Below are 57,013 nucleotides of genomic sequence, written 5' to 3'. Positions count from 1 at the left end.
GCTCCACGCACTCGGCGTCGGAGGCGCCGGAGGCGACGGTCTCCTGGAACGGGTAGAGGTTGACCACGACCAGCTGGAACGGGTCGATCTCCAGCTCTTCCAGCTGCGCGAGGTGGGCCGGGTTGCCGCTGTCGGCCAGCAGGCCGGCGTGCACGCGCGGGTGCAGGGTCTTGACGCGGCCGTCCAGGCACTCGGGGAAGCCGGTCAGCGCCTCCACCGGGGTGACCGGGACACCGAAGGAAGCGATCTTCGCTGCGGTGCCGCCGGTGGAGACGATCTCCACCCCCGCGGCGTCGAGTCCGCGCGCCAGCTCCTCCAGCCCGCTCTTGTCGTACACCGCGATCAACGCGCGCCGGATGGCGATGCGGGTCACTTCCTGGTCCTCCTGTTGCTTCCGGTGATCCGGGGCGCCCGGCTCGTGCGCCGGGTCGTCCGAGGTGGCCGGGCGGTCCGGGGGGACCGGCGCCCGGGGGTCACGGGACCCGCCGGCTAACCGGCGTGCCCGAGGTCGCGGAACCGCCCGATGCGGACGGTCCTGCCGGTCACGGTCCAGCCCTCGCGGGCCATCCGGCCGACGGTCTCGACGAGCAGGCCGCGCTCGACGGTCTTGATGCGCTCGTGCAGCGTGTGCTCGTCGTCGCCGTCGTAGACGCGGACGGCCTCCTGGGCGATGATCGGCCCGGTGTCCACCCCGGCGTCGGCGAGCATCACGGTGCAGCCGGTGACCCGCACGCCGTGGGCGAGGGCGTCGCGGACCCCGTGCGCCCCGGGGAAGGAGGGCAGCAGCGCCGGGTGGGTGTTGAGCACGGGGAAGGCGTCCAGCGTCGGGGCCCCGAGGATCTTCATGAACCCCGCGCAGACGACCAGGTCGGGCTTGTACTCGGCGATCTTCTCTGCGATCGCCAGATCCCACGCCTCACGGGTCGGGTGGTCGGGGACGCGTTCGACGAAGGTCGGCACCCCGGCGCGCTCCGCGCGGGACAGTCCCTCGATGCCCTCACGATCGGCGCCCACCGCCACGATCCGGGCGCCGTAGCCCTCATTCGCCACAGCGTCCAGCAGGGCCTGTAGGTTGGTTCCTGAGCCGGACACGAGAACCACAAGCCGAACGGCCTGGGATGACACCGACGCACTCCATTCGGACGGGGACTCACGCCGGTGCAAGGGTATCGGCCCCCCGGCTCACGTGACGCAAGGAGGTCCTGCAGGTGACGACACCGGTCCAGCTACGGCCCGCCGAGGGTGCGGGACGGCGGGCGTTGTGGCTGGCGTTCGCGGCGGTCGTGCTGACGTTCGTCCTCCCCCTGGCGGGGGTGGTCATGTCGCTGTTCGCACTCGTCGTCTCGATCCGTGCGATCCCCACGCTCAAGCTGGTCTCGAAACCCACCGGCGCGGCCGTCGCGGGGATCGTCCTGTCGTCGCTGGCGCTCCTGGTCTCGCTCTCGGTGACGGCGCTGCAGTTCTACCTCAGCGACGAGCTGTCCGCCTACGCCGAGTGCAAGATCGGGGCGGGTACGGTCACCGCCCAGAACGAGTGCGTGGAGCGGCTGGAGCGGGCCATGGAGAAGCGGTTCCCGTTCGTGGAGCCCGGAAGCCTCGAGTTCCCGTTCCCTCCCTGATCCCCGCTCCCTCCCTCGTCCTCGCTCCCTCCCCGGCTCTCACTCCTCGCCGCCGTCCGGTGCGCGGCCGGCGGTGAGGCCGGGTTCCGCACCGGCGGTGAGGCTAGCCGCCGCACCGGTGGTGAGGCCGGGCGCCGCATCGGCGATCCGCTGCCGCATCGACCGCCTCTCCAGGGCCTCCAGCGCCTCGTCGAGGATCCGGCTCAACGGGAACGACAGCTCTGCTTCGAGGGCGGCGGCCGCGGCGGCGGTGGCCGCCCACTCCGCCTCCAGCGTCGGCACGAGCGACTCGGCCTTCGGCGTGAGCCCGACGATCCTCTGGCGTGCGTCCTCACCCGGCGCGAGGGAGACCAGCCCGTCCCTGGCCATCTGGGCCACGGTCTGGCTCGCCGCGGAGTGCGTGACCCCGATGGCGCGCGCCAGGTCGCGGATCGAGCGGGGCCCTGAGGCGGCCAGCACCCTGACGACCGGGGTGAACCGGGGGCGGAAATGCGCCAGTCCGAGATCGGCGTAGACGGCGGCGACGTCCCCGTCCAGCAGTTCGAGCAGATGACGCAGTCGCGTCCCGAGAATCGCGGGACCGCGGGGAGGGACTTCCATGGTTAAAATATAACAGCACTGTTAGATCTGACGGAGGGAACCCGTGCCATGGCCAGCCCCCATCCCCCGATCGAGCCCTACGACCACGGCATGCTCGACACCGGTGACGGCAACCTCGTCTACTGGGAGGTCTGCGGCAACCCGGACGGCAAGCCCGCCCTCGTCGTCCACGGTGGTCCGGGAGGGGGATGCTCAGCCGGCCAACGGCGGACCTTCGACCCCGAGCGCTACCGGATCGTCCTGTTCGACCAGCGCGGCTGCGGGCGCAGCACGCCGCACGCGAGCGATCCCGCGACCGACATGAGCCTCAACACCACCGAGCACCTGCTCTCCGACATGGAGCTGCTCCGCGAGCACCTGGGCATCGACCGCTGGCTGCTGTACGGCGGCTCGTGGGGATCCACCCTGATCCTCGCCTACGCCGAGCGCCACCCCGAGCGGGTCTCGGAGATCGTCATCCCCGCCGTCACCACGACCCGGCGCTCGGAGATCGACTGGCTCTACCGGGGCGTCGGGCGCTTCTTCCCCGAGCAGTGGGACCGGTTCCGGGCCGGCGTCCCCGAGGCCGACCGCGACGGCGACCTCGTCGCGGCCTACGCGCGGCTCATGGAGCACCCCGACCCGGACGTCCGGGCGAAGGCCGCCATCGACTGGACGACCTGGGAGGACGCGGTGATCTCCCTGGAGTCGAACGGCACGCCGGGCGCCTATGGCGACCAGCCGCCGGACGACCTGCTGGCGTTCGTCCGGATCTGCGCGCACTACTTCGCCCACGGGGCATGGCTGGAGGAGGGCGCGCTGCTGCGCGACGCGGGGCGGCTGGCCGGGATCCCGGGCGTCCTGATCCACGGCCGCCACGACATGGGATCCCCGGTCGGCACCGCCTGGGAGCTGGCCCGCGCCTGGCCCGACGCGGAGCTGATCGTCATCGAGGACTCGGGGCACACCGGCAGCGACGCGATGCGCGACGCGATCCTCGCCGCGACCGACCGGTTCGCCGGGCGGTGACACCCGGCCGGGGTCAGTCGCGGTCCCAGGCGTAGGGGTCGAGATAGATGACGTGGCCGCCCTTGTCGTCGGTCTCGTCGACGATGTCGCGCCGGGGCGGCCGGGGTTCCTCGGGGCGGGGACGCGGGGCCTTACCGGAGGTCTTGCCCCGGGCCTCCGCCGCGGCCGAGGCGTGCTCGTCCTCCCAGTCGTCCCGGATGACCGGGATCGGCTGGGTGTCGCACTCGGTGGCGTCCAGCCAGTGACCGGGAAGCACCCGCGAGTCGCCCGCCTCGGCGAAACCGGCCTTGCTCGCCACCGACCCGGCGGCCTTGGCCAGCTTGACGCCCGCCTTGCGGACCGGGGCCGTGGCCGTGCCGACCTTGGCGGCGGCCTTGACGACGGCGGGGTGCTGGCCCCGGAACATGAGCCACCAGTTGGCCAGCCCCGCCGAGATCCCGGCGGCGACGCCGGTCTCCAGCGTCACCGAGAGCATGACCTCCCACCCGGACGGGCCCATCGCGGCGAGCCTGGACCCGCCGAGCGAGCCCCCGGACAGCGCCGCCAGCAGCCCGGCCACGCAACCGGTCGCGATGCCGCAGGCGAACCCCCACAGGGGCGCCCCCTCGTATGAGGGCGAGGGGGCGACCCGGACGAGCACGACGCCTCCCACCGCGCCGGCCACGAACGGCACCGCTATCACCGCCATCACCCAGGCCGGGGTGGGCCCCGCCTCCGGGAGCGCGCCCAGGATGGGCAGGCTCGGCACCGTGCCCAGCTGCACACCGGTCGGGGCGACCAGCGTGCCGGTGCCGACGGCGAAGCCCGGCCCGGCGATGTAGGCCATCCCCCAGATGAACGCGTTGAGCAGGTAGAGCCCCTGGACCAGCAGGAGCAGCAGGCCCCCGACGAACCCCGGCGCCAGCACGTCGGTCAGCTGCCGCACCTGGTCGAAGCCCACCACGACGGCCCCGAGCACCAGGGCGGCGCCCGCGGCAAGCATGACTCCCGTCGCGGCGGCCGTACCGGCCACGACCGACCGGGTGCGCTCCGGCAGCAGGCGCACCATCGACCGCCACGGCCCGATCACCCTGACGGTGCCCAGCGCGCCGGCCAGGAAGCCCAGCGCGAAATGACTGATCAGCACGTCACCCAGGAACGGCTGGGTGATCTCGTTGCGGGCGACGAAGGTGATCCCCCCGGCCAGCAGCGCGTACGGCGCCGCCAGCGAGACTCCCGCCTGCCCGACCAGGACGAGCTGGGCCCTGCGGCGGGCCGTGGCCTCGTCCTTCGGGCTGTCCTTGGGGAGCCGGGCGGGCATCCGCAGCCGCAGGTCGGCGTCCCGGGCCATCCAGATCCCGGCGCGGTAGAGCAGGAACGTGGGCAGGATCATCAATCCGAGCGGGATCAGCCCGACCGACCCGCCGGGGATCGCGAACCCGGCGTGGTGGGCCGCCAGCCAGAGCTGCGCCGCGGTGCGGAACACCCCGGGCAGGCCGGGGCCGAGCGCGTCGCGGGGCGCGGCGATCCAGCCGATCAGGGTGAGCGTGGTGAGCACCGCCAGGCCGACGCCGAGCGTCCAGACCGCGGCGAGCACCCCGGAGACGGGGAGCGGGCGGCGGACGTCGTCGTCACCTGCGACTCCGGACAGGGGGATACGGCGCAGGACGGTACGGGGAGCCGTCCGGAGCTGGTCGAGAAGGGCCGTCACAATACTCGATGGTCTCAGGATCTTGCGCGTGAACGGGCCCTCATCGGCCCGCGTGTCGCGGGACGCCTCCGGAAACCATCCCATTCACCGCCGAAACCAGCACCTCTTCCGAACCGGCACCGCTCCCCGCCACCGGGCAATCCGCCCCGTAGACGACAGTGCCGGTACGGCGAGCGCCGTACCGGCCTTCCCGGCGCCCACCGTACGGCGGGCAGCCGGTGAACGTCCGCAACCGCTCAGGTGCGCCTGGCGGCTGCCAGACGACCCCCGGCGGGACCGCGTGATCCCGCTAGCGGGACTGCATGATCTCGCGCATGAGGCGGGCGGTCTCGCTGGGCGTCTTGCCGACCCGCACCCCGACCTTCTCCAGCGCCTCCTTCTTGGCCTGCGCGGTACCGGCCGAACCCGACACGATCGCCCCGGCGTGCCCCATCGTCTTGCCCTCCGGCGCGGTGAACCCGGCCACGTAGGCCACCACCGGCTTGGAGACGTGCTTTTCGATGTAGGCCGCGGCCCGCTCCTCGGCGTCCCCGCCGATCTCCCCGATCATCACGATCGCATCGGTGCCCGGGTCGTCCTGGAAGGCGGCCAGCGCATCGATGTGCGTGGTGCCGATCACCGGGTCGCCGCCGATGCCCACCGCGGTGGAGAAGCCGAAGTCGCGCAGCTCGTACATCAGCTGGTAGGTCAGCGTGCCCGACTTCGACACCAGCCCGATGCGCCCGGCGCTGGTGATGTCGGCCGGGATGATGCCGGCGTTGGAGGCGCCCGGCGAGGCGATGCCCGGGCAGTTGGGACCGATGATGCGGGTGGCGTTGCCCTTCTCGGCCGCGTAGGCCCAGAACTCGGTGGTGTCGTGCACCGGCACGCCCTCGGTGATCACCACGCACAGCGGGATGGCGGCGTCGATGGCCTCCTTGACCGCGTCCTTGGTGAAGGCCGGCGGCACGAACACCACCGACACATCGGCGCCGGTGGCGGCCATGGCCTCGGCCACGGTGGCGAAGACCGGCAGGCCCTCGTGGGTGGTGCCGGCCTTGCGGGCGTTGACCCCGCCGACCACCTTGGCCCCGGAGGCCAGCATCCGGCGGGTGTGCTTGGTGCCCTCCCCGCCGGTCATCCCCTGAACAATGATCTTGCTGTTCTCGGTCAGCCAGATAGCCATTACGCACCTACCGCAGCGAGCTCGGCGGCACGCTTGGCCGCGTCGTCCATCGTGTCGACCAGCTCGACGCCGGGAAGCTTGGCGTCGGCCAGGATCTGCCGCCCGAGGAGGGCGTTGTTGCCGTCCAGCCGGACGACGAGGGGGCGAGTGATCGCCTCGCCGCGGCTCTCCAGAAGCTGGAAGGCCGAGACGATGCCGTTGGCGACCGCGTCGCAGGCGGTGATGCCGCCGAAGACGTTGACGAAGATCGACTTCACCGACGGGTCGGACAAGATGATCTCCAGGCCGGCCGCCATGACCTCGGCCGAGGCGCCGCCGCCGATGTCCAGGAAGTTCGCGGGCTTGGGCTGCCCGGGGAACGCCTCACCGGCGTAGGCGACGACGTCCAGAGTGGACATGACCAGGCCCGCGCCGTTGCCGATGATGCCGACGTTGCCGTCGAGCTTGACGTAGTTGAGGTCCTTGGCCTTGGCCGCGGCCTCCAGCGGGTCCTCGGCGGCCTTGTCCGCGTAGGCCTCGTGCTCGGGCTGGCGGAAGGAGGCGTTGTCGTCCAGGGTGACCTTGCCGTCGAGGGCCTTCACCTGGCCGTCGGCGGACAGGATCATCGGGTTGACCTCGACCAGGGTGGCGTCCTCGTCGACGAAGGCGGCCCAGAGCTTCTCGATCAGCTCGGCGGCGCCCTCGATCGACCGCTCCGGCAGGCCGCCGGCCACCGCGATCTCGCGGGCCTTGGCGCGGTCGACACCGGTGATCGGGGAGACCGGGACCTTCGCGACCTTCTCCGGGGTGTTGTGCGCGACCTCTTCGATGTCCATGCCGCCCGCGGCGGAGCAGATCGCGAGGAAGGTGCGGTTGGCGCGGTCGAGCAGGAAGGAGAAGTAGTACTCCTCCGCGATGTTGCTCGCCTCCTCGATCAGGACCTTGTGGACCGTGTGGCCCTTGATGTCCATCCCGAGGATGTCGGTGGCCTTGCGCTCGGCGTCGGCGGCGTCGTCGGCGACCTTCACGCCGCCCGCCTTGCCGCGGCCACCGGTCTTGACCTGGGCCTTGACGACGACACGGCCGGTCAGCTCCTCGGCTGCCGCGCGTGCCTCCTCCACGGTGTGCGCGACGATGCCGCGCGGCACCGGGATGCCGTACTCCGCGAAGAGCTCCTTCGCCTGATGTTCGAACAGGTCCACGAGGGTCCGTCCTTGCTTGTCCGGCTGATGTACAGATGTCGGCGGGCCGGCTCCGCTGTCCGAGAGGGAGCTCGGCGATTTTTGCGCCACTGAAGCCTAGTCCCCCTCGGAACCCGGGATGGTCACCGGGGCCCAGGTCGTGTGGCGCAATCCCGCCCCCGGCCTTCGTCCGGCTCTGGATTCGACCAACGGTGCCCGGTATCGGGCGTTACACCCGCGCCGGGACGGCGCCGCGCACCCAGTCGACGATCTCCTGTGTGGTCGCCCCGGGAGTGAAGATCCGGGCGACGCCCATCGCCTCCAGCTCCGGGATGTCGGCCTCCGGGATGATCCCGCCGCCGAACACCACGATGTCCTCCGCGTCCTGCTCCTTCAGCAGCTCGATCACCTTGGCGAAGAGCGTCATGTGGGCCCCCGACAGGATGGACAGGCCGACCGCGGCGGCGTCCTCCTGGATCGCGGTGCGCACCACCTGCTCGGGCGTCTGGTGCAGGCCGGTGTAGACGACCTCCATCCCGGCGTCCCGCAGCGCCCTCGCCACGATCTTCACGCCCCGGTCGTGCCCGTCCAGCCCGGGTTTGGCGATGACGACACGGATCCTCGACACGGCATCCATAGACAGACCTCCTCGTCTGCGGCCCACTCGCGAAGCAGCGGTTGCCCGCAGCGTAACCGGCCGGGCCCCCCGGAGCACCAGCCGTACGGCTCACACGTGCGCAAAGCGGAGAGGCGGAGTTGTCAGCCCGGGGTGTAGCCCCGTGCGCCGCGGTGGCCTAGGTTGGCTGATCTTGACCCCTGGTGAGGGAGATCCCGATGAGGCGGTGGGCCACTCTGGTCACGGCGGTACTGGTCGGTTCGGTGCTGCCGGCGGGGACGGCGCAGGCGATGGGGACGGCGCAGGCGCCGCCGTCCCCGGTGACGAAGCTGAAGCAGCAGTTCTCCGAGCACGTGGGACTGCGCATCTCGGATGTCGGCCGGGTCTACAAGGACGGCAAGGCGGTCGTCACCATCTGGCGCAGGGGCAAGGTGGAGTTCGGCGCCTCCGGGGTGTACGCCACCGACACCACGGGGCGCACGGAGGCGGGGCACGGAGCGATCAAGGAGTTCGAGAACCTGACCGGGGTGGGCGTCGGCTCGACGCGGGTGATCTGCTTCCCCAACGAGGCGTACCTGTCCGGGCCCGGTTACGAGACGTGGCTGCCCGAGGGCAAGCACTGGCTCGGACTGATCGGCCCGGAGAACATCAAGCAGACCGCGACGTTCCCGCAGATCGTGAACATCTTCGAGCCGGCCACCCTCGGAACCCTGCTCTCCCACGCCGCGGTGAAGCGCAAGATCGGTTCCGGCACCTATCTCCAGGGCGCCGTGTCCCTGCGCACCCTCTACAAGGTCTCCCCCTCGCTCCGCGACCGGCTCGCCGGGCCGCCCAAGGGGAAGAGCGCCCGGATCCCGGTCGGCTTCCGGCTCTGGCTGGACCGCTCGAACCTGGTCCGCCGCCTGTCGACCACCTGGAAGCAGCCCGCCGGAAAGACGCCCACGACCACGGTCGTGCACACCCGCTACACCGCCTGGGGTTCCACCGTCGCCCTCACGCCCCCGCCCCCGGAGGACACCGCCGACGCGGGCCGGGTCGGCGACGACTTCTCCCCGCCTCCCACGCTCCCGATCGGCTGACCGGTGATTCACCCGGCTGACCGGCGATTCTGAAATTCTGCACGGAAAATTCATATCGATTCACAACAAATCCCCGTTTCTGAGATTCAACCGTGATCTTCAATCACGAAGATCTTCGGGTCCCTCCCACACGGGGTGGAGGGAATACCCGGGAGAATCCCATGAAACGATTCGCCGCCGTTCTGGCCTGCGCCGCAGCCGCAGCCGCCCTGACCGGCCCGCTGTCCGTCCCGGCCGCCCACGCGCAGGCCCCTGACCCGCTCAAAGCGCTGAAGGGCCAGCTCGTCACCGGCCGGGGCGTCACGTTCACCGATGTCACGAAGGTCATCCAGGGCGGCGAAAGCCAGATTTTCGCCCGCCGCAAGGGCTCCCTGCAGTTCGGCCGTTCCGGGATTTCCGCGATCGACATGACCGGGCGCCTGAACGTGTCCGACGACGTCAAAGAGCTCCTGCCGGAGCTCGCCAAACTGGGCAGGCCCGAGCGGATCCTCTGGGTGAAGAACGTCTCCTACCTCTCCGGAGGGCTCTTCGGCGAGTCCATGCCGGAGGGCAAGAAGTGGCTCCGGACGCCCGGCCTGGCGTTCGGCGTCGTCGGGATGTCCGGCCAGTCGGTCAACGCCGCCGAACCCGCGACGCTCAAGGCGCTCCTCACCCGCGCCACGACCAAGCGCCCGACCTCGTACGCCGGGAAGATCACCTTCGGTGAGCTGTACAAGGTCTCGCCCTGGTTCCGTGCCTCCCTCGGCGAGAAGCCGACCGCCAAGGAGGCCAAGACCGTGATCACCTGGAAGCTGGCCCTGGGCTCCGGGCGGCTCCCGGCCCGGTTGACGGCCACCCACTCCGGGGACGCGACCGGCATGAAGGGCTCGACCATCACGATGGACACCCGCTACACCGGATGGGGTTCCGAGGTCACGGTGAAGGCGCCCCCCGCCGACGAGATCGCCCGTCCCGAAGAACTTGAGAACGCCGACAGTGAGTAGCCCGGAAATATCAGGAACTACGGAAGAATCTCCTCACTTCTCCGCGACGGTGCGGAGGCAGCGAACCCGTAGGAGGACCCCCCGATGAGGCGGATGATCGCCACTCTGACCGGTGCCGCGGCGGCGGCACTGATCGTTCCCGCGCTGGTGGCCGCGGCCCCGGCGAGCGCGCGCACCGCACCGGCCGACCCGGTGTCCGCGCTGAAGAGCCAGTTCACCGCCCACCGCGGGGTCAAGCTTGACGAGCAGGGCAAGCTGATCGGCGAGGGGAAGAACGACCGGGTGATCCTCAGCCGGCGCGCAGGAGTGCTGGAGTTCGGCCGCAAGGGCGTGGTCGCCTCGGATCTGACCAGCACCTTCAGGCTGCCCAGCGCCGACAGGGAACTCGCCGAGGAGTTCAAGAACCTGTTCGCCCCCACCCGCGTGATCACGGTGAAGGGCTTCTCCTACACCTCCGGCGCGTTCTACGGCGACGCCCTGCCCGAGGGCAAGAAGTGGGTGCGCACCCGGGCCGGCCTGGTCTCCCCGGGCAGCCCGGCCCAGCAGATGGTCAACCCCCTCGAACCCGCCACGCTGAAGGCGGTCCTGGCGCGCACGATCTCCAAGCGCCCCGGCGGGACGTGGGACGGCACCCGGACCGTCGTCCACTCGGGCATGATCACCCTGGGTGAGCTGTACAAGGTCTCCCCCACGGTCCGCGCGCTGCTGGGCGCCAAGCCCTCGGCCAAGTCCGCCATTCTCCCGGTGAACTGGCAGCTCTACATCGGCTCCGACCAGCTCGTACGGCGCGCCGTGTCCTCCTGGACACAGTCCATGCGGGGCCTGACCAGCCTCGACCTCACCTACCTCAACGACAGCCGCTACTCCGGCTGGGGTGCGAAGTCCGCCATCAAGGCCCCGCCCGCCTCCCAGGTGGCCGACATCGACGAGCTCGACTTCGAGGCCGGCGGCGAGGACCCCTTCGCCCGCCTCCTGACGACCGAGAACTGACCGGTCACCGGCCGGTCCCGCCACCGGATCGCTCCCGGTGGCGGGACCGGCGGTGGGACCGGCGGCAGGGCCGGCGGCACGGCCGGGGCAGCACGTCGCTCCCGGCGGCGAGGCCGGTGGGCGCCTGCTGACACCGGGGGCGATCGAGAGCATCATGCGTCCATGAACACGAAGCGGTGGACCGCCGATCGCATCCCCGACCAGACCGGCAGGACGTTCATCGTGACCGGGGCCAACAGCGGCCTCGGCTACGCGACAGCGCGCGAGCTCGCCGGACGCGGCGCACACGTGATCATGGCGGTGCGCGACGAGGCGAAGGGCCGGCAGGCGGTCAAGGAGATCGAGGCGGGCGCCGGTCGCCCCGTCAGCCTCGAACTGCGCCGGGTGGACCTCGCCGATCTCGACTCCGTCAGGGAGTTCGCCGAGGCGCTCCGCGCCGACGGGGTGGGCGTCGACGTTCTGGTCAACAACGCCGGCATCATGATGCCGCCCCGGTCGCTGAGCCCCCAGGGGCACGAGAGCCAGTTCGCCGCCAACCACCTGGGGCACTTCGCGCTCACCGGCCTGCTGCTCGACGTGATCGCGGCCGGCCGGGACCCCCGGGTGGTCACGGTCAGCTCGACCATGCACAGACTCGGCAGGATCCACTACGACGACCTGACCGGGGCGCGTTCCTACTCACCCGTCGCCTTCTACGCGCAGTCGAAGTTCGCCAACGTGCTCTTCGCCCTGGAGCTGGACCGCCGGCTCAGGGCCGCCGGATCACCGGTGCGCAGCCTGCTGGCGCACCCCGGCTACTCCGACACCAACCTGCAGACCGCCGGCAGGACCGGGCTGATGAAGTCGATCATGAGCCTCGGCAACCGGCTCTACGCCCAGCACGCGGACGTCGGGGCGCTCTGCCAGCTCTACGCGGCGACCGACCCCGGCGCCCTCGGCGGCCAGTACATCGGCCCGGACGGCTGGTTCGAGAACCGGGGGCACCCGAAGGTCGTGCAACCGGTCAGGGCCGCCACCGACCCCGCCGACGCCCGCCGGCTGTGGGAGCTGTCGGAGAAGCTCACCGGCGTGCACTACGGCCTGCCGGAAGCCGCGTAGCGACCGGCGCCTCCGAAGCCGCCCTCCGGGATCCGGGACGGCAGGCGATCCCCCGTCCTCCGGGATCCGGGACGGCGGGCGATCCTCCGCCCTCCGGGACCGGAGATCCGCCGCGGGGAGCGGATGTCAGAGCTTCTCCAGGGGGGCGTAGGCGAGCACCAGGGTCTTCGCTCCGTCGCTCCCGAAGTCGATCTTGGCGTTGCCGCCGTCCACCGAGATGACCGTGCCCAGGCCGAACTGGTCGTGGGTGACGCGGTCTCCCGGCTTCAGGCTGGGGATCTGGCGGCCTCCGGCCTTCTTGCGCGCGGGAGCCGTACGGGACGGGTCGCGGCGGGCGGTCGCGGCGGTCCAGGCGTTCTTGCGCGGGTCGCTGCGCCAGTCGACCAGGTCGGACGGGATCTCCGAGACGAACCGGGAGGCGGGGTTGAACGACGGCGCCCCCCACGAGCTGCGGACCGCCGCCCGCGACAGATAGAGGCGCCGCTCGGCCCGGGTGATGCCGACGTAGGCCAGGCGGCGTTCCTCCTCCAGCTCCTTCGGCTCGCCCATGGAGCGCATGTGGGGGAAGACGCCGTCCTCCATCGCGGTGAGGAACACCACCGGGAACTCCAGCCCCTTGGCGGTGTGCAGGGTCATCAGCGTCACGACGCCCTGTCCCCCCTCGGCCTCCGGGATCTGGTCGGCGTCGGCCACCAGCGAGATCTGCTCCAGGAACTCCACCAGGGTGCCCTCCGGGCTGGCCTCCTCGAACTCCGAGGCCACCGAGATCAGCTCGTCCAGGTTCTCCAGACGGCCCTCGTCCTGCGGATCCTCGGAGTTCTCCAGCTCCGCCCGGTAACCGGTGCGCACCAGCACCTCCTGGGCCAGCATCGACGGGGGCGTCTCGCCGGCCTTGGCGGTCAGCTCGTCCAGGAGCGCGACGAACTCCCTGATCGCGTTGACCGAGCGGGTGGCCATGCCCGGAGCCTCGTCCGCCCGGCGCAGCGCCTCGGCGAAGGGGATGCGCTCGCGGGCCGCGAACGCCTCCACCATCGCCTCGGCCCGGTCGCCGATGCCGCGCTTGGGCACGTTGAGGATCCGGCGCAGCGAGACCACGTCGCCCGGGTTGGCCAGCACCCGCAGGTAGGCCAGCAGGTCGCGGACCTCCTTGCGCTCGTAGAAGCGCACGCCGCCCACGACCTTGTAGGGCAGGCCGGTCCGGATGAAGGTCTCCTCGAAGACGCGGGAGGCGGCGTTGGTCCGGTAGAAGACGGCCACCTGACCGGGGGTGACGCCCTCCTCGTCGGCGAGCCGGTCGACCTCCTGGGCGACGAACATGGCCTCGTCGTGCTCGTCGTCGGCGACGTAGCCCACGATCTTCGGGCCCGCGCCCTGGTCGGACCAGAGGTTCTTGGGCTTGCGGTTCTCGTTGCGGGAGATCACCGCGTTGGCGGCCGTCAGGATCGTCTGGGTGGAGCGGTAGTTCTGCTCCAGCAGGATCGTCTTGGCGTTGGGGTAGTCGCGCTCGAACTCCAGGATGTTGCGGATCGTCGCGCCGCGGAAGGCGTAGATCGACTGGTCGGCGTCGCCCACCACGCACAGCTCCGCCGGGGCGACCCCGGCCGTGCCCTCCCTGACCAGGTCGCCGTCGGCGGTGCGCAGCTCGGGGGTGCCGACGAGCTCGCGGATCAGGGTGTACTGCGCGTGGTTGGTGTCCTGGTACTCGTCGACCAGGACGTGCCGCCAGCGGCGGCGGTAGTGCTCGGCCACGTCGGGGAAGATCTGCAGCAGCGTTACCGTGAGCATGATGAGGTCGTCGAAGTCCATCGCGCCGGCCTCGGTCAGCCGCTGCTGGTAGTTCTTGTAGGCCTCGGCGAGCGTGCGCTCCATGTGCGTGGACGCCCGGTCGGCGGCCGTCTCGTAGTCGATCAGCTCGTTCTTGAAGTTGCTGACCTGCGCGGAGAAGGAGCGCGGCGGGTAACGCTTGGGGTCGAGGTCCATCTCCCGGCAGACCATGGCCATCAGGCGCTGGGAGTCGGCCTGGTCGTAGATCGAGAAGCCGGAGGGGAAGCCCAGCCGGGCGGCCTCGCGGCGCAGGATCCGCACGCACGCGCTGTGGAAGGTCATCACCCACATCGCCGCCGAGCGCGGCCCGATGAGCTTGTCGACCCGCTCCTTCATCTCCTTGGCGGCCTTGTTGGTGAAGGTGATCGCCAGGATCTCCTGCGGTCGCGTGTCCCGCTCCGCCAGCAGGTAGGCGATGCGGTGGGTCAACACCCTCGTCTTGCCCGACCCCGCTCCCGCCACGATGAGCAGGGGGCTGCCGTGGTGGACGACGGCCTCGCGCTGCTGAGGGTTGAGCCCGTCGAGCAACGGGTGGGTCAGAGAAGCGGATGGGATCGACACGCCCCCTAGGTTAAGGCGGTTCACCGACAACCGGGTCCGGCCGGGGAAGGAATGTGGGCGGACTTTCCGTCGGTTATGACGGTTGATCAGGACGGCTGACCCAGAAGGAGCGCGCATGGTGTCCGAGAACGAGATCGATCGGGTGCTCGTGGTGACCGCGCACCCGGACGACGCCGACTTCGCCGCGGCGGGGACCGTCGCGCGTTTCACCGACAACGGCGTGAAGGTCGTCTACTGCGTCGTCACCGACGGTGACGCCGGCGGCTTCGACCGCGAACTGGACAACGGCGGGATGGCCGGGCTCAGGCGGGCCGAGCAGACGGCCGCCGCGGGCGTCGTGGGCGTGCACGAGCTGCGTTTCCTCGGCTACCGGGACGGGGTCGTGGAGCAGACCCTGGACCTGCGGCGGGACATCGCCCGGGTGATCCGCCAGGTCCGGCCGGACCTGGTGATCACTCACACCCCCGAGCGGAACTACTCCTTCATCGCGCCCAGCCACCCCGACCACCGCGCGGTCGGCGGCGCCACGCTCGACGCCGTCTACCCCGACGCGCGCAACCCCTACGCCTTCCCGGAGCTGCTGACGGAGGAGGGCCTGGAGGCGTGGACCGTCCCCGAGGTCTGGCTCAACGGGCACGAGACGCCGGACCACTTCGTGGACGTCACCGACACCTTCGACCGCAAGATCGCCGCCCTGCTGGCGCACACGAGCCAGACCTCCCACATCGAGGGCTTCGAGGACTTCGTCCGGTCCCGCTTCGCGCTCATGGCCGAGCGCGCCGGGTTCGGCGAGGGCCGTTACGCCGAGGCGTACAAGCGGGTCCCCACCGTCTGACCCCGCCGCCCGGCGGCACCGGGCCCGTAGGACATGCTCTTGTCCGTGAGTACCATCGCCGTCTCCCCCGTCACCGTCGCCGTCGTCGTCCTCATCGCCTTCGCGGGGGCCGCCGTCGCCCTCCTCGGCCGCCTGGGGCACGCGCGGGCCGTACTCACCGCCTGCCTGCGCGCCGCCGTCCAGCTCGGCGCGGTCTCGCTGATCATCGTGTGGGCCGTCGGGCGTCCGTTCGCGGTGGCGGCGTTCGTCCTGGTCATGTACGGCGTGGCGAGCCTGACGGCGGGACGCAGGATCACCTCGGGCCGGGCCGCCTGGTGGGCCGCCGTCCCCGTCGGAGCCGGCACCCTGCCGATCTTCCTGATCCTGGTCGCGACCGGGACCGTCCCGCCGGAGGGCATCGTCCTGATCCCGGTCGCCGGCATCCTGCTCGGGGGCTGCCTGACCGCCACGGCGCTCGCGGGCCGGCGGGCGGTGGACGAGCTGACCCAGCGGCGCGGCGAGGTCGAGGCGGCGCTCGCGCTGGGGTTCTCCGACCGGGACGCGGCTCTGGAGATCTGCCGCCCGGCGGCGGCGCACGCCCTGGTGCCCGCGCTGGACCAGACGAGGACCGTGGGGCTCGTCACCCTCCCGGGGGCGTTCGTGGGCATGCTCCTGGGCGGGGCCAGCCCCCTCCAGGCGGGGGTGGTGCAGCTCGTCGTACTGGTCGCCCTGCTGGCCGCCGAGGCGGTGGCCGTACTGCTCACGGTCGAACTGGTGGCGCGCGGCCGCCTGACGGAGGCCTCCCGCCCCTCGTGAACCGGAACCCCCTACGGGGTCCGTTCCGGCGTCTTCCCTCCGGCGTCCCCGTCACGCGGGGCGAGGCGGGCGAACAGGTAGCCGAGGGAGTTGGTGGCGAGGTGCAGGATCGCGGGCGCGGCCAGGCCGCCCCGGCGGCGCAGCTCGCAGAAGAGCACCCCGGCGAGCCCGGTGGAGACCACCGACCCGGCCACCACCCGGGGGACGTCCGGCGGGGACGCCTCCACGGAACCGTCCGCAGAGGCGTCCGCGGGACCGTCCGTGGAGCCGTCCGCGGGGCCCGCCTCCGCGGCGAGGGCGCTCAGCGCGGGGTTGGCGGCGGCCATGTCGATCGCGGGCAGCACATGCCAGAGGCCGAACAGCGCCGAGGAGACGGCGGTCGCCACGGGCGTCCCGTGAGAGCGGGCGAGCAGACCCTGCAGCACGCCGCGGAAGCCCACCTCCTCCAGCAGGACCGTACCGAACGGCACCTGGAGCAGGGCCTCCTCCAGCACGCGGGCGCGCGACAGGGACAGGGCGCGTTCGTCCCGGAAGAACCGGCGGGTGGCGGGGATCGCGATTCCGGCGGTGTAGGCGGCGGCCACGACCGCGGCCAGCGACCCGCCGATCCGCAGGCCGCGTGAGCCGTCCCGGAACCCCATCTCGGACCAGGAGAGCCCGGACCCGCGGGCCAGGGCGACCAGGGCTCCGGTGGCCGCGGCCGAGGTCAGCGGGGCCAGGCGCGGCGCGATGCGGTTGTTGAGCACGTTGGCCGCCGCCAGTACGGCGACCGCACCGGCGAGCGTCCCGCCCGCCGCTCCCCCCGCCGCTCCCTCCGTCGCCTCGCCCGCCGTCACGTCATTCCCCTCATCATTCCCCCTCATCATTCCCCCTCACCGGTCCCCCTCATCCCGCCGCCCGCTGCCGCCATCCCGCCGGAAAACGCAGGCCGCGCCGTTCCTGCACGGTGAGGCCGCCCCAGATCCCCTCCGGCTCGCCCGCCCGTACGGCGTAGGCCCGGCACTCGTCCAGCACCGGGCATCCCGCGCAGACCGCCTTGGCCCGCGCCTCCTGCTCCGCCGACGGCGAGAGCGGGAAGAACAGCTCGGGGTCGCTTCCCCGGCAGGCTCCCCGTACGGCCCAGCCGATCTCGCGGACCGTCCTCCGCATGGACATCACCCCCTGGTCGATCACCGGCCCTCAGACTAGGCTCCCGGGCGACCTGCGGCATCAGCCTTCCGGCGGATTCCCGGATCACCGTGGCGGCGTACACGGCGTGCGTCCGGCCCCACCCGATTCCGGCCGGTTCCGGCCGGTTCCGGCCTCCGGTCAGGGCAGGGGCCAGGCGTGGACGGGCTCGTTGGCGTGCATGTACTCCATGTAGAGCAGAGTCATGCGGCGCAGCGCCTCGTGCCGGCCGGACTCCTCCAGTGCGTCCACCGTCCTCATCTGCCACTCCGCCCCGGTCACGCCGGTCGTGCAGCGCCGCTCGACGATCCCGAGCAGCCGGTCTCTCGGCTCGGGATCCACCCCCCACAGGTCTAGTCCCTCGTAGGCGAGCGGGAGCAGGTGGCGCAGGACCAGCTCGGCGGCGGGCACCTCACCGAGCCCCGGCCAGTAGAGCCGGGCGTCCATCCCGCGGCGGGCGGCGATGTTCAGGTTGTCCTCGGCCGTCCCGAAGGTCATGCGCGTCCACACCGGGCGCTCGGCGTGCGGCAGCACGCGCATGAGGCCGTAGTAGAAGGCGGCGTTGGCGGCGATGTCCGCGACCGTCGGGCCGGCGGGCAGCACCCGGTTCTCCACGCGCAGGTGCGGGACCCCGTCCACGACCGCGTAGACCGGCCGGTTCCACCGGTAGATCGTCCCGTTGTGCAGGGTCAGCTCGTCGAGCTGCGGGACCGTGCCCCTGGCGAGATCCGCCTTCGGGTCGGTGTCCTCGCACAACGGCAGGAGCGTGGAGAAGTACCGGACGTTCTCCTCGAACAGGTCGAAGACCGAGGTGATCCACTGCTCGCCGAACCACACCCTCGGCCGCACCCCCTGGGCCTTCAGCTCGGCCGTACGGGTGTCCACGGCCTGCTGGAACAGCGGGATCCTCGTCTCGTGCCACAGCCGCCTGCCGAACATGAACGGCGAGTTGGCCGCGATCGCCACCTGCACGCCCGCGATGGCCTGCGCCGCGTTCCAGTGCGCGGCGAACGCCTCGGGACTGACCTGGAGGTGGAGCTGGGTGCTGGTGCAGCAGGCGGGGGCGATGCTGTCGGCGTAGGTGTCGAGGACCTCGTCCCCCTCGATGAACAGGTGCAGGTCCTCGCCCAGCGCCGCGAAGATCTGCTCGTTGAGGAGGCGGTAGCGGGGGTTGGCCGAGAGCGTGCCCTCGTTGAGGTCGCTCTCCCGCAGGGTCGGCAGGGTGCCGATCAGCAGGGTGTGCCCGCCGACCGTGCGCGCCCGCTCCTCGGCGCGGTTGAGCCGGTCGCGCACGCCCTTCTCCAGCCGTACGGCTCCGTCACCCTCCAGGGACTCCGGCACGACGTTGATCTCGACGTTGAACTGGCCCAGTTCGGTGGCCCAGTCGGGCTCGGCGATGGCCGCCAGCACCTCGGCGTTCTTCATGGCGGGCTCGCCGAGCTCGTCCACCAGATTGAGCTCGATCTCCAGCCCGGCCTTCGGACTCTCGAAGTCGAACCGGGAGTCGCGCAACATCTGCGCCAGGACGTCGAGGCATCGGCGGATCTTGTCCCGGTACCGCCGTCGATCCTCCCGGCTGAACACCATGGCAGGCACATCGCGACCCATGTCTCGCAGAGTCGCACAGGAGGCGCACGCCGTACAGAAGCGCCGTGGAGATATGAACGTCATCCCCGACGGCATCCCCGGGCCGAGGCTGCGGGCGCTACACCAGGCGGCGGGCGGTGGCCCAGCGGGAGAGTTCGTGGCGGTTGGAGAGCTGGAGCTTGCGCAGTACGGACGAGACGTGGGTCTCCACCGTCTTGACCGAGATGAACAGCTCCTTGGCGATCTCCTTGTAGGCGTAGCCCCGGGCGATCAGGCGCAGGACCTCGCGCTCGCGCTGGGTCAGGGAGTCGAGCTCGGGATCGATCGGCGGGGCCTCGCTGGAGGCGAAGGCGTCCAGCACGAACCCGGCCAGCCTCGGCGAGAAGACCGCGTCCCCCTCGGCCACCCGGCGGATCGCGTCGGTGAGCTCCCGGCCGCTGATGGTCTTGGTGACGTAGCCCCGGGCGCCGCCGCGGATCACGCCGATGACGTCCTCGGCGGCGTCGGAGACCGACAGCGCGAGGAAGCGGACCTGCGAGCCGGAGCCCAGGACGCGGCGGAGCACCTCCTGGCCTCCTCCGCCGGGCATGTGCACGTCGAGCAGGACCACGTCGGGCTGGAGCTCGGTGATCGTCTTCACCGCCGACTCCACGTCCTCGGCCTCGCCGATCACCTCGATGGAGTCGCCCAGCTCGGCGCGGACCCCCGAACGGAACAGCCGGTGGTCGTCGACGATCAGAACCTTGATGGCGCCCATGTGCTTCCTCACCGCTCCTCGTTCGCTTCACGCACGGCCCCGCCGCCCGGGACGTGTGCCCGCCCGCCGCCGCGCCGGGTCCGGCGGGGGCAGCGGGTCATGAGCTCTCCACCTTCATGGTCAGCATCACTTCCGTTCCCTCGCCGGGCTCGGTGCGCACGCGGGCGCTCCCCCCGTTCCGCTCCATCCTGCCGATGATCGACTGGCGGATGCCCATCCGGTCCTCCGGGACCGCGTCCATGTCGAAGCCGGCGCCCCGGTCCCGGACGAAGACGGTGACCTCGCCCGACTCCACCTCCGCGTAGACGGAGATGACCGACGCCCCGGAGTATTTCGCGGCGTTGACCATCGCCTGCCGGGCGGCGTGCATCATGGCGGACAGTTCCGGCGTCAACGGGCAGTCTCCCACGCAGACGATTTCGATCGGAACGCCGTGGGCGTCCTCCTCCTCGGCGGCGACCCGCCGCACGGCGGCGGCCACCGAGGCGTCGGCGTCCTGCTTCGGCTGGTAGAGCCAGTTGCGCAGCTCGCGCTCCTGGGAACGGGCGAGCCTCATCACCTCGCGGGAGTCGTGCGCGTTGCGCTGGATCAGCGTCAGCGTGTGCAGCACGGAGTCGTGCACGTGCGCGGCGAACTCCGCCCGCTCCTCCTGCCGGATGCGTTCGCGGCGCTCCCGCTGGAGCTCCTTCCACAGACCCGCCAGCCAGGGGGCCGCGATGAGCGCGACACCGCCCACGACCACGAGCGTGAACACGATGCCGGGGCGGGCCTTGCCCAGCTCGTTGTTGGCGGCGAGGAAACCGATCGCGCCGATGACCACGAGCACCAGGCCCGCGAACGTGCGGACCCGGTTCTTGCGGGCCTGCCCGACGGTCGAGTCCATCCAGCGCTGCCGCCGGTCCGGGTCGGCCTGCTGCCACAGGATCAGCGAGCCGATGCCGCCGACCGCGATCGGCCACGCGCCGAACCCCCCCGTCGAGGCCCCGGTGAGCCAGCCCAGGGCCAGCAGCGCCAGGCCGATCGCGGCGTAGGCGGCCACCTGGCTCCAGTCGCGCGCGGGCTCCCGGCCCTCGTACGGCGCGCGCGGCGTGAACATCCACAGCGCCGCGTAGACCACGCCGCCGACCCCGTCCAGCACGGTCAGCAGCACGAAGGCCAGGCGCAGCACGACCGGGTCGAGCCGGAGCTGGGCGGCGACGCCCTGCGCCACCCCGGCCACCAGCCGTCCCTCCACCGGCCTGATCAGCCGGGGGAAGTCGAGCGCCGTGGGGTCCACGGGGTCCGCGAGGGCCGTGGGCGCCGCGTCGGGGGAGGGCTTCTCCCCGACGGGCCCGCGCGGCATCTGTCGATCAGCCATCTTGTCCTAACTCGGATGAGTCGCGATGGTTTCATCGTCACACGGCGGCGCCGCCCGGTGCATCGGGAGTTCCCCTGGCCCGTCCCTGAGAGGCGCGGGCCGACCCTGAGGGGGCGCTTCCCTCCCCGGGGGTCCTCGGGGACCGCTCAGGGGTGTCCCGGATGCGCCGGGGTCCGGGTAGGGGCCACGATGAGAGCATGAACGACACCGGGAACGCCGGGAACACGGCGAGCGCCTCCCCCGACTCGCCACCCGCCGCCGGGGGGCCGCGCAGGCTCCACCGCAGCGACGAGGGGCGCATGCTGACCGGTGTCTGCGCGGGGCTGGGCCGCTACGCCGGGGTCGACCCGGTGTTGTTCCGGGTGGGCTTCGCGATGCTGGTGATCGCCTCGGGTGTCGGCGTCATGCTCTACATCGCGGCGTTCCTGCTGATGCGCGAGCCGAGTGGCGCTCCAGGGCACGTGGAGCAGTGGACCCGCCGCGACTTCGACGGCGAGACCGTCCTGGCGCTGCTGACCGCCATCTTCGCCTTCGGCCTGGTCATCAACGTGAGCTCCGGCGGCATCGGCACCGCCAGCGTCGTGGTGGGCACCACGTTCGCCGTCGCCCTGCTCGCCGCCCACGCGCGCGGCGTGGATCTGCTGGCCGTGGCCAGGACGCTGCCCGAGAGGATCCGGAGCAGCCGCCGCCGCACCGGCCCGGCGGCCACCGCGCGGACGGAGCACCGGCCCGGCGTGTTCCCCCCGCAGGCTCCGGTGGGGTTCCCCGACCATCCGTACGCGGGTCCGCCCGCGGAGCCGTACTCGGAAGTCCAGCGGCCCGCGGGACCGTACCCGCAGAACCCGCAGAACTCGCAGAACCCGCAGCCCACGGGGGTGTACCCGCCGCCCGCGCCGCCCGCGGCCGGGGCGGACCACGCCGAGCGCTCGCGTGTCGTCGCGGATGCGATCTCCGCCGCCCACGCCCGGATCGCCGAGTCACGGGCCCGCATGACCGCGGAACCGGGATCCGTCACGGAGGCGGTGCCCGGCGCGGGGACGGAGACGGCGTCCGGCTCCGATACGGCGTCCGGCTCTGATGCAGCGTCCGGCTCCGATACGGCACCCGCCGGGCCGCGGGGTCCCTCCACCCGGCCCTGGCCGTCGTTCGACTCCTCCGGCGAGCCCTTCGCCCCGCACGGCCCCTACGCCCCGCACGGCCCCTACCGGCCGCTGGACCCCCGTCGGGGACCGGCCCCGCAGGCCCCCTTCGACCTGGCCGGTTACGGCCCGCGGACGGAGACGCCACGTCGGCCCAGGCAGCCCAGATCGTTCGTCGGGGCGATCACCCTGCTCCTGGCCATGATCATTGGAGGGATCATCATGGCGATCCAGTCCGCTTCGGGACCGGTGAACATGACGGTCGTCGGCAGCGCGGCGCTCATCACCATCGGCGGCGGGCTGCTGGTCGCGGCCTGGTTCGGCCGGGGCGCCCTCCTGGTGGCGGCGGGCACCCTCATCGCGCTCACCCTGGTCACCGGATCCGCCCTGAGCGGCGTGCCGACGAGGTTCGGCACCTACGACTGGGCCCCGCAGACGGTGTCGCAGATCGCCGAGGAGTACGCGGTGGGCATCGGCGAGGGCACGCTGGACCTCGGCGACCTGACGTTCCCCCCGGGATCACGGACGGTCGTCGAGGCGTCGGTCTCAGCGGGCGAGCTCACCGTGATCCTGCCGCCGACGGTCAGAGCCGAGGTCAGCGGGCACGCCAAGTTCGGCGATGTCAAGATCGACCACATGGTGCAGGGCGGGGCCGACATCTGGCATGAGAGAGTGCTGGAGCCCGAGGTGACTCCGGAGGGCGCGGTGGCGACCGTCGTGCTGAACGTCAAGGTGGGGTTCGGAGACGTGGAGGTGCGGCGTGCGGCCTGAGACCCGCTTCACGACCGTGGAGGTACGGCATGCGGCCTGACGTCCGGCCCCGGGCCGATGCGCCCGTGCGGAGCCGGTGGCACCGGACGGACTGGATGGCCCTGCTCAGCGGAGCGCTCTTCATCACCGTCGGCGTCCTCTTCATCGCCGCGCCGGATCTGGGCCCGGCCGTCATGTTCCCGCTGGTCGTGGGCGGCCTGGCCTGCGCCGGGTTCATCGCCGTCCTCGTCCGGGCGATCCGCCGCTAGAGGCACCATCATCCGGGCGATCCGCCGCCGGGCACCGGGCACGGCACGCCGCCGGACAGGAGCATGCCGCCCTGGAAGGGCGCATCTCACGGTTCCAGGCATTAGAATCGCGGGATGATGGCCATGGAGTTCGTCAGCACCGTCCGCGCGACGCGCAGCGGACTGGTGGACGTGCTCGCCGACGTCGAGGGGATGACCCGCTGGGGCCGCGAACACGCCGCGGAGCTGGGGATCGACCCCGGCTTCAGCGCCACCGAGGACCTGCGGCACGAGGTGGTCGAGCTGCGGCAGGCCGTACGGTCCCTGTTCGCCAGGGCCGTGGCGCCCGGCCCGGCCAGCAGCGCGGACGCCCATCGTCTGCCGGATTTCGCCGCGTCGCTCGACCTGGTCAACGCCGCGGCCCGGGCCGTACCGCTGGCGCCGCGGCTGGAGTGGCCCGCCGAGGGCGCCCCGACGGCGCGGAACCTCCCGGCGCGCGAGGCCGACGAGTCGTCCCGCATCCGCGCGGCCCTGGCCTCGGCGGCGATCGCCCTGCTGGCCGGGCCGGAGCGCGAGCAGCTCCGAGCCTGCCCGGCTCCGCGCTGCGTGTTGTATTTCGTCAAGGAGCACGCCCGTCAGGAGTGGTGCTCGGTGGGCTGCGGGAACCGCGCCCGCGCCGCACGGCACTACCGCCAGCACAAGGCCCGCTGATCCTTCCGTCACGGCGCCGGCCGCCGCCTCGGGCGTCAGCCGTCGCCGTCGTCCCGTGACGGGGCGGCGAGGGTGTCCCGGCCCCAGCGGAGCAGCCGCTCGTGCACGGCGGCGACCGCCCGGCGGGTCAGCGCCCCGTCCCTGACGGCGAGGAACAGCGTGTTGATCGGCGGCAGCTCGGGCTCGGCGAGGGGGACGAGCCTGCCCGCGGCGAGCTCCTCCTCGCACAGGTAGCGGGGCAGCACCGACATCCCGGCGCCCGCCACGACGGCGGCGACGGCCCCGCGCAGGTCCGGCACGACGAGGGCGGCGGACATGACCGGCCGGGTCCCGAACACCGTCCGCCAGTAGCGCCGGATGACCGGCAGGTCCTCGGCGTAGGCGACCACCGGCACACCGGCCAGCCGGGCCGGCCCGGGGACCCGCCCGGCGGCGGGCCCCACGCGGGCGGCCCAGTCAGGCGCGGCCACCAGGACGAACTCCTCGTCCAGCAAGGGCGTCGCGTGCACGCCCCGGCGCCGGGGACGCACCGCGGAGACGACCAGGTCGAGCGTTCCGGCGGCCAGCCGGTCGAGCAGGTCGTCGGCCAGGCCCAGCTCGACGCGGATCCGCAGGCCCCCGGTGACCAGCGGGGCGAGGACGCCCATGACGCGGGTGGACATCAGCTCGGCGGGACCGCCCAGGTGCACCGCGCGGGCCGAGGCGTCCGGGTCGAGGTCCGTACCGACCGCCTCCGCCAGCATGTCGAGCGGGGCGGCGAGCCGCCGGGCGAGTTCGTCGGCGGCCGCGGTGGGGGCGACGCCTCGCGGGAGGCGTTCGAACAACCTCCGGTCCAGCGCCGTCTCCAGGGCTTTGATCTGCGCGCTCACCGCCGGCTGCGACATCCGGAGGGAATGGGCGGCACCGGTGACGGAGCCCGAGCGGTAGACGGCCAGGAAGGTACGGAGCACGTCGAGCGAGACCGAGGCCTTGGACATCCCTGCCGCTCCCGCCGCTCTTGCCGCTCCCGCCATCCCTGGCACCTCTGACACCTCTGCATCCTGCCATCGAAATCCTGATGCCTGGGGTAAACATCGGCTATTTGTTCCGATGGCATCCCGGCGGTCATCCTCGGTGCATGAGCAAGCGCATCCTCACCATCCTGACCAGCCACGACCGGCTCGGCTCGACCGGCCGGACCACCGGGTTCTACGTCTCGGAGGCCGCCCATCCGTGGGAGGTCTTCGACCGGGCCGGGTTCGAGATGGACCTGGCCAGCGTCGCGGGCGGCGAACCCCCGCAGGACGGGTACGACCCCGGCGACCCCGTCCAGCGGGAGTTCCTCCGGGTGTACGGCGAGCGGCTGCGGGACACCCCGCGGGCCGCGGACGTGGACCCGGCCGGCTACGACGCGGTGTTCTTCGCCGGTGGCCACGGCACCATGTGGGACTTCCCCGGCGACAAGGATCTGGCGCGCCTGGCCCGTTCCGTGTACGAGGACGGCGGAGTGGTGGCCGCCGTGTGCCACGGTCCCTCGGCCCTGGTGGACCTCACCCTCTCCGACGGCACCTACCTGGTCGCGGGCAAGCGGGTGGCGGCCTTCACCAACGCCGAGGAGAGCGCCGTCGGACTGACCGAGGCGGTGCCCTTCCTGCTGGCCGACGCCCTCGTCGAGCAGGGCGCCCGGCACACCGCGGCCCCCGACTTCCAGCGGCACGTCGTCAGCGACGGCCGGCTGGTCACCGGCCAGAACCCGGCGAGCACCGCCGGGGTGGCGGAGGAGGTTGTCAGGATCCTGCAGGGAAAGTGACGTAGGCCACTCTCATATAACGCTAAATATGGCTTGCATCCGTTAGTCTGTCCGTAGATGACTAACGGATTTAGCCGTTAGAAAGCGTGATTGGGAGAAAACGATGACCTTCCGTACCGGCCACGTCGCCCTCAACGTCTCCGACCTCGACACCTCCAGGGACTTCTACCGGAAGCTCTTCGGCTTCGAGGTCTTCGCCGAGTCGACCAAGGAAGGCCGCCGTTTCGCCCTCCTCGGCCTCGACCGCACCCTCGTGCTGGCCCTCTGGCAGCAGAGCGAGGGCCGCTTCGCCACCGCGCTGCCCGGTCTGCACCACCTGTCCTTCGAGGTCCCGGACATCGAGGCGGTCCGGCGGGCCGAGGCCGTCATCCGGGAACTCGGGGCCCCGCTCTACCACGACGGCATCGTCGCGCACGGCGAGGGAGCGTCCTCCGGCGGCGTGTTCTTCGAGGACCCGGACGGCATCCGGCTGGAGATCTACGCGCCGGCCGGCGCCGAAACCGCTCCCGTCCCCACCCCGGGCGCTCCGACCTGCGGCTTCTTCTAAACCGCGACCGATCTCGGACGGGAGGATCCATGAGGCACGACGGAGAGGTCGCGGTCCAGCTCCGGGCCGGGGTACGGCGGGCCGGAGAGCTGGGGTCGGCCCGGACCCGGGCGGAGATCCCGGCCGTGGCGGGAGACTTCCTGGGCACGCAGCGGATGCTCGTCATCGGGGCCGCCGACGCCTCCGGCCGGGTGTGGGCGAGCGCGCTGACCGGCCCGGCCGGGTTCGCCCGGCCGTACGGCGAGCGGACCGTCGTGGTCGGCGCGCTGCCGGGCCCGCACGACCCGCTGGCCGGAGTGCTCGGCGCGGGCCGAGCACCCGACGCGGCCCGAGCACCCGGCGGTGCGGGCGGAGCACCCGAGGGCGCGGGCGGGCACGACATCGGGACCCTCGCCATCGAACCGGGCACCCGGCGGCGGATGCGCGTCAACGGCCGGGCGCGCCGGGACGGGGACCGCCTGGTGATCCACACCGAGCAGGTGTACTCCAACTGCCCCAAGTACATCCAGACCAGAGTGATCACCGAGGACCCGGCCCCGGCGCCCGACCCCGGGAGCACGGAGGGCACCGGAGGCACCGGGGGCACCGGGGCGCTCACCGGCACGACCCTCACCGCCGGGCAGCGGGCCTGGATCGCCCACGCGGACACGTTCTTCGTGGCCACCCGCGCCGCCGGGCTCGGTGCCGACGTGTCCCACCGGGGCGGCAACCCCGGATTCGTCCGGGTGCTCGGCGGACGGCGGCTGGTCTGGCCCGACTACCAGGGCAACTCGATGTACATGACGCTGGGGAACCTGGAGCTGGACGAACGTTGCGGTCTGCTCTTCCTCGACTGGGAGAGCGGCGACGCGCTTCACATGACCGGCCGGGCACGGGTGAACTGGGATCCGGGCGGTGTCCCGGGGGCGGAACGGCTGGTCGAGTTCGACGTCGACGAGGTCGTCCAGATCGGCGGGGCGATCCCGCTGCGCTGGACGTTCGGTGACTATTCCCGCCACAACCCTCCGGTCGAGGGGGTGGACGGCCTTCTCACCGCAGGGGCTTGACCGGCGTGAACAGGGGCGTACGTTCGCATTTATCAGCCGGCTCCCCTGGGGGTGTCCCATGGATCTTCCTGCCCACTGCGGCCGGTCGGACGGCGAAGATCCATAGGACACCCCCGGCTTCTCCTCAAATCCCGCTGCGGATGCATTTGGAGGACGTATGCCCCGAATCACCGTCACCGTCGACGGAATCACCTACGAGGAGGAGGTGGAGCCGCGCCTCCTCCTCGTCCATCTCCTGCGGGACCGGCTCGGCAAGACCGGGACGCCCATCGGCTGCGACACCGGCAACTGCGGCGCCTGCACGGTGATGCTCGACGGCAGGAGCGCCAAGAGCTGCTCCGTGCTCGCCGTACAGGCCGACGAGTGCGACGTCGTCACGATCGAGGGGCTCGGCCGGAACGGCGGGCTCCATCCCATGCAGCGGGCGTTCCACTCCGAGCACGCCCTGCAGTGCGGGTACTGCACCCCCGGCATGATCATGGCCGCGATCGACCTGCTCCGCGACACCCCCGACCCCTCCGACGAGGCGATCAGGGAGGGGCTGGAGGGCAACCTGTGCCGGTGCACGGGCTACAGCAACATCGTCCGGGCGGTACGGCGCGGCGCACGGGAGATGTCCGGAGAGACACCCGCCACAACGCCCGGCCCAGCGTCGGCCACAACGTCCGGCCCAGCGTCCGGCGAGGAGGTGCGGACCTCATGACGGAGCAGCTCGACGCCGGTCTGATCGGTGAGAAGATCGCCGAGAGCGGCCAGCTCAGCGACCCGGGCGACGGCCTCGAGGTCGGCCGGGCCCGCAGGCGCAAGGAGGACGCCCGGCTGATCACCGGCCGGACCACCTGGACCGACAACATCCAGCTCCCCGGGATGCTGTACGTGGCGTTCCTGCGCAGCCCGATCGCGCATGCCCGGATCACCCGGGTGGACACCTCGGCGGCGCGCGGCCGGCCCGGTGTGGTCGCCGTCCTCAGCGGCCGGGACTTCGCCGGGGAGCAGGGCAGCCTGCCGTGCGCCTGGACGGTCACCGAGGACATCGTCGTCCCCGACCACCCGCCCATGGCGGCCGACGAGGTCCGCTACGTCGGCGAGGCCGTCGCCTGCGTGGTCGCCACCGACCGCTACAAGGCCGCCGACGCGCTGGAGGCGATCGAGGTCGACTACGAGCCGCTGGAGGCCGTACTCGACATGACCGAGGCTCTCACCGAGGGCTCACCGAAGGTCCACGAAGCCGGGAACCGGGCCTTCACCTGGAAGTTCTCCGGAGGTGACGTCGACGCCGCGTTCCGCGACGCCCCCGTGGTGATCGAGCGCACCTACGTCCAGCAGCGGCTCATCCCCAGTGCGATGGAGCCCCGCGCGGTCGTGGCCACCACCGACGGCGCCGCTTTCACGATCTACTCCGCCACGCAGATCCCGCACGTCCTGCGCGTCATGCTGGCGCTGACCACCGGCATCCCCGAGCACCTGCTGCGCGTGGTCGCCCCCGACGTCGGCGGCGGCTTCGGGTCGAAGCTCCAGGTCACCGCCGAGGAGGTGCTCTGCCTGCTGCTGACCCGGCGGCTCGGCAAGCCGGTGAAGTGGACCGAGTCGCGCTCCGAGGGCAACCTGACCGTGCACCACGGCCGCGACCAGATCCAGCGGATCTCCGTCGCCGCCGAGCGGGACGGGCGCATCCGGGGCGTCCGGGTGGACCTGCTCGCCGACATGGGCGCCTACCTGATGCTGGTCACGCCCGGCATCCCGCTGCTCGGCGCGTTCATGTACAACGGCATCTACAAGATGGACGCCTACGACTTCACCTGCACGGGCGTCTTCACCACCAAGATGCCGACCGACGCCTACCGGGGCGCGGGCCGCCCCGAGGCCACGTTCGCCATCGAGCGCGCCGTCGACGAGCTCGCCCACGAGCTGGGCATGGACCCGCTGGAGGTACGGCGCCGCAACTGGATCACCCACCGGGAGTTCCCCTACACCACCGTCGCCGGGCTGACCTACGACTCCGGCAACTACGAGGCGGCCACCGACCGGGCGATGGCCCTGTTCGGCTATGACAAGCTCCGCGCCGAGCAGGCCGACCGGCGCGACCGCGGGGACCCGGTCCAGCTCGGCATCGGCGTGTCCACCTACACCGAGATGTGCGGACTGGCACCGTCCCGTGTGCTCGGCTCGCTCAGCTACGGCGCGGGCGGCTGGGAGCACGCCACCGTCCGCCTGCTGCCCACCGGCAAGGTGGAGGTCGTCACCGGCAGCTCACCGCACGGCCAGGGCCACGAGACGGCCTGGAGCCAGATCGCGGCCGACGCGCTGGGCGTGCCGTTCGAGGACGTCTCCGTGCTGCACGGCGACACGGCGATCGCGCCCAAGGGCATGGACACCTACGGCTCACGTTCGCTGGTCGTGGGCGGCGTCGCCGTCCTGCACGCCTGCGAGAAGGTCAAGGACAAGGCGCGGAGACTCGCCGCGCACATGCTGGAGGCGTCCGCCGACGACATCGAGTTCTCCTCCGGCGCCTTCACGGTGCGCGGCACCTCCCAGGGCAAGACCATCCAGGAGCTCGCGCTGGCCGCCTTCGCCGCGCACGACCTGCCGGACGGTTTCGAACCCCGGCTGGACGCCGATGTGACCTTCGACCCGGAGAACTTCTCCTTCCCGCACGGCACCCATCTGTGCGCGGCCGAGGTGGACACCGAGACCGGCATGGTGAGGATCCGCTCCTACGTGGCCGTGGACGACGTCGGCACCGTGGTGAACCCGCTCATCGTCGAGGGCCAGGTGCACGGCGGCATCGCGCAGGGCGTCGCGCAGGCGCTGTTCGAGGAGGCGGTCTACGACACCGACGGCAACCTGCTCACCACGACGATGGCCGACTACCTGATCCCGTCGGCGGCCGACCTGCCGGACTTCATCACCGACCGGACCGAGACCCCGGCGACCAGCAACCCGCTCGGGGTCAAGGGCGTCGGTGAGGCCGGGACGATCGCCTCCACCCCGGCCGTGGTGAACGCGATCGTCGACGCGCTGCGGCCGTACGGCGTCGACGACGTCCCGATGCCCTGCACGCCCGAGCGCGTCTGGCGGATCCTGGCCGATTCCGGCGCCGCCCCGGCGAGACCCGCCGCCGCCGGCTGGGGCGGAGCCGGCGAATCCGAAGGAGGCCTGCGATGATCCCCGCGGCGTTCGACTACATCCGGCCCGCGTCCCTGGACGAGGCCTGCCACGTGCTGCGCGACGCCGACGCCTCCGGCAACGACGTCAAGGTCATCGCCGGGGGCCAGTCGCTGCTGCCGCTGCTGCGCCTGCGGCTGGCCTACCCGGCCGCGCTGGTGGATCTCGGGCGGCTGCCCGGGTTGCGCGGCGTGGAGGACCGGGGCGATCACGTGTTCATCGGCGCGCTCACCACGCACGACGAGGTGCTGCGCTCCCCGGCGGTCCGCGAGCACGTCCCGCTGGTCGCGCTGGCCACCGCCACCGTCGCCGACCCCGCGGTACGGCACCGCGGCACCTTCGGCGGCTCCCTGGCCCACGCCGACCCCGCCGGAGACCTCCCCGCCGTCGCGGTGGCCCTGGACTGCGTGTTCATCGCCCGGTCCGCCGAGGGCGAGCGGGAGATCCCGGCGGCCGAGTTCTTCGCCGACTACCTGGAGACGACGCTTCGCCCCGGCGAGGTGCTGATCGGCGTCCGGGTGCCCAAGCTCGGCGCGGGCTGGGGCTTCCACTACGAGAAGTTCACCCGGACCGCGCAGGCCTGGGCGATCGTCGGTGTGGCGGCCGCCGTGCGGACCGAGGACGGGAGCATCGCCGAGGCCCGGATCGGGCTGACCAACATGGGCTCGACGCCCCTGCGCGCGCGGGCGGCGGAGGAGGCGCTGCGCGGGTTGAGCACCGCGCACGGCGACAGCGGCGTCACCATCCCCGGCCGTGTCCACGACCCGGTCCGGGACGCCTGCGGCCAGGCGGCCGAGGGCGCTTCCCCCCCGTCGGATCTGCACGCCCGGCCCGACTACCGCGCCCACCTGGCCCGGGTGCTGACCTACCGGGCGGTCCGGGCGGCGGGTTCCTGAGCCGGAAGGCGGGGCCGGGCGGTCGTGCCGCCCGGCCCCGCCGCGCAATCTCCACCTTTTCCCACCCTCTGGTGATGCCGCCGTACACAGTCGTAATGTCACAGATACACGGTGTCGCGGAAACGGCTGTGCCCGATCGACCAACAAGGAGCGGATCGATGGCGATGCGGTTCGAGCACGAGTTCACGGTTCCGGTCCCGGTCGAGCAGGCGTGGGCGGTGCTGCTCGACGTCGAGCGGGTCGCCCCCTGCCTTCCGGGAGCCGCGCTCGACTCCGTCGACGGGGAGTCCTTCACCGGCCGGATGAAGGTGAGGGTCGGCCCGATCACGGTCACCTACCGGGGCGAGGCCGTCTTCCAGGACGTGGACAAGGACGCGCACAGCCTGACCATCAAAGCGTCCGGCAAGGAGGCCCGCGGAGCCGGCACGGCCAGCGCCACGGTGACCGCGCGCCTGCGCCCGGAGGGCGCCGACACCAGGGTCACCGTCGAGACGTCGTTCAACGTGACCGGCCGTCCCGCCCAGTTCGGCCGGGGTGTGATGACCGAGGTCGGCGCCAAGCTGATCGACAAGTTCGCGGCGAACCTCTCCGGCCTGCTGACGGAGAGCCCCGCCGCCGGGACCGACGCCCCCGTCGTCCCCCTCACCCCGGCGGAGCCGGCATCCCCCGCCCCCGCGGAGGCGCGGTCCCCGCAGGACGAGTCCCCCGCCCCGCCGGAGCCCACCTCCCCCGCCTCCCTCACCGTGGTCCCGCCCCCTCGCGAGGTCACCCCGGCACAGGCCGCTCCGCCGGAGGAGATCCTCGCCCAGGACCCCCATCCGGCCGGGACCGCCCGCACCTCCCTCACTCCCGACGAGGAGGCCCTGGACCTGCTCGAAGTCGCGGGCGTCCCCCTCCTCAAGCGCGCCGCCCCGCTCGCCGCCGCCCTGGCCGGCCTGTTCCTGATCGCCTGGCTGATCCGCCGCGCCCTGCGCCGGTGAGCTCTCCGAAAGCCGGCACCGCCGCAGGCCGGGACCTGACGGCGGTGATGGCGGTGGCAGGGACAGGGGCAGGGGCAGGGGCGGCAGCGTCGCCGGATCAGGCGGCAACGGCCTCGATCGCCGGGACGCGCAGGGCCCGCCGGGTCGCGGCGAGGCTGCCGGCCAGGGCGATGGCGGCGGCGATGACGACGACCACGAGGTAGGGGACGGGGCCGCCGCCCGGCACGATCGAGCCCGTTCTGGCGATGCTGAACGGGATGACGGTGGCCAGCGCGGCGACCGTGCCGAAGGCCACGCCGGTGGCGGCGAGGACGGCGCTCTCCCCCGCCACCATGCGCAGCACCTGCCGGGAGGTGGCGCCGACGAGCCTCTGCTGCCCGAACTCCCGGCGACGGCAGGCCGTCGTGGCGACCATGGTGTTGACCACCATGATGGCGGCGAACGTCAGGATCATGCCGACGACGACCAGGTTGGTGGTCTGGGCGTGCTGGTGGTCGGCGGTTCTGACGATCCCCGCGGCGGCGCCGGCCGCGTCGTCGGTGGCCAGCATGTAGAGGGTGCCGGTGGCGATCCCGGTGAACAGGATGACGGGCATCAGCGCGGGGGCCAGCTGACCGGTCCGCTGGGCGAGGTTCGATCCGGCGAGGTGACCGGCCACGCCGCCGACCCGCTCCATCGGACCGGTGAGCCGGGTGGCGGTCAGCCGCAGCAGCGCCGGGGCCAGCAGCGCGAGGCCGGCGGAGAACCAGATGGAGGCGGGTCCCGCGGTGGCCATCGGCTCGAAGTCGTCCCTGCCGCGCATCACGGTGGCGGTGACGACGGCCAGGTCGGTTCCGAGGAACAGCAGCAGGCCGGCCGCGGCGATGCGCCTGCGGCTCAGCCGCCCCTCACCGGTGGCGGCGTCGAGGGCCGCCGCGGCGGCGCTCATCCGGGCGGTACGGCGCGCGCCGACGGTCGCGGCGACCAGGGCCGCGGCGATGGTCACCCCGAACCCGAGGTGGATGGCGAAGCCGCCGAACTGGTGGTGCACGTCACCGCTGATCTGTCCCGAACCGGTCAGCCAGGCCACCAGCATCCGGCCGGCGGCCCCGGCCGGGACGATCGCCAGGAAGGCCGCGGCGAGGGCGAGGACGGCGGCCTCACTGACGATCATCCGGGTGATCTGGCGGGGGGTGGCGCCGATGCTCCTCAGCAGCGCCATCTCGGCGGCGCGCTGACGGACCGACAGGCCCAGGGTGGAGGTGACGGCGAAGGTCACCAGGATCAGGCCCCAGCCGCCGACCACCGCCGCCAGTGTGGTCAGCATCTCCTGCGCCGCCGGGTCGACTCCCGGCTCGCCGGCGGTGTCGAACAGCGAGCCGAAGGCCATCAGGATCACGGCGCCGAGGAACATCGCCAGGAAACTCGCCAGGAACCCGCTCGCGCGGCCGCTCAAGGACCGCAGTGCCAGGACGAACATGGTCACACCCCTTCGAAGAGTCGCTGCTGCGCGGTCATGGCCGCGGCCGGGCCGCCCGGCCGGGCGACACGCTCGGCCGGATCGTCCGGCCGGGTCATCCGCTCGGCCGGATCGCCCAGCCGGGTCATCCGCTCGGCCGGATCGCCCAGCCGGGTCATCCGCTCGGCCACCGCCTCGGCGGTGGGGCCGGCCAGGTGCCCGGCGATCCGGCCGTCGGCCAGGAAGATCACTGCGTCGGCGTAGGACGCGGCGACCGGGTCGTGGGTGACCATCACTACCGTCTGCCCGTGCCGCCGGACGGCCTCGGCCAGCAGGTCCAGGACGTCGCGGGCGCTGCGGGTGTCCAGTGCCCCGGTCGGCTCGTCGGCGAAGATCACGCTGGGGCCGGCGACGAGCGCCCGGGCGATCGCGACCCGCTGCTGCTGGCCGCCGGAGAGCTCGGCCGGCCGGTGGTTCAGCCGTCCGGCGAGACCGACCCGCTCCAGCACGGCGACGGCGTGGGCGCGGTCCGCCTTGCGGCCCGCGAGCCGGAGGGGCAGCAGGACGTTCTGCAGCACGGTCAGCGTGGGCAGCAGGTTGAACTGCTGGAAGACGAAACCGATCCGCTCCCGGCGCAGCTCGGTGCGGGCACTCTCGCTCTGCCCGTCGATCTCGACCCCGCCGACCGTGACACGGCCGCCGGTGGGCCGGTCGAGTCCGGCCGCGCACTGCAGCAGGGTGCTCTTGCCCGAGCCGGAGGGGCCCATCACGGCGGTGAACGTCCCGGCCGGCAACGAGAGCGTGACGCCGTCGAGCGCGGTCACGGCGGCCGGACCGGTGCCGTAGGTCCTGCTGACCGCATCCAGGCGCAGTGCTTCGGTCTGCCTCATCGTCATTCGCTCCGCTCTCTCATGAGCCGCCCTCTCGGTGGGTGACGTGATCGACGGTACGGAGATTTGTTCATTTGCGCAAGGCGTTCGCCTAATTCATTTGAATTAGGCGAACGCCTAAGTCAGTTGCTACGATGAGCCCATGGGAAACCGTGAAGATCTCCTGGACGGAGCGATCCGCTGCCTCTACGAGAAGGGGTACGCCCGCACCACCCTCCGCGACATCGCCGGAGCGGCGGGCGTCAGCATGGCCGCCGTGGGCTACCACTACGGATCCACCGAGGCCCTTCTCAACATCGCCCTCATGAGGGCCATCGAGGAATGGGGCGCGGAGTTCGGCCGCGCGCTCGGCGGCGGCGAGCCCGGTTCCGACCAACCCGGTTCCGACCAACCCGGTTCCGACCAGCCCGGCTCCGACCAGCCCGGCTCCGCCCTCCGGGAGTACGAGTCGATGTGGGACCGGCTCATCGACTCGGTCGCCGCCCACCCGCCGATGGCGCTCGCCAGCTTCGAGGCGTTCGTCCAGGCCCAGCGCGTGCCCGAACTGCGCGAGCAGATCGCCGCCGGTCAGCGGGAGGGCCGCCGGGGCCTGGCCGCCATGCTGACCGGAACGCCCGAGCAGGCCGTCTCCGACGACACCGCGCGCACCCTGGGGGCGGTGCAGCTGGCCCTGATCACCGGGCTCATCGTCCAGTGGCTGACCGACCCCGACAACGCGCCCTCGGGGGCCGACGTCGTCGCGGGCCTGCGCGCGCTGGCCGCCGGGCTGCAGGACTGACGCCGGAGCCGCCGCCCGGTCCGGTCGCGACTCTCCGGGGGCGGAGGACGAAGGCTTCCCACAAAAGCCGTAAATCCCACCTCAATGCTTGATAAAGGGGACAAATAGGCACTTATTCCTGGGAATAGTGCGGATCGTGATCAATGCGCCCGATTGCAGTGTGATCGTCATCGCCTACAACGACGCCGCGCGGCTGCCCAGGGCCGTGCGGTCGGTGCTGGACCAGTCGCTGCGGAACCTCGAAGTGATCGTCGTGGACGACGCGAGCACCGACGGCACCGAGGAGGTCGTGCGAGGGCTCCAGCAGGCCGACCCACGCGTCCGCTATCTCCGCAGATCGCGCAACAGCGGTGGCTGCGGGGCACCGCGCAACGACGGGGTGGCCGCCGCCCGCGCGCCGTACGTCATGTTCCTGGACAGCGACGACCGGCTCGCCAAACACGCCTGCAAGAGCCTGATCGCGGAGATCGAGCGGACCGGCGCCGACTTCGTCACCGGGCAGATCCTCCGGTTCTACGAGGCGACCCGCAAGAGCAGGCGTTACTATCCGGAGCTGTTCGCCCGGCGCAGGACCGTCGAGGGGATCGCCGAGGAGCCCGGGATGTTCCTCGACTCCTTCGCCACCAACAAGCTCTACCGGATCGACCTGCTGCGGCGCGTCCCGTTCCGGGAGGACCTGTACTTCGAGGACCACGTCTTCACCGCCGAGCTGTACTGCCTGGCCCGCAGGTTCGCGGTGGTCCCCTGGACCGTCTACGTCTGGCACCGGTCCCGTGAGACGGCCGAGGACCGGCTGTCGATCTCGCTCAGGTTCCGGGAGATGGACAACGCCCGGCAGCGGATCGAGGCGGCCCGGCTCAGCGACGAGATCCTGCGCGGGCACGGCTTCGACCACCTGGTCCCCGAGCGCCAGTACCGCTTCCTCCGCCAGGACCTGCGGGTCTATCTCAACGCGCTGCCCTCGCGGGACCGGGAGTGGGCCGAGGAGTTCGTCTCCGTCGCCGGGCCGTACCTGGCGGGGATCGACCCGGCGGTGTTCGACCGGATCGAGCCGGTCGCCCGGGTCTGCGCCATGCTGATCCTCACCGGCCAGATCGACGAGCTGATCGTCGCCGCCCGGTCCCTCAACGGCCCGAAGGCGCCGCCGCGCTCCGCCGTACGGGAGGCAGGACGCACGTACTGGGGAACCGTCCCGGCCAGGGGCATGGACATCACCCCGCTCCGGATGGCCGAGCTGCCGTTCACCGCCTGCCGTCTCCGGCACGAGGCCGCCTTCACGGTGGACGGCGCCCGCCTGTCCCTGACGATCAGGACCTACGACCCGTTCGGGGTGCTGGCCGCCCATCCCGGCTGGACCGCGTTCCTGAAAGTGCGCTCCCAGCGGGTACGGCTGACGCCCCGCCCGCAGCCCGACGGCAGCCACCTCAGCGAGGTGACGGTGGACCTGGCCCGGGCCGGGACCGGGCGGCTGGGCTTCGACGGCCGTACCGAGCTGGGCGTGGAGGTCGTCCGCCCCGACGGCCGGGCCACCCGCGACCCCGTGCTGGCGGACCCGGCCGCCGAACCGGTCGCGGTGTCCGTTCCCGGGCACACGGTGACGGTCGGCGCCGTGGGATCGGCCGCGCTCCTGCGGGTGTCCTGGCGGCGGCGGGGGCTGCTGCGCCAGGTGCCCCGGCTCGCGCGGGCCAGGCGGAAGCTGATCGCGCGGCTGAGCACCCCGGACCTGAAGCTCCGCGTCTACAAGGGCCTGATCAAGGTGGTACGGCCGCGCCCGGACCTGGCCCTGTTCGAGTCCGACGTCGGCGCGGGCTACACCGGCAACCCGCGTTACGTCTACGAGGAGCTGAAGCGGCGCGGGACCCCGCTGCGGATGGTCTGGTCGGTGGCGAAGGGACGGCGGAACTTCCCCGCCGACGCCCCGCTGGTGCGGCGGATGAGCTGGAAGTACGTCTGGACGATGGCCAGGGCGGGCTACTGGGTGGACAGCCACGGCCTGCCGCTGGACTATCCCAAGCCGCGCGGGACGCGCTACCTGCAGACCTGGCACGGCCAGGGCATCAAGTCGATCGGTTTCAACGCGCCCGACCTGCGGGCCGACTTCGCCGGACCGCGCGCCCAGTGGCGGGCGGCGGTGGCGCGCTGGGACGCGCTGGTCGCGCCGAGCGCCGAGTTCGAGCGGATCTTCGTACCGTCGAACGGGTACACCGGGCCGGTGCTGCGGTACGGCTCGCCCCGCTGCGACGTGCTCGTCAACGGCGACCCGGCCGCGGTGGAGCGGGTCCGCGACCGCCTGGAGATCCCGCCGGACCGCAAGGTGCTGCTCTACGCGCCGACATATCGGGACCAGGCCAAACGCTCCGGGCAGTCGATCCGGGCCGACCTGGAGATGATGGCCGCGGCCCTCGCCGGGGAGTGGGTCGTCATCCTGCGGCCGCACCCGGTCGAGCGCTACCGGGTCCCCGAGCACCTGCGCCACTTCGTCCGCCCGGCCGGGTCGTATCCGGAGATCAACGACCTGATGCTGGCCTCGGACGCGCTGCTGACCGACTACTCGTCGGTGATGTGCGACTACGCGGTCACCGGCAAGCCGATGTTGTTCCTGATCGACGACTGGGACGAGTACCGCCGGGTGGAGCGGGGCGTCTACCACGACCTGCCCTCGATCGCCCCGGGACCGTGCCTGACCACCACCGAGGAGCTGATCTACGCCTTGCTCGACCTCGACGACATGTCCGCGTCCTTCGCCGCCAAGTACGCCGCGTTCCGTGAGATGTGGTGCGCCGACGAGAGGGGGAACGCCGGCGCCCGGGTGGTGGACGCGTTCTTCGGCCCCCGCCGGGCCCGGCTCCCGGTGCGCCACGGCCCGCCCGTCGTCTCCCGGCACCCGGTACGGCCGGCCGTCCGCGGAGGGAGCGAGGAGTGGTGAGCGGCCCGTGAGCGACCCGAGCGACCCGTGACGGACAGGGAGCGGATATGAGCACAGTTCTGTTTGCCTGCATGGACGCCGACACGCTGGGCGGCATCCAGCGGGTCACGCACACCGTGGCGCAGGGCCTGGCCGGCCGGGGGCACGAGGTGCACGTGCTGGGACTGCACCGGGCCGAGACCCCGTTCCGCTACGTGGAGCGGCCGGGATACCACCACCACGTGCTCCACCGGACGCCGATGGGGACGAGGATCTCCCGGCTGGGCGCGCGGCGCGAGCGGCGAATGGTCGCGGACCTGTGCCGCCGGCTGGAACCGGGCTTCGCGGTGCTGACCTCGCCGGGTGTGGTGACCCGCCTCAAACGGCTGCTGCCGGGGCACCTGCTCCCGATCGGCCAGTACCACGGCTCCTACCAGCACGCCCGCGGCTCCTGGCACCTCGGCTCGGTCCGCGGCCACTACGGCGGTCTGGAGAAGGCGGTGTTCGTCAGCGACGACGACGCCTGGTCGTTCTCCGAGAACGCGCTGCTGCCCAACACCTGGTCGATCCCGAACCCGCTGCCCGCCTGGCCGGCCCGGACGGCCGAGCTGGCGGCGCACCGGGTGCTCGGGGTCGGCAGGCTGGAGGGCGTCAAGCGGTTCGACCGGCTGATCTCCGCTTTCGCGCTGGCCTGCCGGGACACGGCCGGCGTGGCCGACGACTGGGAACTGCACCTGATCGGCGAGGGCGAGGAGCGGGAGCGGCTGCGGGCGCACGCGCTGGCGTGCGGGATCGCGGACCGGGTGGTGTTCCGGGGGGCGGTGCCCGCTGCGGAGATGGGCCGCGAGTACCTCGCCGGATCGGTGCTGGGGCTGTCCAGCGAGCACGAGGGGCTGCCGCTGGTGGTCGGGGAGGCCGCCTCCCACGGCGTGCCGTCCGTGGCGTTCGACGTGTCGGGCGGGGTGCGGTCGCTGGTGCTCAGCCGCAGGACCGGGGTGCTGGTGCCCCCGGCCGACGTGGACGGGTTCGCGGCGGCCCTGACCGGGCTGATGTCCTCGGAACGGGAGCGGCGGCGGCTGGGCGCCGCCGCGCGCGCCCATGTCGAGGCGTTCCGGCTGGAGCGGGTTCTGGACCGCTGGGAGGCGCTGTTCGACCACGTCCTGCGCTGACCCGTCCCGTGCGGCGGCCCGTCCCGCACGGCGGCCGCTGGCCCGACGGGACCGGCCACCGGCCCCGCGTGGTCAGGTGACCGGGACGGGCGGCTCGTGGCGCGGCCGGGTGCCGCCGGCCAGCGCGACCTGGCCCTCGGTGAGCAGGGCAGCCGGCGGGTTGGGCTCGCGGAGCCGTACCAGGCGGTCGGCGGTCACCCGCTTGAGACGGGCCAGCCTGCGCCGGGCCGCCGTGTGCTCGTAGGCGAGGATCTGCAGCCGCCCGGCGCCCGGCGCCCCGCCCGGCTCGTAGCCGTAGGCCTTCAGCCGGTCGGCGAGCACGCTCTCGCACAGCGCGATCTCCTGCCGGGTCAGCCGCTCCTTCCACGAGCCGGAGCGCGCGGTGGTCACCTCACCGCGGGTGCGCTCGTGCCAGCTCTTCCAGGACGGCACGACGCGCGCCATCCGGCTCGGCTCGCACACCGCCGGGTCGAACTCCTCGCCGAGGAAGGCGCAGAGCCCGCGCAGCTCGGTCTCGGGGTCGCGCGTCAGGTCCTCGTAGCGCAGCTCGTAGTAGCTGCCCGCGGGAAGACCGGGCGCGCCGTACCGGGCGAAGTCGATCGCCTCGGCCCAGACGGAGACCGCGTCGTAGACGCTCCCGTCGTACCAGGGCATCTCCTTCAGCGACGCCACGCAGTCGCGGCCGTCCCTGATCAGGTGCACGAACTGGGCGTCCGGGAAGAGCCGGAGCAGGGCGTCGACGCTCTGGAAGTACGCCGGCCGCTTGTCGCCCCAGCGCGGCTTGCCGAACCGGGCCGCGTAGGCCCGCAGCACGATGCCCAGCGCCGAGCCGAGCGTCGGCGGACCCTCGACGATCTCCTCGGTCACCTTGGCCGCGTCCAGCTTCAGCTCGTGGAAGCGGGACTGACGGCGGCCGACGATCCAGTCGGCCAGCTCGCGGCGGCGGGCCGGGTCGTTGAGATCGCCGAAGCGGAGCCGCCGCTGGTAGGCGGCGGTCACGAACCGGGTCTCCGGCGGGATCGCGATGCGGGGGTGGGCGTGCATCATGAGCTGCAGCATCGTCGTCCCCGAACGGGGGCAGCCCAGGATGAAGATCGGTCTGTCGGACGGCATGGTCAGACCCTCGCCAGTTCGCCCAGCTGGCGGGTGGTGAGCTGCGCGGCCACCGGACCCGGCTCGCGGAACCGGTTGATGCGGTCCCGCAGGTCCTTGCGCCGCCGGGCCGCACGTCGCTTGGCCTCGACCTTGGACACCGCCGTGACGTGCGCCTTGTCCGCCTTGGGCGCGCCGGTCAGCTCATAGCCGTTGGCGGTCAGCCGCTCGGCCAGCACGGTCTCGCAGAGGGACACCTCCCACGGCTCCAGCCGCGCCTTCCAGGAACCGGTCCGGGCGGTGGTCACGTCGCCGTGCGTGTTGAGGTGCCACACCCTGTTCTGCGGGATCGCCTGGCGGGCGACGTGGCACGGCTCGCTCATGGCCGGGTCGTACTCCTCGCCGAGGAAGCCGCAGAGGCCGCGCAGCTCGGTCTCGGGGTCGCGGGTCAGGTCCTCATAGCGCAGCTCGTAGTAGCTGTCGGCCGGGAGGTTCTTGGCGTGGCGGCGGCCGAAGTCGATCGCCTCGGCCCAGTTGTTCACCGCGTGGAAGACGTCCTTGGTGTACCAGGGCATCTCCTTCAGCGACGCCACGCAGTCGCGGCCGTCCCTGATCAGGTGGATGAACTGCGCGTCGGGGAACAGCCGCAGAAGGATGTCCACGTAGTGGTAGTAGCTGGGCCGCTTGTCACCCCAGCGGGCCTTGCCGAACTGCTCGGCGTACGACCGGAAGGCGATGCCGATCGCGGAGCCCAGGGTGGGCGGGCCGGCGACGACGTCCTCGATGAACCGGTCCCCGTCGAGCTTGAGCTCCTTGAACTTGGTGTCCTTGTCGGTCACGATCCACTGGCCCAGCCTGCGCCGGTTGACCTCCTCGCGCAGGTCGCCGAAGACGAACCGGCGGTAGTAGCCGGGCACCACGAACCGCGTCTCCGGCGGTACCCCGATGCGCGGGTGGGAGTGCAGCATCAGCTGCAGCATGGTGGTGCCGGAGCGCGGGCACCCGATGACGAAGATCGGCCGGTCGGACTTGATCACAACGAACCCCCGTGGAAACTCGGTCAGACAGGTAGTTGCTGCGGGATCGGCGAGGTGGATGCCGTCCGGGTGGACAGCCACAGCAGGTAGATCAGGAAGATCTCGTTCAGCAGGAGCAGCGCGCCCGCCCCGGTCGCCACGGGCACCAGCGCCCAGGCCCCCAGCAGCGGGGCCACCACGAACACCGCGGCGTGGAACTCGATGCCGCTCATCAGATGAGCGCGCACCCGGTGACGGGCGAGGAAGCGGCCGAGCCTGCGGTAGGTCCGGAGCACACGCTGGGCACCCGGGTGCGGCTGCGCCGCGGCCTCCCGGATCAGCGCGGCGGCCTCGTCCAGCACCGCGGCGACCTCGGCGGGACCGGGGTCGTGCGGGGAGCGGTCCTCCCCGGCCGGGCCGTACGGGGAAAGGTCCCCCACGGCCGGGCCCCGCCGGCCCCGGCTCTCCCTGACCGCTTCGCGCACCCGCTTCATCTGCGGCGCGTTCACGTAGCGGAACAGGTCCAGCACCGTCACCCCCGCGCCGAGCAGGACATAGGTGACGTCGCCGGTCGCCAGGTACTGCCCGGACGCCAGCCCGGACGCGCAGCAGACCACCCGGACCCGGTCGCCCATGTAGTCGACCCAGAGACCGAACGGCGTGCCCGTGCCCTTGAGCCGGGCGATCTTCCCGTCCGTGCAGTCGACCGTGAAGCTCAGATAGAACAGCGCGGCCCCCGCCGCGAGCTGTCCCATCGCGAACGCGATCGCCGACGCCACGCCGAGGGCCATCGACACACCGGTCAGCCCGTTGGGCGTGACGGCGGTGCGGCCGGCGACGAGCAGCGTGAGCCGGCACGCGACCGGATCGACCAGGAAAACCGTCCACCAGGAATCCCTGGGCTTCCTCACCGCGTGGACGTCGTCCATGGAGTAGGCCCTCATGTATGTCAGCATGGCCACCTCAGGGGTTCGAGCAATGACTCTCTGTAACTAACGGACGGTCTCCATGCCAGTTCTTGACCAACCCGGGCCGTACGGCTCACCTCAGACGAGCACACGCTGCGGGTCGCGCCGGGAGGCCGGGGCGGCGGGCACCGGCATCCGGGTGAACCGCCACAGCCGGTAGACCAGGTAGGTCTCGTTCAGCAGGAGCAGCGCGCCCGCCCCGGTCGCCACGGGCACCAGCGCCCAGGCCCCCAGCAGCGGGGCCGCCACGAACACCGCGGCGTGGAACTCGATGCCGCTCATCAGGTGGGTGCGGATCCGGTAGCGGGCGAGGAAGGGACCGGCCAGGCGGTACATCCCCAGCACTCCCCGGACGCCTCCGGGCCGGGGCGCGGCGGGCGTGTCGATCAGCGCGGCGGCCTCGTCCAGCACCGCGTCGATCTCCGCCCGCGTGACGGAGACCTCCTGCGGCCCCGGCGTGCCCTCCGCCGCCGCGGGACTCCGCGCCTCCCAGCTCTCCCGGACCGCGTCACGGACCCGCTTCATCTGCGGCGCGTTCACGTAGCGGAACAGGTCCAGCACCGCGACCCCCGTACCGAGCAGGACATAGGTGAGATCACCGGTCGCCAGGTACTGCCCGAACGCCAGCCCGGACGCGCAGCAGACCACCCGGACCCGGTCGCCCACGTAGTCGACCCAGAGACCGAACACCGTCCCGGTGCCCTTGAGCCGGGCGATCTTCCCGTCCATGCAGTCGACCATGAAGCTCAGATAGAACAGCGCGGCTCCTGCCACGAGCTGTCCCGCCCCGAACCAGAGCGCCGACGCCAGCCCGAGGGCGAGCGAGAGGCGGGAGAGGCCGTTGGGTGTGACGGCGGTGTGGTTGGCGACGAGCAGCGTGAGCCGGCACGCGACCGGATCGACCAGGAAAACCGTCCACCAGGAGTCTTTGCGCTTGCACGTGGCACGGATGTCGTCCAGGGAATAGGCGCTCATAGCTGCCAGCATGGCGACGCCGGGGGTCGCCGCAATGACGCTCTGTAACTCTCGGAGGGTCTCCATGCCACTTCTTGACCCTCCCCAGGCAGTGCCGCTCCCGGCCGGGGGATCTCATGACCCCTCCGCCCGTTGGGCGTTGCCTCCGGCACGGCGCGGAGTCCTTCCGCATAGCCGTCCCCATAGGAAAAACCGCCCCGGCGTGGGGACACGCCGGGGCGGTTGCGGGGGTGCGGGGTCAGGTGAAGACGCGGTCCACGACCCTCGCCGCGGCGCCGCCGTCGTCGAGCGGGCGGTGCCTGGCCACGAAGGCGGCGTAGCGCTCGGCGTACTCCGCGGCGATCCCGCCCGGTGACCGGAGCGCGGCGACGACCTCCTCCGTGCTCCTCAGCAGCGGCCCCGGCAGCTCGTCGAGACCGACGTAGAGCCCTCCCGCCGTGGCCTGGAAACGCTCCAGGTCGTAGGCGTACAGGAGGATGGGGCGGCCGGTCACCGCGAAGTCGGCCATGGCCGAGGAGTAGTCGGTGACCAGGACGTCGGCGACCAGATACAGCTCCTGGACGTCCGGGTAGGCCGACACGTCGATGACGAACTCCCCGTCGGCCCGGAACGTCCCACCGACGACGTCGGGGTGCCTGCGGACCAGCAGCACGTGGCCGGGGCCGAGCGCGGCGCGCATCCGGTCCACGTCCAGCCGGAAGTCGAACCGGGGACGCCCCCTGCCGTCGAGCCTGTCCTCACGCCGGGTCGGGACGTACAGGATCACCTTCTTCCCCGGCCTCCCGTCCGGCCCTCTCCCCGGCGGCAGGCCGAGCCGCCGCCTGACCCGCTCGGCCGTCTCCTCCCGGTCGGGGCGCGACAACACGTCGTTGCGCGGGCAGCCGGTCTCCAGCACCGTCCCGTCGAACCGGAATGCCTTCCTCAGCACCTCCGTGCCCCACGGGCCGGGTGAGACCAGGTAGTCCCACTGCGCGACCCTCCGGGCCAGCCGCTCGCCGTACTCGGCGGCCTCGAACGGCGGCCGCTCCACGTCGAACCCCACGCGCCGCACCGCGGACCCGTGCCAGGTCTGCAGGACCGTCTGCCCGTCCCTGCGCTCGAACCACACCGGCAGGTGCGTGTTGGTGACGACGTACCGGCAGCGGGCGAGCGCCTGGTAGTACTCCGTGCCGTTCAACCGGACCGGGGTGACGTCCCCGGGCGGTTCCACCTGGCCGTCGCGGACGATCCAGAGGAAGTCCAGGGCGGATCCCCTGCGCCGCAGCTCCTCGTAGATCGCCTTCGGGTTGTCGGAGAACCGCCTGCCGTCGTAGCTGTCGAACAGCACGGCCTGCCGGAGCGGCTCCCGCCGCCAGGCGGGATAGCGCTCCGTCCGCAGCACGCGCTGGTTCTGGGCGCCGCGCTCCTCCTCGGTCAGATCGCCCTCCACCGTGAGCACGACGTTCCCGGTCTCGTCCGCCTCCAGCGCGAAGGCCCCGAAGGCCCCGGAGATCCCGCCGGGTACGGCGCCGCCGGCCGCCTCCAGGGGAAGGTCACGGCCCGGGGTCCGCAGCGCCAGCCGGTAGGTCCCCGGAGGCAGCGGGAGCGTCCCGGCCAGGGATCGGACCGCGCCGGGGGTGACGGCCGCCTCGAAACGGCCGCCGTCGCAGCGGACCGGGAACAACCGCTCGTCGTGGTGGTCGGTGCGGGAGGCGACGAGATGGGACGGCGCCCCTCCGAAACCGGAGCATCCGCCCGTGATCCCGCCGGTGAGCAGCAGCCGCGCGCCCGCGGACCACTCGGCCCGTTCCAGGGCGGCCGCCGGGGGCTGCACCCGCAGCACGGACTCGCCCCTCGGCGAGGCGGTGACGACGATCTCCCGGTCACCCGCCACGTGCCGGGTCGCGGGAAGGCCGTCGGCGATCGGCGACGAGGTCTCCCCGTCGACGACCCGGAGCCGCCACTCCACCCTCGTGTCCAGAGTCCGCGCCTCCGGTCCGGCGGGGCCGAGCCGCGGCACCCGTCCGGGCAGCACGTCCCGCAGGTCGATCTCGGCCTGGAAGACGCCGTCCCCTGCGGGTCCGCCGTGGCGGAGCGGATGGCTCAGGACCGATCCGCCCGGCTCGCGGACCAGGTGGAGGACGGGATCGGTCATGCCGGTCAGGGCGCGCCCGGTCAGCCGGAGCCGGTCGCCGTCCACCGTCCGGCCGGTGAGCCGGAACCGCTCCGGCTCGATCCGGAGGGTGAAGTCCCCCTCCCCCTTCTCCAGGACCAGTTTCATGCCCGGCCGTACCTCGCGGACCGTCTCGGCGCCGCCCGCGCGCAGGCGCTCACGCCGCACCATGCCCCGGTGGAGCACCATCAGTTCGACGTGCCAGGTGGCGGTCCGCCCGTCGGCGAGCTTGGCCGGGTCGATGACGAGACGGAAGCCGCCCCAGTCGCGCCGCCTCCGGCTGGCGCGGGAGGAGCCGATCGATCCCACGTGCACGGCCGTGACCGGGAGGCGGACCTGCCGCCCGGTGCCCGACTGCACCAGCGAGGCGAACACCTGCTGGTGCACCCGCTGGGTCGGGCGCAGGTAGCGGAGCGTCGCCCGTCCCTCCACCACCAGGCGGCCGTCCTCCCAGTACACCTCGTCCACCTGCTGCCGCAGGGTGAGGTCGCCGCGCAGGCGCGTCACCTCCGCGGGCAGCTCGCGCACCGGCGTGTCGAGGTGGTAGCGGGCTCCCCGGCGTACGGCCTGCGGCTCCGTGGTCCGCTCCCAGGCGAGGTGGTCGAGCGCCTCGGCGAGCCGGCCGTGCCGGAGCAGGTGCCACAGCACCCGGCGGGGGGCGGAGAGGGAGGCGAGGACACCCGGCTCGACCCCGTCGAGATACTCCGCCGCCAGCTCCGCGAACCGCCGCCGGAAGGCGTCGTCGCCGTGCTGGAGCGCCGGGAAGAAGACGGGGAGGTCGTGTTCCAGGACGGTACGGTCCCAGTCGGGGACGTGCCGGGCCAAGCCCTCCGCCAGCAGGAAGGAGCGCACCGACCGTACGGCGGTGAGGCGGTCCTCGACCCCGTCGACCCGCGCGCGGTCCTGGGTGATCGAGAGCTGCTCGCCCTCCCGTTCCCGCCACAGGTAGACGGAGGTGGACAGCACGTCCACCGACTTCGCCCGGTAGTGCCCCGGAAGGGCGACCGCGATGTCCTCGTACAGCACGCCCTCGGGGAAGCTCATCGCGTGCTCGTCCCAGAACGAGCGCCGCCAGAGCTTGTTGGTGACCAGCCGGTCCCGGAGCAGGACCTCGTGTTCGGTGATGTGGGTCCGCCGGACCGGGCGGGCGCAGACCTCCCGGTGCATCGGCGACTGCCGCACCCCCCGCCCGCCGAACCGGTGCACGTTCCCGGCCACCAGGTCGGAACCGGTCTGCAGGAGGCTGTCCGCCATGGTCTCCAGCGCGTGCAGGGGCAGCATGTCGTCACTGTCGAGGAAGGCGACGAACTCTCCGCCGGCCCGCCGCAGCCCGGCGTTGCGCGCCGCGCCGAGACCGCGGTTGGGCTGGCGCAGGAGCAGGAACCGGGGATCGTCCGCCGCGTACCTCTGGGCGATCTCGGCGCTCGCGTCGGGCGAGCCGTCGTCGACCATGACGACCTCGACGTCGCGCCAGGTCTGGGCCGCGAGGGACTCCAGGCACGCCGTCAGGTACGGCTCGACGTTGTAGATGGGCACGATGACGCTGATCAGCGGCATGGTCACCGCCCGGACCGCTGCCGGCGGCCCGCGGCCGCCCGGGGCTGTTCGGCCGCCCCGATGGCGCGGGCCGCTCCGGGGACGCGGGCCGCTCCGGGAACGCGGGCCACCCCGGGAACGCGGGCCACCCCGACCAGCCGCAGTCCCTTGCCGACGGCCCGGCGCAGCCGCCGCACGGGTATCCCGTCGAGCTGCCCCATCCGCCGGCCGAGCGCCCGCTGTTTCCACATGCGCGCGCGCCGCTCCCACTTCTCGGCCCGCCTGCGCCACTGCTCCGTCTGGACCGCCGGCCCGATCCCGGCCGCGGCGCCCGCGGTTCCGGCGGGCAGGATCCCCCACCTGCGGCCGTCCTCCCAGACCACACCGGAGATCCGGTGGACGATCTCGTCCAGGCTCTCGTCCGGCTCGGCGAGCGACCGCGCGCGGGACAGGACCGCGGTCCGCTCCAGCCGGGCCACCACCAGTTCCTTGCGCTCGTCCAGGACCAGGGAGACCAGCCCGAGCACCTGCTCGTCGATGAATGCGACCAGCCAGCCCAGCGTCTCCGGCTCGGGCGCCCATCCGGCCGGGCACTCGAACCGGAACGGCGACGGGAAGGCCGTCTCGGCGGCCTCCTCGACGAAGCGGACACGGCTCTCCCCCCGGAACGTCTCCCGGATCAGGCGCAGGTCCAGCAGCGGGTCGTCCAGCGGGGAGCGGCGCTCGTCGGTGAGCCGGCCCCAGGGGCCGACGAGCGTCACCGACAGATCGGACATCCAGCTCGCCAGCAGGGCGTTGACCGTGGCCCGCACATCCTCCAGCGTGTGCCCGTCCGCCGTGATCACCGCCTCCACCCGGGGCACGAGGTACTGGCGGCCGGGGCCTTTCGGCGACCGGTACTGGCGGTGGGGGATCCGCTCGGCCATGAACGGCCTGGTGTAGCGCTGGACCTCGTCCTGACGGCGCATCACCGTGGAGCTGCCGAGATGGCGGCAGTGCGACTCCCGGTCGGCGACGAAGACCGCGCCCGCCTGCGCCAGCCGGTACCCGATCTCGGTGTCCGACCCCCGCGACAGCGCGGTGTCCATGCCGCCCGCACGCAGGTACAGCTCCCGGGGCAGGGACGCCGTCGCGCCGACGTTGAGCCGGAAGACGTCCGGGCCGGCCCGGCGGAGGTCCTCGGTGCCGTCCCAGACCGCCTCGGTCCACTGGGGCGTGCCCTCGCCGTCGAAGAGCGTGTCCACGGCCCCCGCGACGACGGCGTCGTACACCGCCGAGGCGCTCAGGCACTCCGGGTCCCACTCGTTGAACCTCAGGTGGCCCAGGAGCACGAGATAGTCCGCCAGGTGGTGCCAGCGCATCTGCGCCTCCACGTGCTCCCTGACCAGCACCAGGTCCGAGTCGATCCGGTGCACGACCTCGCCCTCGGCGGCCGTCACCCCGGTGTGGAAGGCGTTGGCGATGCCCCAGCCGCCGGGCCGGGGCCGTACGATCCGGGTGTTCTCCGGGACCAGGTCGGGCAGGCGGAGCGAGGCGTCCTCGCTGTCGTCGACGACGACGACCTCCATCAGGTGGCCGGGATAGCTCTGCCCGGCCAGGCTCGCGAGAGTGAGCGGGAGGGTCTCCTCGCAGCGGTAGGCGGGGATCACGACGCTCACGGTGCGACGGGGAGTCCAGCGGCCCAGGGCAGGGGGGGCCAGGCAGCCGAAGTCGTTCCTGCGGATCAGCGGCCTGGGGATCCCGGCCCCGTCCGGGTTCGCGGTACGCATGTGCATCACTGCCGTCCTTTGCTCGCAATGGCCTCGCCGTCGGCGGCGCCGGGCACTCCGTGCGGAGGGTGCCCCTCCATTTCCATCAGCGCGTTCGGGCGGAATCCCCGCCACTGCCGCCGGTACTTCGTCAGGAAGGTGTTGAGCGGCTCCTGCCAGGTGTGCCCCGTCACGTGCCGCCGGCCGACGAGGTAGTTGAAGCCGTGGGTGCGGTAGATCCTGCCGCCGCCCGCGGTGACCGCCTCCAGCAGCTGGCCGTCCACCGTCCGGGAGATGGGACGGAACCCTCCCACGCCGTCGAAGGCCGCCCGGGAGATCAGGATGGAGCTGCCGGCGACGTGACCGGTGTAGAGCTCGGAGTCGATGCAGCGGCGGACGGTGATTCCGAGGGGTTCCAGGTAGTAGAACTCTCCGGCGGCCCCCACCAGGTCGGCGCCCGAGTACCGCTGGGCGAGCACCAGGTCCGACAGGTGGTCGGGGCCGTACCAGTCGTCGTCGTCCATCTTGGCGAGGTGCGTCCCGGAGGCGCGGCGGGCCGCCCGGTTGAGCACCTCGCCGAACACGCGGCCGGCGTCCTCCTCCAGCACGGTGATCGCGCCCCGGTACGCGGCCGTCGCCGCGGACACCTCGGGCAGGTCAGCGGAGCAGCCGTGCAGGGTGAGGATGACCTCCGTCTCCACCCCGCGCTGCCGGGCCACCTGGCCGAGCGCGGACGCCACCAGCTCGGGCCGCCGCGTGCACAGGAGCACGGAGACCGACGGCGGGTCCGGCGGCCGGATCCCCCTCTCCTGCGCGATCTGCCGCCACCGGGCCGACGTGCCGTGCGCGGTGAGCGCCGCACGCCGCAGCCGGATGCTGTACTGCTCGCGGGCCAGGGCGTCGGACAGGTCCTCCGGGTCGAAGCCGTCCAGCAGCGCCGCCAGCTCCGCGCCGAGCGCCCCGCTCCAGCGGGTGTCCGGCCTGGCCAGGACGGGCACCCCCGCGGCGGCCAGGCCGCAGACGATCCGCGCGACGCCGACCGGGGTGATCCAGTCCCGGCCGAGGTCCACGGCCACGCCCGCGAGCTCCCGCAGTCTGGCGACGTCCACCTCGGTGAGCGCCCCGGTGAGCGGGATCCGCGTGACGACCTCGCCCTGCCGGACGATCTCGTGCACCCCCCGGTCGTCGCGGAGCCCGCCGACGGATCCGTCATCCGTGGGCAGGAACCCGATGGGGCAGACCGAGAACTCGTCGATCGGCGGGATGTCGCTGACGGAGAACGGGATGTCGCCGGACAGGCCCGGGGGGACGGACGCGGTGACGGGCCCCATGACGGAACCGGTGACGGGCTCGGCCCGGTCGATCCGGCTCGCGTCGCCCACCGGCCAGGACGGCGCCCCGGCCCCCACCGTCCGCAGCGCGACGTCGCACCCCGGCGCGTCCCGCCGCGACGGGACCGGACCGGACGCGGGCGCGAGCACGACGTTGGGATCCCCCGGCCGCCACTGGCAGGACCCGACTCCCGCCAGGGAGACCACCGGCGCGTTCAGCGCGCCTCTGGGCAGGCCGGTCAGGCCCCGGGAGAGCGCCTTCAGCACCTCTCCCGCCGGGATCCGCGAGACGAAACTCGCGTCGGCCCGCCACGATCCGTCGGCGTGGCGGCGGATCCGGAGATCGAGCAGTTTGTTCCAGTGCTGCGTGAAACCGGCGGCCGGCACGGGCGGCGGCCGCCAGGCGGGCGACTCCCCGATGATCACGGCGATCTCCCGCGCTCTGGGCAGGAGTCCCGCCAGGGGGACCGCTCGCCTCAGGTCCGCGGGTGTCCGCGCCAGCAGCAGGACGCGCCTGACCCCCGTGCCCGCGGGAGGCCGGTCCGTGGGCGCTCTGTCCAGGTCCGTCCAGCCGCCGGCGGCACCGCCGGACAACCGCGTGAGGAGGTCCGGATATCCCTCGAAGCCGATGTGGAACCCCACAGCGCCGGGCGCGGCCTTGAGCAAGGCTCTCATTGAAAATCCCCTCATGAATACGCTCCATCGCTTGCGCCGTGCGCTCCGGGCCGCCGTGGCGCGCGGCGCAGGGAGCGGGACGCCACCCCGGCCGCCGCACCCGCTAGTTCGAACCCCGCGAGCTCCGCGAGCTCCGCGAGCTCAGTGGGTCCTGCGGGTCCCGGGGGGCGGCGTGAGCCCGCCGGGGCTGATGCGGGCGTACCAGTTGCTCCGGGTCAGCCGGTACTCCGGCCAGAAGGCGAAGTAGGAGGCGTTCCTGTCCGCGTCCCCCCGGTAGAGAAGGATGACGGTCGCCCCCTCCGCGAGCTTCTCCTCGACACCGTCCCGGGGGACGGCGGGCAGGGGCCGGTCGTTCCACTCCGGCAGCGCCTCACAACCCAGGTAATAGGAGACCTGTGTCGTGTTCCAGCCGTACACCAGGCAGGGGCGCCCGTACCCGATCTCCTTGATCCTCTCCGCCGCCAGTCTCATGCCGGCGCGGCCTGCGGTCTGCGGGCCGACGTTCGCCGTCAGATAACCGCTCTGCAGGTGCAGGTAGCCGCCCAGGACGAGAGAGCAGCACGCCACCGCGTAGACCGCCCGGGTCCGGCGCCGGAGCGTGCCGATCAGGAACCGGAGGCCTTCGCCCGCGGCGATCGCCCAGAGCCCGTAGGCGGGCAGCATGTAGCGCGGCGCGATCTGGCCCGGGTAGTAGAGGTAGGCGGCGGCGATGCAGGCGCCGACGACGACGGGGATGACGACGACGCTCCCGTGTCCGCGCCGCAGGCCCGACAGCAGGCCCGCCCCCACGAGCAGCGCGAGGCCCGCCAGCCACACCAGCCCTCCGGGGGTGACCGGCCCGCACCCGTCCAGGGTCGTGCAGACCGTGGGTCCGTCCAGCACTCTCACGTGGTGCTCGACGAGCCACTGGGGGTCGCCGAACATCCGGGTCGCCTCCTTGAGGCGGAGCGGGATGTTGCCGTAGCGCAGCAGCGACTCCAGGACCCACATGCCGTAGCCGACCACGGCGCCGGCGCCCACCGCGGTGAGCGTGAGGAACGCGGGACGGCGGTGCCTGCGGGACAGCAGCAGGACGGCGGTCCCCCCCGCCGCGCCGCAGGTGATCACCAGCGCGTCGGACGGGCGGAACAGCGGCAGAACCGCGGTGGCGACGGCGACCATGACCAGCGTGGCGCGTCCGGGGGAGGCTCCGGAGGCCGCACCGCGCAGGATCAGCCCGGTGAGGGCCACGGCGCCGAGCGCGGTGTACAGGTTGGGCATGACCGCGTTGCCGTAGAACACGGTCGCCCAGGAACCGGCGAAGATCGCCGCCGCGGCCGGGACCGCGTAGCCGAGCCGTACGGAGAGCCAGACGCGGAACGCCGCGAACAGCAGCGACGAGGAGACCAGCGTCAGATACAGCCGCAGGGCCTCGATCGAGTCGGTGAACATGACCATGGGGGCGACGAGGATCGGTGTCCCCCATCCCCGGGAGCTGTGATAGCCCATGTCCCAGCCCCGGAAAGGCTGGAGTCCCCCGGGACCGTTGGCGGAGAACTGGTTGGCGTACACCGCCTCGTCGTTCCCGAAACCGATCCCCGGTGTCACCAGGAGGATCTGGGCGAGCGCGTAACAGACGGCGACGGCGGCCAGGAGGATCTCCGGTCCGGAGGAGCGGAGGGTCCAGCGGCCCTTCCGCCCGGGAGCCCGCCCTCCCCCGGGCGCTCCCGGGGGCTCTCCCCCCGGCCGGGCGCCCGGCGCAGACCTTGCCTGATCCACTCCTTGCATGGTTCGGGGACCTCTCTGCTCAGGGACGGGGGCGGGGCTCGCGGCTGGCGCGCCACCAGTCCTGGTGGTCCCGGTACCACTGCACGACCTCGGCCAGTCCGTCGCCGAAGTCCACCCGGGGTTCGTAGCCGATCGCGCGGATCTTGCTGCTGTCCACGGAGTAGCGCAGGTCGTGTCCCAGCCTGTCGGGGACGCGCACGACCATGTCCCAGCCCGCGCCGAAGGCGGCCAGCAGCCGCTCGGTGAGCTCCAGGTTGGTGAGCTCGACGCCTCCGCCGATGTTGTAGACCTCCCCCGGCGAGCCCTTCTCCAGGACGAGCTGGATGCCCCGGCAGTGGTCGTCGACGTGCAGCCACTCGCGGACGTTCCGGCCGACGCCGTAGAGGGGGACGCGGCGCCCGTCGATCAGGTTCGTGACGAAGAGCGGGATGATCTTCTCGGGGTACTGGTACGGGCCGTAGTTGTTGGAGCAGCGGGTGATGCGGACGTCGAGGCCGTGGGTCCTGGCGTACGCGCGGCAGAACAGGTCGCCGGAGGCCTTGGCCGCCGAGTAGGGCGAGTTCGGCAGCAGGGGCTGGGACTCGTCCCAGGATCCCCGCGCGATGGAGCCGTACACCTCGTCGGTGGAGACCTGGACGAACGTGCCGACCCCGCCCTCCAGCGCCGCCTGCAGCAGCCGCTGGGTGCCCAGGACGTTGGTCGTCACGAAGTCGCCCGCGTCGGCGATGGACCGGTCGACGTGGGACTCGGCCGCGAAGTTCACGATCACGTCGTGGCCGGGGACGACGTCGGCGAGCAGGCTCTCGTCGGCGATGTCCCCCTGGACGAAGCGGTACCCGGGGTGCTCGGCCACGGGGGCGAGGTTGGCGAGGTTGCCGGCGTAGGTGAGTTTGTCGAGAACCGTGACCCGGGCGTCCTCGAAGCCCGGGTAGGCGCCCCGCAGCAGCGACCGCGTGTAGTGGGAGCCGATGAACCCGGCCCCGCCGGTGACGAGGATTCTCATGCGCGCACCTGGATCCTGCTGTGGTCGCCCACCATGAGGCCGTAGGTGTTGGGGGTCCCGTCCGCCCGGCTCACCTCGACGTTGCGGCCGATCAGGGAGTGGGCCAGGCGGGAGACGCCGTGGATGGAGGAGTCGTCGAGCACGATCGAGTACTCGACCTCGGTGTCCTGCACCACGCAGCGCGGTCCGATCGACGTGAACGGCCCCACGTACGACGACTGGATCTTCGCGTCGGCCCCCACCACGATCGGGCCGCGGAGGACCGAGTTCTCCACGACGGCCCCGGGCTCGATGACGACCCGGCCGGTGATCTCGCTCAGTCCGTCGACCGTGCCCCGGTTGTCCGGTTCGACCGTCTCCAGGATCATGCGGTTGCACTCCAGCAGGTCCTGCAGCCGGCCGGTGTCCTTCCAGTAGCCGGTCACCATGTGCGAGTGGACGGAGTAGTCGTTCTCGATCAGCCACTGGATCGCGTCGGTGATCTCCAGCTCGCCGCGGGCGGACGGGGTGATCGCCTGGACCGCCTCGTGGATGGCGGGGGAGAAGGAGTAGACCCCGACGATGGCCATGTCACTGCGCGGGAAGGCCGGCTTCTCCTGCAGGCCGACGATCTCTCCGGCGGGTCCCAGTTCGGCGACGCCGTAGAACTGGGGCTCGGCGACCCTGGTCAGCAGGACCTGGGCGTCGTGCCCGCCGTGCCGGAAGGCGTCCACGAGACCGGCGATCCCGCCGATCAGGAAGTTGTCGCCGAGATACATCACGAACGGTTCGTCCCCGAGGAACTCCCGCGCGATGAGGACGCAGTGCGCCAGGCCCAGGGGGGCCTCCTGGGGGATGTAGGTGACCTCGAGCCCGAACTGCGAGCCGTCTCCCACGGCCTCCCGGACCTCGGCACCGGTGTCGCCGATGATGATCCCGACACTGGTGATGCCCGCGTCGCGGATCGCCTCAAGCCCGTAGAAGAGCACCGGTTTATTGGCGACGGGGACCAGCTGTTTGGCGGACGTGTGTGTCAGTGGCCGCAGTCTCGTGCCTCTGCCACCCGCCAGGACGAGTGCTTTCACCCTTTTCGACTCCCTATGATCCGGGATGCAGCCGGCCACGGTGACCGCTGTTCCCAGATTCTGTGAGGGAGGTGATTCAGCGATCTCCCACTTTGCCTCCCGACACCTCCCCCGTTACCAACGCTTTACGCTCCCATGGTCACGGAAAGTCCATGAGCGGTTGATCAGATAGGCCAGGACGGTGCTCATCGGAATCACCAGCGACTGCGCCGCCAGAACCGACACCCCCATGATTTCCACCAGAATCGGGAGCCCGATGACAGAGACCGCCAGGAAGCTCGAACTGACCAGGTAGAAGCGGAGGAAACCGGACGTCCACGAGCCCTCGGAGACACGGAAGACCACCAGCCGGTACCAGGGATAGACGATCACCAAGGCGAGGAGATGGCTGATCGCGACCAGGACAATATAGGGGACCGAGCTTTCAAAGATCGGTAATGCGAGAGCAAGGAAGCTTAAATAAAGCATCATCGTCATAACCCCTCCCACCAAGTATGTGGTGCGATGTCCGCGAAGAACCGACGGAAGAGTGCGGCGCCGGGGGACCGGTCGGGTCCTGGGAATGCTCCGCGTGTCCACTCCGGTCATTCGATGACACCTCCAATGGCGTTAAATGACGATGGCTTTATAAATGGCCACCGGCACGGTCCGAGGGATCGTACAACGCTCACGAAGATTAACGATCGGTATTCGGAGAAAGAGATGTCAGTTTCGGTCGTCATCCCGTGCTATCGCTCGGAGAAAACCCTCCCCGTGCTGGCTCAAAGGATCGTTTCGGTACTCCAGGGCATGTCCGTCCGGCACGAGGTGATCCTCGTCGTCGACGGAAGCCCGGACGGCACCTGGGGCGTCGCGAAGTCCCTCGCCCGCCGGCTGGACGCCGTACGGGCGGTGCGCCTGTCCCGCAACTACGGTCAGCACAACGCGCTGATCGCGGGCATCAGGGAGGCGAAGTTCGATGTCATCGTCACGATGGACGACGACCTGCAGCACCCGCCGGAGCAGATCCCGCTGCTGCTCGCCGCCCTCGAAGGCGACCGTCTGGACCTCGTCTACGGCGTGCCGCACCGGGAGGAGCACGGCTTCCTGCGCAGCTTCGCGTCCCGGTCGGTGAAGGCCGGGATGTCGTGCACGCTGGGCGTCCGCCACGCGCAGCGGATCAGTTCCTTCCGCGCCTTCCGGACCTGCCTGCGCGACGGGTTCGAGGACCTGTCCGGCCCGCACGCCTCCGTCGACGTGGCCCTGTCCTGGGGCACCTCCCAGGTGGACTCGGTCACGGTGCACATGAACGACCGCGAGGTCGGAAAGTCCAACTACACCCTGCGCCTGCTGATGAGGCACGCGGTGAACATGCTCCTCGGTTACAGTACGGCCCCCCTCCGGCTGGCGAGCTACGTCGGATTCCTGACCGGCATCATCGGGCTGCTCCTGGGCGGAATGGTCATCTGGCGCTTCGCCAGGGGGGACACCACCGTCGCCGGGTTCACCACGATCACCTCGATGATCGCGCTCTTCTCCTCCGCCCAGCTGATGTCCATCGGCGTCCTCGGCGAGTACATCGGCCGCATCCACGGGAGCGGCATGGGCCGGCCCACCTACGTCGTGCGTGAGCGGGCCGGCCTGTCAGCCACCGTGGACGTCCCCAGCCAGCCGAGCATCCACTGAGATCCCCGAACCCGGACCGCCCGCTCCGAGCCGGTGCTCGGAGCCGAGGTCCGGGACCCGGTAGACGGCGTAGCGCCCGGAACGGAAGCGCAGCTCCGCGACATCGCCCATGTCGTCCCCCGGTTCCATCCTGCTCTCGTCGACGAAGAGCCAGCGCACCCCGTAGCGCTCGTGCAGGCGCCCGACGGTGGACGGCGAGGGATCCTCGAAGGCCCTGCGGTTGTCCAGGAAACGCTCCCGATCCCAGAAGCCTCCCAGATGGGTCTTCCCCGGACGCCACCTCCCCAGGTTCGTCGCCGTATAGGCCCATCCTTCGAGCAGCACCCGCCGCTCGCTGAACGCGGCCACCCAGAAACGGTGGCTCTCGCACGGGACGGGCTGCTCCCAGCGGCAGTTGGCGTTCGTCGCCACCAGCTCGTCCGGCTCGGAGTGGGACCGCAACCACCGCAGGGTCCGCAGAGCACCACGCGACACGATCCGCGCCCGTGGCGACAGGCCCTCCCGATGAAGCTCACCCTGTACGGCGTACTGCGCGACGGCGTCCACCCGCTCGTGGAAGGTGGCCGGCAGGCACAGCGCCGACAGCGCCACCGTCATCACCGCCCAGGCCCGGCGCGCGCCCGCCGCTCTCCCGAGCACGACCGCCACCACCGCGATGCCGGCCACCAACACCGCATAC

50 protein-coding genes (1 of these 50 cut by a window edge) are annotated in these 57,013 nt (G+C 72.0%); 22 read left to right on the top strand and 28 right to left on the bottom strand.

The features are described 5' to 3' along the window. Window positions 1-373, bottom strand: the 5' end (the start) of a protein-coding gene (gene purH, locus IEZ08_RS22585; RefSeq protein WP_068921301.1) for a bifunctional phosphoribosylaminoimidazolecarboxamide formyltransferase/IMP cyclohydrolase. Its footprint begins 1,172 nt before the window's first position; the window shows 373 of its 1,545 coding nt (coding positions 1-373); its start codon is at window positions 371-373; its stop codon lies off the left edge, out of view. A gap of 116 nt (window positions 374-489) precedes the next feature. Next, window positions 490-1,125 carry a phosphoribosylglycinamide formyltransferase gene (purN, locus tag IEZ08_RS22580; RefSeq protein WP_068921300.1) on the bottom strand — a complete coding sequence of 212 codons (636 nt, stop codon included), beginning with the start codon at window positions 1,123-1,125 and terminating at the stop codon, window positions 490-492. Window positions 1,126-1,208: 83 nt separating this feature from the next. On the opposite strand from purN, the gene IEZ08_RS22575 reads away from it, so the two are divergent. Then, window positions 1,209-1,619, top strand: coding sequence for a hypothetical protein (locus tag IEZ08_RS22575; protein ID WP_068921299.1), 411 nt, complete (start codon window positions 1,209-1,211; stop codon window positions 1,617-1,619). Window positions 1,620-1,658: 39 nt separating this feature from the next. On the opposite strand, the gene IEZ08_RS22570 is transcribed toward IEZ08_RS22575, so the two are convergent. Next, complete coding sequence (locus tag IEZ08_RS22570) at window positions 1,659-2,219, bottom strand: MarR family winged helix-turn-helix transcriptional regulator (RefSeq protein WP_084779561.1); 561 nt, start codon at window positions 2,217-2,219, stop codon at window positions 1,659-1,661. Between the two features lie 48 nt (window positions 2,220-2,267). On the opposite strand from IEZ08_RS22570, the gene pip reads away from it, so the two are divergent. Continuing rightward, on the top strand, window positions 2,268-3,227 hold the full coding sequence (pip, locus tag IEZ08_RS22565; protein WP_068921298.1) for a prolyl aminopeptidase: 960 nt from the start codon (window positions 2,268-2,270) through the stop codon (window positions 3,225-3,227). A gap of 13 nt (window positions 3,228-3,240) precedes the next feature. Here the strand turns inward: pip and IEZ08_RS22560 are convergent, their stop codons facing one another. The 4 genes from IEZ08_RS22560 to icmB all read right to left on the bottom strand — a co-directional run bounded on the left by IEZ08_RS22560 (window position 3,241) and on the right by icmB (window position 7,879). Continuing rightward, the gene (locus tag IEZ08_RS22560) at window positions 3,241-4,917 is read right to left on the bottom strand and encodes a cell division protein PerM (protein WP_068921297.1); all 1,677 of its coding nucleotides are present in this window, start codon (window positions 4,915-4,917) and stop codon (window positions 3,241-3,243) included. Between the two features lie 289 nt (window positions 4,918-5,206). Then, window positions 5,207-6,082: a succinate--CoA ligase subunit alpha gene (gene sucD / locus IEZ08_RS22555; protein ID WP_068921296.1), complete on the bottom strand. Its 876-nt coding sequence runs from the start codon at window positions 6,080-6,082 to the stop codon at window positions 5,207-5,209. Then, on the bottom strand, window positions 6,082-7,263 hold the full coding sequence (gene sucC / locus IEZ08_RS22550) for an ADP-forming succinate--CoA ligase subunit beta (RefSeq protein WP_068921295.1): 1,182 nt from the start codon (window positions 7,261-7,263) through the stop codon (window positions 6,082-6,084). Before sucC ends, sucD begins: the two co-directional genes overlap by 1 nt. Window positions 7,264-7,471: 208 nt before the next feature. After that, window positions 7,472-7,879 (bottom strand): coenzyme B12-dependent isobutyryl CoA mutase small subunit, encoded by a 408-nt coding sequence (icmB, locus tag IEZ08_RS22545; protein ID WP_068921294.1) that lies wholly within the window; start codon window positions 7,877-7,879, stop codon window positions 7,472-7,474. A gap of 197 nt (window positions 7,880-8,076) precedes the next feature. Here icmB and IEZ08_RS22540 point away from each other — a divergent pair, with 197 nt between their 5' ends. The 4 genes from IEZ08_RS22540 to IEZ08_RS22525 all read left to right on the top strand — a co-directional run bounded on the left by IEZ08_RS22540 (window position 8,077) and on the right by IEZ08_RS22525 (window position 12,008). Further along, window positions 8,077-8,937: a hypothetical protein gene (locus tag IEZ08_RS22540; RefSeq protein WP_068921293.1), complete on the top strand. Its 861-nt coding sequence runs from the start codon at window positions 8,077-8,079 to the stop codon at window positions 8,935-8,937. A gap of 161 nt (window positions 8,938-9,098) precedes the next feature. Next, window positions 9,099-9,920 (top strand): hypothetical protein, encoded by an 822-nt coding sequence (locus IEZ08_RS22535; protein WP_189242838.1) that lies wholly within the window; start codon window positions 9,099-9,101, stop codon window positions 9,918-9,920. Window positions 9,921-10,004: 84 nt separating this feature from the next. Continuing rightward, window positions 10,005-10,910 (top strand): hypothetical protein, encoded by a 906-nt coding sequence (locus IEZ08_RS22530; protein ID WP_189242837.1) that lies wholly within the window; start codon window positions 10,005-10,007, stop codon window positions 10,908-10,910. Window positions 10,911-11,072: 162 nt separating this feature from the next. Next, on the top strand, window positions 11,073-12,008 hold the full coding sequence (locus IEZ08_RS22525) for an oxidoreductase (protein ID WP_068921290.1): 936 nt from the start codon (window positions 11,073-11,075) through the stop codon (window positions 12,006-12,008). A gap of 126 nt (window positions 12,009-12,134) precedes the next feature. Here IEZ08_RS22525 and pcrA read toward each other — a convergent pair whose 3' ends face one another. Next, entirely contained in the window at window positions 12,135-14,387 is a 2,253-nt protein-coding gene (gene pcrA, locus IEZ08_RS22520; RefSeq protein ID WP_373294375.1) for a DNA helicase PcrA, read from the bottom strand. 121 nt (window positions 14,388-14,508) lie between these two features. Between pcrA and IEZ08_RS22515 the strand changes: the two genes are divergently transcribed. Both IEZ08_RS22515 and IEZ08_RS22510 read left to right on the top strand, forming a co-directional pair. After that, on the top strand, window positions 14,509-15,228 hold the full coding sequence (locus tag IEZ08_RS22515) for a PIG-L deacetylase family protein (protein ID WP_068921288.1): 720 nt from the start codon (window positions 14,509-14,511) through the stop codon (window positions 15,226-15,228). 45 nt (window positions 15,229-15,273) lie between these two features. After that, window positions 15,274-16,023 carry an ABC transporter permease gene (locus IEZ08_RS22510; RefSeq protein ID WP_203863451.1) on the top strand — a complete coding sequence of 250 codons (750 nt, stop codon included), beginning with the start codon at window positions 15,274-15,276 and terminating at the stop codon, window positions 16,021-16,023. A gap of 11 nt (window positions 16,024-16,034) precedes the next feature. On the opposite strand, the gene IEZ08_RS22505 is transcribed toward IEZ08_RS22510, so the two are convergent. From IEZ08_RS22505 to IEZ08_RS22485, 5 genes are all read right to left on the bottom strand, one after another. Beyond that, complete coding sequence (locus tag IEZ08_RS22505) at window positions 16,035-16,859, bottom strand: CPBP family intramembrane glutamic endopeptidase (protein ID WP_068921286.1); 825 nt, start codon at window positions 16,857-16,859, stop codon at window positions 16,035-16,037. 49 nt (window positions 16,860-16,908) lie between these two features. Next, window positions 16,909-17,172, bottom strand: coding sequence for a WhiB family transcriptional regulator (locus IEZ08_RS22500; RefSeq protein WP_068928373.1), 264 nt, complete (start codon window positions 17,170-17,172; stop codon window positions 16,909-16,911). A gap of 159 nt (window positions 17,173-17,331) precedes the next feature. After that, window positions 17,332-18,798: a glutamate-cysteine ligase family protein gene (locus IEZ08_RS22495; protein WP_068921285.1), complete on the bottom strand. Its 1,467-nt coding sequence runs from the start codon at window positions 18,796-18,798 to the stop codon at window positions 17,332-17,334. Between the two features lie 97 nt (window positions 18,799-18,895). Next, window positions 18,896-19,534 (bottom strand): response regulator, encoded by a 639-nt coding sequence (locus tag IEZ08_RS22490; RefSeq protein WP_068921284.1) that lies wholly within the window; start codon window positions 19,532-19,534, stop codon window positions 18,896-18,898. A 97-nt stretch (window positions 19,535-19,631) separates the two neighbouring features. Then, complete coding sequence (locus IEZ08_RS22485; RefSeq protein ID WP_373294374.1) at window positions 19,632-20,891, bottom strand: ATP-binding protein; 1,260 nt, start codon at window positions 20,889-20,891, stop codon at window positions 19,632-19,634. Window positions 20,892-21,088: 197 nt separating this feature from the next. Between IEZ08_RS22485 and IEZ08_RS22480 the strand changes: the two genes are divergently transcribed. The 3 genes from IEZ08_RS22480 to IEZ08_RS22470 all read left to right on the top strand — a co-directional run bounded on the left by IEZ08_RS22480 (window position 21,089) and on the right by IEZ08_RS22470 (window position 23,739). After that, complete coding sequence (locus IEZ08_RS22480; protein WP_189242836.1) at window positions 21,089-22,801, top strand: PspC domain-containing protein; 1,713 nt, start codon at window positions 21,089-21,091, stop codon at window positions 22,799-22,801. Between the two features lie 29 nt (window positions 22,802-22,830). After that, a complete protein-coding gene (locus IEZ08_RS22475; RefSeq protein ID WP_068921282.1) occupies window positions 22,831-23,049 on the top strand; it encodes a hypothetical protein in 219 nt (72 codons plus the stop codon). A 114-nt stretch (window positions 23,050-23,163) separates the two neighbouring features. Next, window positions 23,164-23,739 (top strand): CGNR zinc finger domain-containing protein, encoded by a 576-nt coding sequence (locus IEZ08_RS22470; RefSeq protein ID WP_068921281.1) that lies wholly within the window; start codon window positions 23,164-23,166, stop codon window positions 23,737-23,739. A gap of 35 nt (window positions 23,740-23,774) precedes the next feature. Here the strand turns inward: IEZ08_RS22470 and IEZ08_RS22465 are convergent, their stop codons facing one another. After that, entirely contained in the window at window positions 23,775-24,716 is a 942-nt protein-coding gene (locus IEZ08_RS22465; RefSeq protein WP_068921280.1) for a LysR family transcriptional regulator, read from the bottom strand. Between the two features lie 140 nt (window positions 24,717-24,856). Here IEZ08_RS22465 and IEZ08_RS22460 point away from each other — a divergent pair, with 140 nt between their 5' ends. From IEZ08_RS22460 to IEZ08_RS22430, 7 genes are all read left to right on the top strand, one after another. Continuing rightward, on the top strand, window positions 24,857-25,528 hold the full coding sequence (locus tag IEZ08_RS22460) for a type 1 glutamine amidotransferase domain-containing protein (RefSeq protein ID WP_189242835.1): 672 nt from the start codon (window positions 24,857-24,859) through the stop codon (window positions 25,526-25,528). 103 nt (window positions 25,529-25,631) lie between these two features. Then, window positions 25,632-26,075: a VOC family protein gene (locus IEZ08_RS22455; protein ID WP_068921278.1), complete on the top strand. Its 444-nt coding sequence runs from the start codon at window positions 25,632-25,634 to the stop codon at window positions 26,073-26,075. A gap of 29 nt (window positions 26,076-26,104) precedes the next feature. Then, on the top strand, window positions 26,105-27,121 hold the full coding sequence (locus IEZ08_RS22450) for a pyridoxamine 5'-phosphate oxidase family protein (protein ID WP_189242834.1): 1,017 nt from the start codon (window positions 26,105-26,107) through the stop codon (window positions 27,119-27,121). Window positions 27,122-27,278: 157 nt separating this feature from the next. Continuing rightward, on the top strand, window positions 27,279-27,824 hold the full coding sequence (locus IEZ08_RS22445) for a (2Fe-2S)-binding protein (protein ID WP_189242833.1): 546 nt from the start codon (window positions 27,279-27,281) through the stop codon (window positions 27,822-27,824). Next, window positions 27,821-30,286 (top strand): xanthine dehydrogenase family protein molybdopterin-binding subunit, encoded by a 2,466-nt coding sequence (locus IEZ08_RS22440; RefSeq protein ID WP_084779558.1) that lies wholly within the window; start codon window positions 27,821-27,823, stop codon window positions 30,284-30,286. Before IEZ08_RS22445 ends, IEZ08_RS22440 begins: the two co-directional genes overlap by 4 nt. Beyond that, the gene (locus IEZ08_RS22435) at window positions 30,283-31,182 is read left to right on the top strand and encodes an FAD binding domain-containing protein (RefSeq protein WP_189242832.1); all 900 of its coding nucleotides are present in this window, start codon (window positions 30,283-30,285) and stop codon (window positions 31,180-31,182) included. Before IEZ08_RS22440 ends, IEZ08_RS22435 begins: the two co-directional genes overlap by 4 nt. A gap of 158 nt (window positions 31,183-31,340) precedes the next feature. Continuing rightward, on the top strand, window positions 31,341-32,162 hold the full coding sequence (locus IEZ08_RS22430) for an SRPBCC family protein (RefSeq protein ID WP_176728384.1): 822 nt from the start codon (window positions 31,341-31,343) through the stop codon (window positions 32,160-32,162). Window positions 32,163-32,259: 97 nt separating this feature from the next. On the opposite strand, the gene IEZ08_RS40315 is transcribed toward IEZ08_RS22430, so the two are convergent. Continuing rightward, window positions 32,260-33,621, bottom strand: a complete 1,362-nt coding sequence (locus tag IEZ08_RS40315; RefSeq protein ID WP_068921274.1) for an FtsX-like permease family protein — start codon at window positions 33,619-33,621, stop codon at window positions 32,260-32,262. Window positions 33,622-33,623: 2 nt separating this feature from the next. Next, entirely contained in the window at window positions 33,624-34,490 is an 867-nt protein-coding gene (locus IEZ08_RS22420; protein WP_307815456.1) for an ABC transporter ATP-binding protein, read from the bottom strand. A gap of 142 nt (window positions 34,491-34,632) precedes the next feature. Between IEZ08_RS22420 and IEZ08_RS22415 the strand changes: the two genes are divergently transcribed. The 3 genes from IEZ08_RS22415 (at window position 34,633) to IEZ08_RS22405 (ending at window position 39,342) form a co-directional block, all read left to right on the top strand. Continuing rightward, complete coding sequence (locus IEZ08_RS22415; protein ID WP_068921273.1) at window positions 34,633-35,268, top strand: TetR/AcrR family transcriptional regulator; 636 nt, start codon at window positions 34,633-34,635, stop codon at window positions 35,266-35,268. 136 nt (window positions 35,269-35,404) lie between these two features. Further along, a complete protein-coding gene (locus IEZ08_RS22410; protein WP_189242830.1) occupies window positions 35,405-38,194 on the top strand; it encodes a bifunctional glycosyltransferase/CDP-glycerol:glycerophosphate glycerophosphotransferase in 2,790 nt (929 codons plus the stop codon). A gap of 47 nt (window positions 38,195-38,241) precedes the next feature. Then, entirely contained in the window at window positions 38,242-39,342 is a 1,101-nt protein-coding gene (locus IEZ08_RS22405; protein WP_068921272.1) for a glycosyltransferase, read from the top strand. Window positions 39,343-39,414: 72 nt separating this feature from the next. Here IEZ08_RS22405 and IEZ08_RS22400 read toward each other — a convergent pair whose 3' ends face one another. From IEZ08_RS22400 to IEZ08_RS22350, 11 genes are all read right to left on the bottom strand, one after another. Further along, window positions 39,415-40,455, bottom strand: a complete 1,041-nt coding sequence (locus IEZ08_RS22400; RefSeq protein WP_068921271.1) for a sulfotransferase family protein — start codon at window positions 40,453-40,455, stop codon at window positions 39,415-39,417. 2 nt (window positions 40,456-40,457) lie between these two features. Continuing rightward, on the bottom strand, window positions 40,458-41,552 hold the full coding sequence (locus IEZ08_RS22395; RefSeq protein ID WP_308426624.1) for a sulfotransferase family protein: 1,095 nt from the start codon (window positions 41,550-41,552) through the stop codon (window positions 40,458-40,460). Beyond that, on the bottom strand, window positions 41,495-42,406 hold the full coding sequence (locus tag IEZ08_RS22390; protein WP_068921270.1) for a CDP-alcohol phosphatidyltransferase family protein: 912 nt from the start codon (window positions 42,404-42,406) through the stop codon (window positions 41,495-41,497). The genes IEZ08_RS22395 and IEZ08_RS22390 overlap by 58 nt, the downstream gene beginning before the upstream one ends. A gap of 90 nt (window positions 42,407-42,496) precedes the next feature. After that, window positions 42,497-43,393, bottom strand: coding sequence for a CDP-alcohol phosphatidyltransferase family protein (locus IEZ08_RS22385; protein ID WP_229803402.1), 897 nt, complete (start codon window positions 43,391-43,393; stop codon window positions 42,497-42,499). A 238-nt stretch (window positions 43,394-43,631) separates the two neighbouring features. Beyond that, on the bottom strand, window positions 43,632-47,102 hold the full coding sequence (locus IEZ08_RS22380; protein WP_229803423.1) for a bifunctional glycosyltransferase/CDP-glycerol:glycerophosphate glycerophosphotransferase: 3,471 nt from the start codon (window positions 47,100-47,102) through the stop codon (window positions 43,632-43,634). A 2-nt stretch (window positions 47,103-47,104) separates the two neighbouring features. After that, window positions 47,105-48,856, bottom strand: a complete 1,752-nt coding sequence (locus IEZ08_RS22375) for a glycosyltransferase (RefSeq protein WP_189242828.1) — start codon at window positions 48,854-48,856, stop codon at window positions 47,105-47,107. Beyond that, window positions 48,856-50,835, bottom strand: a complete 1,980-nt coding sequence (locus tag IEZ08_RS22370; RefSeq protein ID WP_189242827.1) for a glycosyltransferase family 2 protein — start codon at window positions 50,833-50,835, stop codon at window positions 48,856-48,858. Before IEZ08_RS22370 ends, IEZ08_RS22375 begins: the two co-directional genes overlap by 1 nt. 141 nt (window positions 50,836-50,976) lie before the next feature. Continuing rightward, on the bottom strand, window positions 50,977-52,593 hold the full coding sequence (locus IEZ08_RS22365) for a hypothetical protein (RefSeq protein ID WP_189242826.1): 1,617 nt from the start codon (window positions 52,591-52,593) through the stop codon (window positions 50,977-50,979). 28 nt (window positions 52,594-52,621) lie between these two features. Continuing rightward, on the bottom strand, window positions 52,622-53,605 hold the full coding sequence (gene rfbB / locus IEZ08_RS22360) for a dTDP-glucose 4,6-dehydratase (RefSeq protein WP_068921265.1): 984 nt from the start codon (window positions 53,603-53,605) through the stop codon (window positions 52,622-52,624). Further along, window positions 53,602-54,669, bottom strand: a complete 1,068-nt coding sequence (locus IEZ08_RS22355; RefSeq protein WP_068921264.1) for a glucose-1-phosphate thymidylyltransferase — start codon at window positions 54,667-54,669, stop codon at window positions 53,602-53,604. The genes rfbB and IEZ08_RS22355 overlap by 4 nt, the downstream gene beginning before the upstream one ends. A 114-nt stretch (window positions 54,670-54,783) precedes the next feature. Beyond that, window positions 54,784-55,257 carry a GtrA family protein gene (locus IEZ08_RS22350; protein ID WP_268249356.1) on the bottom strand — a complete coding sequence of 158 codons (474 nt, stop codon included), beginning with the start codon at window positions 55,255-55,257 and terminating at the stop codon, window positions 54,784-54,786. A gap of 114 nt (window positions 55,258-55,371) precedes the next feature. Here IEZ08_RS22350 and IEZ08_RS22345 point away from each other — a divergent pair, with 114 nt between their 5' ends. Next, window positions 55,372-56,334 carry a glycosyltransferase family 2 protein gene (locus IEZ08_RS22345; RefSeq protein ID WP_068921262.1) on the top strand — a complete coding sequence of 321 codons (963 nt, stop codon included), beginning with the start codon at window positions 55,372-55,374 and terminating at the stop codon, window positions 56,332-56,334. On the opposite strand, the gene IEZ08_RS22340 is transcribed toward IEZ08_RS22345, so the two are convergent. After that, a partial coding sequence (locus IEZ08_RS22340; protein WP_268249355.1) for a hypothetical protein occupies window positions 56,293-57,013 on the bottom strand: 721 nt, incomplete at its 5' end. The genes IEZ08_RS22345 and IEZ08_RS22340 overlap by 42 nt on opposite strands.

The sequence above is a fragment of the Planobispora rosea genome (genome assembly GCF_014648175.1).
In the GTDB taxonomy this organism is placed as follows: domain Bacteria; phylum Actinomycetota; class Actinomycetes; order Streptosporangiales; family Streptosporangiaceae; genus Planobispora; species Planobispora rosea.
Note: the sequence above shows the minus strand (reverse complement) of the source record. Positions and strands in the feature narration are given on the sequence as shown.

Bases quoted from the DNA above. Each gene is read 5' to 3' on its own strand.
- IEZ08_RS22430 (WP_176728384.1), top strand. From the start codon at position 31,341: ATGGCGATGCGGTTCGAGCACGAGTTCACGGTTCCGGTCCCGGTCGAG.
- IEZ08_RS22475 (WP_068921282.1), top strand. From the start codon at position 22,831: ATGCGGCCTGACGTCCGGCCCCGGGCCGATGCGCCCGTGCGGAGCCGG.
- IEZ08_RS22455 (WP_068921278.1), top strand. From the start codon at position 25,632: ATGACCTTCCGTACCGGCCACGTCGCCCTCAACGTCTCCGACCTCGAC.
- IEZ08_RS22390 (WP_068921270.1), bottom strand. From the start codon at position 42,406: ATGCTGACATACATGAGGGCCTACTCCATGGACGACGTCCACGCGGTG.
- IEZ08_RS22460 (WP_189242835.1), top strand. From the start codon at position 24,857: ATGAGCAAGCGCATCCTCACCATCCTGACCAGCCACGACCGGCTCGGC.
- IEZ08_RS22535 (WP_189242838.1), top strand. From the start codon at position 9,099: ATGAAACGATTCGCCGCCGTTCTGGCCTGCGCCGCAGCCGCAGCCGCC.
- IEZ08_RS22375 (WP_189242828.1), bottom strand. From the start codon at position 48,856: ATGCACATGCGTACCGCGAACCCGGACGGGGCCGGGATCCCCAGGCCG.
- IEZ08_RS22515 (WP_068921288.1), top strand. From the start codon at position 14,509: ATGGTGTCCGAGAACGAGATCGATCGGGTGCTCGTGGTGACCGCGCAC.
- IEZ08_RS22540 (WP_068921293.1), top strand. From the start codon at position 8,077: ATGAGGCGGTGGGCCACTCTGGTCACGGCGGTACTGGTCGGTTCGGTG.
- IEZ08_RS22415 (WP_068921273.1), top strand. From the start codon at position 34,633: ATGGGAAACCGTGAAGATCTCCTGGACGGAGCGATCCGCTGCCTCTAC.
- IEZ08_RS22405 (WP_068921272.1), top strand. From the start codon at position 38,242: ATGAGCACAGTTCTGTTTGCCTGCATGGACGCCGACACGCTGGGCGGC.
- IEZ08_RS22470 (WP_068921281.1), top strand. From the start codon at position 23,164: ATGATGGCCATGGAGTTCGTCAGCACCGTCCGCGCGACGCGCAGCGGA.
- IEZ08_RS22345 (WP_068921262.1), top strand. From the start codon at position 55,372: ATGTCAGTTTCGGTCGTCATCCCGTGCTATCGCTCGGAGAAAACCCTC.
- IEZ08_RS22530 (WP_189242837.1), top strand. From the start codon at position 10,005: ATGAGGCGGATGATCGCCACTCTGACCGGTGCCGCGGCGGCGGCACTG.
- IEZ08_RS40315 (WP_068921274.1), bottom strand. From the start codon at position 33,621: ATGTTCGTCCTGGCACTGCGGTCCTTGAGCGGCCGCGCGAGCGGGTTC.
- IEZ08_RS22490 (WP_068921284.1), bottom strand. From the start codon at position 19,534: ATGGGCGCCATCAAGGTTCTGATCGTCGACGACCACCGGCTGTTCCGT.
- pip (WP_068921298.1), top strand. From the start codon at position 2,268: ATGGCCAGCCCCCATCCCCCGATCGAGCCCTACGACCACGGCATGCTC.
- IEZ08_RS22485 (WP_373294374.1), bottom strand. From the start codon at position 20,891: ATGGCTGATCGACAGATGCCGCGCGGGCCCGTCGGGGAGAAGCCCTCC.
- IEZ08_RS22570 (WP_084779561.1), bottom strand. From the start codon at position 2,219: ATGGAAGTCCCTCCCCGCGGTCCCGCGATTCTCGGGACGCGACTGCGT.
- rfbB (WP_068921265.1), bottom strand. From the start codon at position 53,605: ATGAGAATCCTCGTCACCGGCGGGGCCGGGTTCATCGGCTCCCACTAC.
- sucD (WP_068921296.1), bottom strand. From the start codon at position 6,082: ATGGCTATCTGGCTGACCGAGAACAGCAAGATCATTGTTCAGGGGATG.
- IEZ08_RS22495 (WP_068921285.1), bottom strand. From the start codon at position 18,798: ATGGGTCGCGATGTGCCTGCCATGGTGTTCAGCCGGGAGGATCGACGG.
- IEZ08_RS22450 (WP_189242834.1), top strand. From the start codon at position 26,105: ATGAGGCACGACGGAGAGGTCGCGGTCCAGCTCCGGGCCGGGGTACGG.
- IEZ08_RS22480 (WP_189242836.1), top strand. From the start codon at position 21,089: ATGAACGACACCGGGAACGCCGGGAACACGGCGAGCGCCTCCCCCGAC.
- IEZ08_RS22420 (WP_307815456.1), bottom strand. From the start codon at position 34,490: ATGAGGCAGACCGAAGCACTGCGCCTGGATGCGGTCAGCAGGACCTAC.
- IEZ08_RS22500 (WP_068928373.1), bottom strand. From the start codon at position 17,172: ATGCGGAGGACGGTCCGCGAGATCGGCTGGGCCGTACGGGGAGCCTGC.
- IEZ08_RS22465 (WP_068921280.1), bottom strand. From the start codon at position 24,716: ATGTCCAAGGCCTCGGTCTCGCTCGACGTGCTCCGTACCTTCCTGGCC.
- IEZ08_RS22370 (WP_189242827.1), bottom strand. From the start codon at position 50,835: ATGAGAGCCTTGCTCAAGGCCGCGCCCGGCGCTGTGGGGTTCCACATC.
- icmB (WP_068921294.1), bottom strand. From the start codon at position 7,879: ATGGATGCCGTGTCGAGGATCCGTGTCGTCATCGCCAAACCCGGGCTG.
- IEZ08_RS22440 (WP_084779558.1), top strand. From the start codon at position 27,821: ATGACGGAGCAGCTCGACGCCGGTCTGATCGGTGAGAAGATCGCCGAG.
- IEZ08_RS22525 (WP_068921290.1), top strand. From the start codon at position 11,073: ATGAACACGAAGCGGTGGACCGCCGATCGCATCCCCGACCAGACCGGC.
- IEZ08_RS22400 (WP_068921271.1), bottom strand. From the start codon at position 40,455: ATGCCGTCCGACAGACCGATCTTCATCCTGGGCTGCCCCCGTTCGGGG.
- IEZ08_RS22435 (WP_189242832.1), top strand. From the start codon at position 30,283: ATGATCCCCGCGGCGTTCGACTACATCCGGCCCGCGTCCCTGGACGAG.
- IEZ08_RS22350 (WP_268249356.1), bottom strand. From the start codon at position 55,257: ATGACCGGAGTGGACACGCGGAGCATTCCCAGGACCCGACCGGTCCCC.
- IEZ08_RS22445 (WP_189242833.1), top strand. From the start codon at position 27,279: ATGCCCCGAATCACCGTCACCGTCGACGGAATCACCTACGAGGAGGAG.
- IEZ08_RS22385 (WP_229803402.1), bottom strand. From the start codon at position 43,393: ATGAGCGCCTATTCCCTGGACGACATCCGTGCCACGTGCAAGCGCAAA.
- IEZ08_RS22380 (WP_229803423.1), bottom strand. From the start codon at position 47,102: ATGCCGCTGATCAGCGTCATCGTGCCCATCTACAACGTCGAGCCGTAC.